Raw genomic sequence first — 55586 nt, forward strand, 5'->3', positions numbered from 1 at the left:
CGCAATCGGATCGGGCGCGCTGGTGGCGCTGGCGAGCAGCATCGCCGCCCCCACGAGCATCGCTGTCTCCCCCATCCGCATCGGCGGTCAGCCTTCGCGATGATAAGGGTGATTGGCAAGGATGGAGGTGGCGCGGAACAATTGTTCGGCTAGCATCGCGCGCGCCATCATGTGCGGCCAGGTGGCGCGGCCGAAGGACAGGAGCAGGTCCGCCCCCTCGCGCTCGGCATCGCCGAAACCGTCGGCGGCGCCGATCATGAAGCGCGCCTCCCGCACGCCATCGTCGCGCCAGCGTTCGAGCTGGCGCGCGAATTCGACCGAGGACAGGACCTTGCCGGTTTCGTCGAGCACGACGCGGCGCGTGGCGGCGGGAACATCGGGGATCTTGCCGCCGCGATCGGGAAGCTCCGTCACGCGCGTCGGCCAGGCGATCCGCTTCAGATAGCGGTCGACCAGCTCGGATTCGGGCGAGCGCCCGATCCGTCCGCGCGCAACGATGTGGAGCAGCAGGTCAGGCGTTCCCGGGGGATGCCTGATCCGTCGGCGTCGGGGACGGCGCGTCGCCGAACGACCACATGCGCTCCAGATTGTAGAAGGAACGGACCTCGGGGCGGAACAGGTGGACGATCACGTCGCCGGCGTCGATCAGCACCCAATCCGCGGTGGGCAGCCCCTCGATCCGCGGGGAGCGGCCGGTGTCGCGCTTGATCTTCTCGGCCAGCTTGGTCGCCATCGAGGCGACCTGACGCGTGGAGCGGCCGCTGGCGACCACCATGTGATCGGCAATCGACGACTTCCCCGCGAGCGGGATCGAGATGGTGTCGACGGCCTGATCATCGTCCAGGCTGTCGAGGACAAGCTTATGCAATGCCGCGACGCTGTCAGCGTCAGGGGATCGATAGGCGTTGGCGGAAGCGGGCAAGTTCACTCCTGGGTGAAAGGTTTGGCTGCTGATATGGGGAGCGCATAGCGCCGATGCCAGGCAGGATCTGCGGCGCGCAGCTGCGTCGCGGAGGTCGGGTCAGGGCGGAAACGTAGCAGCACCAGGGCTGGCACACTCCACTCGGTCCAGTTCTTCGCCTGGCGTGCGGGCCTCTGGAAGCGCCGCAGCCAACCCGTCGCGGGTGCCGCGAGGGCAGCAGCATCATATCCTGGCCGGGCGATAACTGCAATCGGAACCGTCCGGGCGATGCGGCGCCAGTCGCGCCAGCGGTGGAATTGCCCGAGATTGTCCGCGCCCATCAGCCAGATGAAACGATGCCGCGGGTAGCGGCGCACCAATGCGGCGAGCGTGTCGACGGTGTAGCGGGTGCCGAGCCGCGCCTCGATATCGGTCGGGCGGATACGCGCGGCCCGCGCGACGCGGCGGGCGGAGGCGAGCCGCGCAGGCAGCGGCGCCATGCCGGTGGCCGGCTTCAGCGGATTGCCGGGCGAGACCAGCCACCAGACCTCGTCAAGGTCGAGCGCATTGATCGCGGCGAGGCTGATCCGCCGGTGCCCCTTGTGCGCGGGGTTGAACGAGCCGCCGAGGAGGCCGATGCGGCGCGGGGTCCGGCGCGAAGGACGGCCGTCAGCCACGTCGGGAAGTCCCGATCAGAAGCTCTGCTCCTCATAGACCTTCGACACGTCGCCGCCCCATGCGCCGTTGTAGCGATCGAGCAGCTGCTGCGCGGGGACCTTGCCGGTGCGCACGATGTCGCGCAGCGGATCGAGGAAGCCGGTTTCATTGTCGCCTGAGGAGTTGAGCCGTGCGCGGGCAGCGAGGCCGGCATTGGCGATGTCGAGCACCTCGGCGGCGATATCGCGCAGCGTGCCGCGCCCGGCGACAGGGGCGTCGAGGCCGAGCCGGGGCACCGAATCGCGCAGCGCCTGACGTGCCTCCATCGACCAGTGCTTCACGAGGTCCCAGGCAGCGTCGAGCGCGCCCTGATCGTAGAGCAGGCCGACCCATAGCGCGGGGAGCGCGCAGATGCGGTTCCACGGCCCGCCATCGGCGCCGCGCATCTCAAGGAAGGTCTTGAGCCGGACCTCGGGAAAGGCGGTGGAAAGGTGATCGTTCCAGTCGTCGAGCGTCGGCAGCTCGCCGGGAAGGACGGACAGCTCGCCCTTCAGGAAATCGCGGAAGCTGAGCCCGGCCGCGTCGATATATTTGCCGTCGCGGTAGACGAAGTACATCGGCACATCGAGCATATAGTCGGCGTAGCGTTCGTAGCCGAAGCCGTCCTCGAACACGAAGGGCAGCATGCCGGTGCGCGCCGGATCGGTGTCCGACCAGATATGGCTGCGGTAGCTGAGATAGCCGTTGGGCTTTCCTTCGGTGAAGGGCGAGTTGGCGAACAGCGCGGTGGCGAGCGGCTGGAGCGCGAGGCCGACGCGGAATTTCTGCACCATGTCCGCCTCGCTCGCATAGTCGAGGTTCACCTGAATCGTGCAGGTGCGCAGCATCATGTCGAGCCCCATCGTGCCGACGCGCGGCATGTGGCGAAGCATGATGGCGTAGCGGCCCTTGGGCATGATCGGCAGTTCGGCGCGGGTCTTGTCCGGCCACATGCCAAGGCCGAGGAAGCCGATGCCCAGCTTGTCCCCCGCCGCCTTCACCTGATCGAGATGGCGGCCGGTTTCGGCGCAGGTCTGGTGCAGATTGTCGAGCGGGGCGCCGGAAAGCTCGAACTGCCCGGCGGGTTCCAGGCTGACCGATCCGTCGGCGCCGGTCAGCGCGATGATCTTTCCCCCCTCCTCGACCGGCTTCCAGCCATATTGCTGCAATTCGGTGAGCAGCGCGCGAATACCCGAGGGCTCGTCCCAGCTGGGGGCATGATGATCGGCGCGTGAATAGACGAACTTTTCGTGTTCGGTGCCGATCCGCCAGCGATCCTTCGTCTTCTCGCCCTTCGCAAAACTGGCGATCAGCTGGTCACGCGACTCGATCAGCGGCGAGTTGCTATCCGAAACGGTCTTCGTCGTCATGGCGCGGCCTTAAAGGGGCTTTGTGACGGCCGCTAGGTGTTTCGCCAAGACGGCGTTCACCAGTCGCCGGCGACCGCCATCCATACCGCGATCGCAGCGGCCGCGGCGGTGTCGGCACGCAGGATACGCGGCCCGAGCCCCATCCCGACGGCCTGTGGCAGCGCGCGGATCGCGGCGCGCTCGTCATCGTCGAAGCCGCCCTCCGGGCCGATCAGGATCGCCGCCGGACCGGGGCGGATCGCGTCGCGCGCGGCGACGCCGCCCAGCTCGTCGGCGAAATAGAGCGCGCGGTCGGCCGGCCAGTCGCGCAGCAGCGCGGGGAGCTTCACGGCCTCCGCCACCTGCGGCAGCGCAGTGCGGCCGCATTGCTCGGCCGCCTCGATCATATGCGCGCGCAGGCGATCGAGGTTGAGCTTGTCCACCACCGTGCGGCGGGTGATGACGGGGACGTAGCGCGCGACGCCCAGCTCGCACGCCTTTTCCGCCATCCAGTCGACCCGGCCCTTCTTCAGCGGCGCGGCGACCAGCCACAGGTCGGGCACCGCCTCACGCACGGCAAGCTGCTCAGTGATGTCGAGCGTGAGGTCGCGCTTGCCAGCCGCGGCGACGATCGCGAGCCATTCGCCGGTCACGTCATCGAACAATCGCACCGGATCGCCGGGCTTCACGCGCATCACGCCGGCGAGATAATGCGCCGCCGGCCCGTCGACCTGTACCGGGCCGATGCCGAGCGGGCGATCAAGGAAGAGGCGCGGGGTGGAGCGCGGTGGCCAGGCAGGAGTAGCGATCATCGGCCCGCGCCCTTACGGCGCCCCCGCCCGATCATCCAGCGTGCGAGAAGAAACAGGACCAGCCCGGCGAGCGCGACCAGCAATACGACCCCAGTGATCACCCCGGCGACGCGCAGGATGGCGTAGAACAACGCTTCGACGAAGCGGCCGACAGCAACGGACAGATGAATCATGCGGCGCGCTTCACCCGATCAGTCGATCATTTCTGTGCGCCGGCGACGCGCCGCCACGTCTGCGACTTGCAGGCGAAATTGGCGAACAGGCACCCCTTGCCGACGATCGTGTCGCGATCGACCTGATCAATGGTCCCGTCGAATTCCTGACCGATGTCCGGCACATAAACGCGGCCGTACCACAATCCGTCGTCGCCGCGGCGAAAACCGCTGAATAATTCCGTGCCGACCAACTGCAGCGTGCCGCCGGCGGCGGCATCCGCCTTCGCCTTCGTGCTCGCCTGCACCACTGTTCCGCACAGCTGGCCACCGCACGGTGCGACGCGGATGCGCACGCTGTCGCTGTCGTTACGCCAGATGCCGTCGAGGCCGGACTTTCCCTGTGCCATCGCCGGCCCCGCCGCAGTCGTCGTCGCCAGCACCATGGCACCAGCCGCCAGCGTCATCATGCGTGCAAGAGTGTGATCGGGCATCCTGATCGTCCTGTGTTACATCCACCGGGGCACAACGCATGCCGCCAAGCGTCGGCCCCGCGGCGGCGGTGCGCGACGCCGAGCACAGCGGGATCGCTTGCAGGCCCGGACGGCTCTGCGCTGCTCCTGCCACAGGGCTGTGGCGAAACCGCGGCAGCGGGGGTAGTCAGTCGGCCGTGACCAGCGCTCCCCACCCCCGCCCCGCCGAGATCACCCCCGACAGCGAGCACCGCGGCCTGATCGCGATGCTGCCCGCCAGCGTGCGGCCCTATGCCCTGCTCGCCCGGTTCGACCGGCCGATCGGCTGGTGGCTGCTGTTCTGGCCGGGCGCATGGGGCGTCGCGCTGGCCGGCGAGGCAGTGAACCGCTGGACCCTGATCCTGTGGCTGCTGATCGGCAGCATCGCGATGCGCGGCGCGGGATGCGTGTACAACGACATCGTCGATCGCGACCTCGACGCGAGCGTCGCCCGGACCCGTTCGCGCCCGGTGGCGTCGGGCGCGGTATCGGTAAAGGCCGCCTTTGCCTGGCTGGGCGTGCTGAGCCTGATCGGGCTGGTCGTGCTGCTGCAGTTGCGGCTGGACACCGCCCTCGTCTCGATCGCCAGCCTCGCGCTGGTCGCCGGCTACCCCTTCATGAAGCGGATCACCTGGTGGCCGCAGGCGTGGCTGGGGCTGGTGTTCTCCTGGGCCGCGCTGGTGGGATGGATGGAGGCGTGGGGATCGCTGACCGCGCCGGGGCTGCTGCTGTACGCCGGCGGCATCTTCTGGGTGATCGGCTATGACACGATCTACGCGCTTCAGGACCGCGAGGATGATGCGCTGATCGGCGTGCGATCGTCCGCGCTGCGGATGGGGCAGCATGTCCGCGCGGGCACCGCACTCTGCTACGCGCTGGCGCTGCTCTTGTGGGCGGGCGCGCTGTGGCTGCGCCGGCCCGACCCGCTGGTGCTGGCCGCGCTGCTGCCGATGGCGGCGCACCTTGGCTGGCAGGTGGCGACCCTTCGCCCCGATGATGGCGCTGGCGCGCTGGCGCGATTCCGCGCCAACCGCTTCGCCGGCCTGTTGATGTTCCTGGCCTGTCTGGTCGTGGGAACGCCGCTCTGACGCGGGTTCACCCTAGCAACGGGCGGTGCGGCCGCCTAAGTCGCGTGCCATGCTGACTTCCGCCCAGGCGCAGGATCGCGCCGCCGATATCGTCGCCCGTGCCGTTGCCGCGGGCGTGGACGCCGCCGATGCGGTGTTTGCCGCCGACGCCTCCAACGACATTTCCGTCCGGCTCGGCAAGCTGGAGGATGTCGGCCGGTCCGAGAGCGAAGACCTGGGGCTGCGCGTGTTCATCGGGCAGCGATCGGCGAGCGTGTCTACCTCCGACCTGTCGCCGGCCGCGCTCGACGCGTTGGTCGAGCGGGCGGTGGCGATGGCGCGTGAGGCGCCGGAGGATCAATGGGCGGGGCTCGCCCCCGAGGCGCGGCTGATGCGCGGCACGGCCCCGCTGCTCGACCTCGACGATCAGGAGGAGGTTTCCCCGGCGACACTGCGCGACATGGCGATGCGCGCCGAGGAAGCCGCGCTGGCCGTCGCCGGCGTAACCAACAGCGAGGGCGGCGGCGCGAGCGCATCGCGCAGCGTGTGGGCGCTGGCGACCAGCCACGGCTTTGCCGGCAGCTATTCCACCTCCGCCTATGGCCTGTCCGCCAGCGTGATCGCCGGCGAAGGCGGCGGGATGCAGCGCGACTATGGCTTTCACTCGGCGCGGCACCGCAGCCGGCTGGAAAGCCCCGAGGACGTCGGCAAGCGCGCCGGCGAGCGCGCGGTGGCGCGGCTCAACCCCGGCCGGATCGAGAGCGCGTCGATGCCGGTGGTCTATGATCCGCGCGTCGGCGCCGGGCTGCTCGGCCATCTGACCAGTGCGATCGCGGGCCAGTCGATCACGCGGCGCACGTCGTTCCTGCTCGATTCGCTCGGCGCCAAGGTGTTCGCGGATGGCGTGACGATCTCCGACGATCCGCATCGCCCGCACGGGCTGCGTTCGCGGCCGTTCGACGGCGAGGGGCTGCCGGTGTCGCCGTGCGACATCATCAACAATGGCGTGCTGGAAACCTGGCTGCTCGACAGCGCGAGCGCGCGGCAGCTTGGGCTGGAGCCGACCGGCCATGCCGCGCGCGGCGTCGGCGGCGCGCCGGGGGTGACGACGAGCAACCTTTATATGCATGCGGGCCATGTGCCGGTCGAAACGCTGATCGGCGACATCCAGCGCGGCGTCTATGTGATCGAGTTGATCGGTCAGGGCGTCAACTCGGTGACCGGCGACTATAGCCGCGGCGCGGCAGGCTTCCTGATCGAGGACGGGCGGATCACGCGGCCAGTCGCGGAGTTCACCATCGCCGGTAATCTGAAGGACATGTTCCTGAACCTGACCCCGGCCACCGACCTTGAGTTCCGCTATGGCACCAACGTGCCGACGGTTCGCATCGACGGGATGACGGTCGCCGGAGGGTGATGCCGCCGCTGCACGACCTGACGGCCGCGATTGCCGGCATCACGCGCGAGGCGGGGGCGCTGGCGATGGCGCAGTTCCGCACCGATTTCGCGCGGTGGGAAAAGGAAGCGGGCAGCCCGGTGTGCGAGGTGGACCTGGCGGTCGACACGATGCTGCGCGAGCGGCTGAGTGCGCTGTTGCCCGACGCGGGATGGCTGTCGGAGGAAACCGCCGACAGCCCGGAGCGCCTGCAGCGCCGCCGGATCTGGGTGGTCGATCCGATCGACGGCACGCGCGACTATATCCGCGGGCGGACCGGCTGGGCGGTGTCGGTGGCGCTGGTCGAGGACGGGCGTGCGGTGGTCGGCGTGCTCGATGCGCCGGCGCGCGGCGAATTGTGGCAGGCGGCGGCGGGGTGCGGCGCGACGCTGAACCAGCGGCCGATCACTGCCAGCCAGCGCACCGACTTTGCCGGGTCGCGCGTGCCGACCGATGCGCTGCCCAAGGCGGACCGCGATCTTGCCATGGTGGAAAAGCCCAATTCGATCGCGCTGCGCATGGCGATGGTGGCGGACGACCGCGCCGATCTGGTCGCGACCCTGCGCTGGGGCAATGAATGGGACATCGCCGCCGCCGCGCTGATCGCGCAGGAGGCGGGCGGCTGCGTCACCGATGCGCTGGGCGGCGCACTGGTGTTCAACAAGCCCGACCCTCAGGCGTTCGGCGTCATCACCAGCAGCCAGGGGATCCACAAGGCGGCGATCGAGCGGCTGTCCGGGCGGGCGAAGGCAGTGCTGACGCGCTGAGCGGCGCTGGCCGCAAGAATAAGGAGCCGCCAGCGGTGCCGACAGCCCCCCTCTCCTGTTTCGAACCGGTGCCTATTTCTGGCAGGCGACGATCGCGGCGATGACGCTGAGCGTTTCCTGCGGATCGCGCACGCGAACGGTATCGAGCCCCAGTTCCTTCGCCGGATAATCATTGCCGCCGGGGAAGATCGCGTCGCCGATGAACATCATTGCGTCGAGCGGGATGCCGCTTTCGTCGCGCAGGCGCTTCAGCCCGTACGCCTTGTCGACCCCCTCCTGCGTGATGTCGATCGAGGTGGCGCCGCCCATGTTGATCGAGAGGCCCGGCAAACGCTTCTTGAGGTCGGCCTGGATCACCTTGCGCTTGGCGAAATCGGGATCCCAGCTCTCCTTGGCGTTGATCGGCGCCTGCTGGCCGAGCGCGGAGAAGGTGATCTGGCTGCCGCGATCCTCGATCCGCTCGCCCCACGTCTGCTCGGGGACGAAGCCGGTCGCCTCCAGCGCCTCGTCGAAGGCGGTCAGGATCTTCTTCTTTTGATCGTCGGTGAAGAGTTCGGCATAGACCGAGCCCCACTGACCGTCGCGGAAGGTGTAGAGCTTCGTGCCGGTGGTCGGCATCAGCCAGAGGCGCGCGCGATCGGCATTCTCCGGAAGCTGGCTGGCGACCTGCTTGTCGAACTGCGGCCAGTCGCCGCCCGAGATCACGGCCACATGCGCGACCGTGAGCAATTTGGCCAGCGCCGCCGCCATGTCGGGCTGGATCGCCTGCTTGCTCTCGGCCAGCGTGCCATCAAGATCAAAGGCAACGAGTTGCTTCACATCATTCTCCCCAGGATGAAACGGTCGATGGCGTGTGCGACGCCATCCTCATTATTGGCAATGGTGACGTCGCCTGCCCTGGCCTTCACCTCGTCGGTGGCATTGCCCATAGCGATGGCGCGATTGGCGCGGGCGAACATCGGCAGGTCGTTGGCCTGATCCCCGATCACGATGGTGCGCGTCAGCGGGAAGCCAAGCGCGTCGGCGAGCATGGTGACACCGTCGCCCTTGTTGGCGCGCGTCGCGGTGATATCGAGATAATAGCTCTGCGACTTGGCGATCGTTGCCTGGTCGCCGAACTCTGCCTGGAGCGAATCGCGGAACGTGTCGAGCGCCGCATGGTCGTCGCTGACAAAGGTGATCTTGTCGGCATGATCGAGCAGATCGTCGAAGCCGGCGCAGATCACCGGTTCCTGATTGGAGGACACCCGCTCACTGGCGACGTGCGGATTGTCAACGCTGGTCGCGTACCATTGGTCGCCGGCGAACACCCAGATGTCGACGGCGCGCTCATGGGCCTGCGCCACCGCGGCGCGAGCCACCGCGACGTCGATCCGGTGATGGCACAGGATCTCCCCGCCGCGGCGGAAGATCGTGCCGCCGTTGAAGGCGCCCATCGGTACGTCGAGCGCGAGGGCCTCGGCGATCGGCGCAATGCCCGACATGGGCCGGGCGCTGATGATGGTGAAGCCGAAGCCGGCATCCTGCAGCCGGCGCACCGCAGCGATCGTGCCGGACGTGAGCTGCTTGGCGGTGTCGACGAGCGTGCCGTCGACATCGCTGACGAGGAGCATCATCGGGCGCGGCTCACTGCGGGATTTCGACGTGGCCGCCAAAGCCGAAGCGCATCGCGGAAAGAAGCTTGTCGCCGTACATGTCGTCGATGCGGCTGCGATAACGGGCGAACAGCGCCGTGGTCAGCACAGCTACCGGTGTCGCCTGTTCCATCGCGGCATCGATCGTCCAGCGCCCCTCACCCGAATCGGCGACATTGCCCGAGAAGTTCGACAGCGTCTGGTCCTGCGCCAGCGCCGAGGCGGTGAGATCGAGCAGCCAGGAGGAGATGACCGAGCCACGGCGCCATACCTCGGAAATCTCGGCCAGGTTGAACTCGAAGCGTTCGTCCTCGGGCAGATGCTTCACATTGCGGCCCCACAGGACGTCGAAGCCCTCCGCATAAGCCTGCATGAGGCCATATTCGATGCCGTTGTGCACCATCTTCACGAAATGGCCCGCGCCGGCGCGGCCGGCGTGGATGTAGCCCTTTTCCGCGCGCGGGTCGCAATCCTCGGAGCGGTTGGGGGTGCGCGACACGCTGCCGACGCCAGGTGCGAGCGTGTCGAAGATCGGATCGAGCAGGTCGACGGTTTCCTTGTCGCCGCCAATCATCATGCAATAGCCGCGCTCCAGCCCCCAGACGCCGCCCGAGGTACCGACGTCGACGTAATGGACGCCCTTTTCGGCGAGCGCCTTGGCGCGGCGCACGTCATCCTTCCAGAAGGTGTTGCCGCCATCGATGATGATGTCGCCCTCCGCGCAGGTGTCGCCGCACAGCGCCTGGATCGTCTCCTCGGTCGGCGCACCGGCGGGCAGCATCACCCAGAAGATCGCCGGCTTGTCGAGCTTGTCGCGGACATCATCAAGCGAGGTGGCGGTGATCGCACCTTCGCCGCCGAGCGCGGACACAGCCTCGGCATTGCGATCCCACACGACCACTTCATGCCCGCCGCGCATCAGCCGACGCGCGATGTTACCGCCCATCCGGCCGAGGCCGATGATGCCGATCTTCATACCTATTGGCTCCACGTGATTGCCGTTACGGCCCCGCCCGCCCCCCGACATGCGCAACGACGTGGCATGTCAGAAGGCCGGCAGAGCGCGAACGGAGGAACGGGGGGTTCCGTTCCGCGAGCGATCACGCGTCGGCGGGGTGCTTTGCCTCGATCGAGCCGAGCAGATCGTCGAACGACTTGCTGAACGAGGCCACGCCCTCCTCCACCAGCCGCTCGGTGACGCCCGGCAGGTCGAGCCCGAGGCGGTCGGCATCGGCCAGCACCTTGCGCGCGCCGTCCAGATCCTCGGTCAGCGTCACGCGCGCCGTGCCGCGCTCGCGATAGGCGTCGAGCGTCTTGGGCGGCATGGTGTTGACCGTGTCGGGGCCGATCAGCGTGTCGACGTACAGCGTGTCGGGATAGTCGGGGTTCTTGGTACCCGTCGACGCCCACAGCAGCCGCTGCGGCTGGGCGCCCTTGGCGGCCAGCGCCTGCCAGCGGTCGGAGGCGATGAAATCCTGATACCAGGCATAAGCGAGCTTCGCATTGGCGATCGCCACCTTGCCCTTCAGCGCCTTGGCCTCGTCGGCGGTGGCGCCGCCCTTCTCGATCAGCGCGTCGATCTTCTTGTCGATCTCCGCATCGATGCGGCTGATGAAGAAGCTGGCGACGCTGGCGATGCGATCGATCGGCTCACCGCGCGAGACGCGCAGTTCGAGACCCTCGACATAAGCGAGCGCCACCGCCTGGTAGGATTCCTGCGAGAACAGCAACGTCACGTTGACGTTGATGCCATTGGCAATCGTCGCGGCAATCGCCGGCACGCCGGCCGGGGTGCCGGGGATCTTGATCATCAGGTTCGGCCGGTCGACGGCGGCCCAAAGCTTCTGCGCCTCGGCAATGGTGCCGTCGGTGTCATTGGCGAGATAGGGCGAGACCTCCAGGCTGACATAGCCGTCCTTGCCGTTCAGCCGGTCATAGACGGGGCGCAGCGTCTCGGCCGCCGCCTTGATGTCCTGGATCGCGAGATGTTCGTAGCGGTCCATCGCCGACGCGCCGGGATTGGCCTTGTCGAACGCGGCGAGCGTCTGGTCATAGGCCGTGCCCTCACCCATCGCCTTCTGGAAGATGGTGGGGTTGGAAGTGACGCCGGTGACGCCGTCCTCGTCGACCAGCTTCTGCAGGCCGCCAGCCTCCAGGAACTTGCGGTCGACGAAATCGAGCCACACCGCCTGGCCGGCACCTGCGAGATCGTTGAGCTTGCCCATCAGTCCTGTCTCCGTCCGTTCGTGTCGAGCGAAGTCGGGACACGTTGGCGTGAATGTCGCCTGCCCGTCCGGCCCCGACCCTCGACTTCGCTCGGACCGGACGGGCTCGTTACCCTAGAGTTAGGCAGCCATGACCTCTTTCGCCACCTTCACGACATTGTCGGTGGTGAAACCATATTGGTCGGCGAGCTTGGCGATCGGGGCCGAGGCGCCGAAGGTCGACATGGTGATCGTGCGGCCCTTCAGCCCGACGTAGCGGTCCCAGCCGATCTCGCCGCCCATTTCGATCGCGACACGCGCAGTGACCGCGGCGGGCAGCACGCTTTCCTTATAGGCGTCGGACTGCTGCTCGTAGCGGAACCAGCTGGGCATCGAGACGACGCGGCTCTTCTTGCCCTCGGCAATCAGCTTCTCATGCGCCTCGAGCGCGAGGTTCACTTCGCTGCCGGTGGCGATGAGGATCACGTCGGGCGTGCCGTCGCAATCGGCGAGCACGTAGCCGCCCTGACGCACGCCGTCGGCGCTGGCATATTTGCTGCGATCGATCGTCGGCAGCGCCTGGCGCGAGAGGACCAGCGCGGCCGGCTGCTTGTGGTTTTCGATGATCACGCGCCACGCGACAGCGACCTCGTTGGCGTCGGCCGGGCGGAAGGCATCGAGGCCGGGCGTCGCGCGCAGCATGACGAGCTGCTCAATCGGCTGGTGCGTCGGGCCATCCTCGCCCACGCCGATCGAATCGTGCGTGAACACCCACACCGCGCCGAGCTCCATCAGCGCCGACAGGCGGACCGGCGGGCGCATGTAATCAAGGAACACGAAGAAGGTGCTGCCGTAGGACCGCAGCCCCGACAGCGCCATGCCGTTGACGATCGCGCCCATGCCATGTTCGCGCACGCCGAAGTGGAAGTTGCGGCCGGCGTAATTGCTCGCCTCGAACGATGCCTCGCCCTTGATGTCGGTCTTGGTCGAGGGCGCGAGATCGGCCGAGCCGCCGATCAGCCACGGCATCTTCTTGGCGATGGCGTTCAGCACCTTGCCGCTCGAATCGCGGCTGGCGAGGCCCTTGGCATCGGCCTCGAAGGTCGGGATGTCGACATCCCAGCCCTCCGGCAGCGTGCCGCCGAGGATGGCGTCGACTTCCTTGGCGAGATCCGGATGCGCCTCGCGATACTTGGCGAGGCTTGCCTCCCACGCCTCGCGCAGCGGGGCGCTGCGCTCGACCATCGCGCCCTCAAAGCCTTCCTGCACGCCCTCGGGCACGTAGAAGCTCTTGTCCTCGGGCCAGCCATAGGCCTGCTTGGTGAGGCGGACATTCTCTTCGCCCAGCGCCTCGCCATGCGCCTTTTCGCTGCCGGCGCGCGGCGAGCCCCAGCCGATGATCGAATGGACGATGATCAGCGTCGGCTTGTCGGTGGTGGCGCGGAACTGCTCGAACGCCTTGGTCAGCGCGGCGACGTCATTGGCGTCGTCGACGTGGATGACGTTCCAGCCGTACGCCTGGAAGCGCATGCCGACGTCCTCGTCGAACGCGAGGTCGGTGTCGCCTTCGATCGAGATGTTGTTGCTGTCGTAGATCCAGCACAGGTTGGAGAGCTTCAGATGGCCGGCGAGGCTGGCCGCCTCGGCCGCGACGCCCTCCATGAGATCGCCGTCGCCGCACAGCGAATAGACGTCATGGTCGAACAGGGTGAAGCCGGGCTGGTTGTACCGCGCCGCCATCCAGCGCTCGGCGATCGCCATGCCGACCGAATTGCCGCAGCCTTGGCCGAGCGGGCCGGTGGTCGTCTCGACACCCACGGTGTGACTGTATTCGGGGTGACCCGGCGTCTTGGAGCCGAGCTGGCGGAAGGCCTTGATATCGTCGAGGCTGACGGCGGGGGCGCCATCGGGCTGCTTCACGCCGGCCAGGTGCAGCAGCGAATAGAGCAGCATCGAGGCATGGCCGACCGAGAGCACGAAGCGATCGCGGTTGGCCCAGTGCGGATGCGCGGGATCATAGCGCAGGAACTTGGTCCACAGCGTGTGGCCGACCGGCGCCAGCGCCATCGGCGTGCCGGGGTGGCCGGAGTTCGCCGCCTGCACCGCGTCCATCGACAAGGTGCGGATGGTGTCGATCGCCAGGCGGTCGGACGAGCCGTCCTCATGAACGTTCGCGGGATTGGCGGTGTCGGTCATCGGGGGCCCTCGCTGAATGGGTATCGAACGCCCGGGCAAGTGCCCGGTTGCCGAGTCGCGGCCCCTCTAGTCGCTCCGTCCGCCGCGTTCCAGTCGCGCAACGACGCCATCGGTGGCGATATAGGCGGCATCCACCTCATCGAGGAACAGGCCGTGGCCCAGCACGCCGGGGATTTTGTCGATCATGCGCGCGAGGACGCGGGGGTCGGGCATGGGCGCAAAGCGGCAGTCGGCGACGAGGTTGCCATTGTCGCTGCGATAGTCCGGCCGCACCGTGACGATGGCGCCCAGCGTTGAAAGCTGCGCGGTGACGAAGCTGCGTGCGAAGGGGAGGATTTCGACGGGGAGCTTTGCCGCGCCAATCGCCGGCACGCGCTTCGACCCGTCGGCGATCACCACGAATCGGCGGGCCGCCGCGGCGACCGCCTTTTCGCGCAGCATCGCGCCGCCGGCGCCCTTGATCGCCCACATGCGGTCGTCGATCTCGTCCGTGCCGTCGATGGCAAGATCGATCGTGGCGTAATCGGCAAAGTCGCTGACGGTGATGCCGACCGCAATGGCGGCGCGGACGGTCGCCTCGCTGGTCGCGACGGTCAGGACGCGCAGCCCCCGCGCGACGCGCGCGCCGAGCGCGCCAATGGCAAAGGCCGCAGTGGAGCCGGTGCCAAGGCCCACGACCATGCCGTCGCGCACCTCGGCCACCGCCGCCTCCGCGGCCAGCCGCTTGTCATCCTCGACACTCATACCGCATCATAGCGCGGCATGAGGCCGAGGGACCCTGCGATTTAGCCGTACTTCTGCTCCTCCCACCAAGGGAAGAAGTCCGGCATGTTGGACGACACCTTGTCCGGGTACACGGGGGTGCGCTTTTCGAGGAAGGAAGTGACGCCTTCCTTCGCGTCGCCCGAGCGGCCGCGCGAGAGGATCGCGCGGCTGTCGACCTTGTGCGCGTCCATCGGATGCTGGAAGCCGAGCCCGCGCCACAGCATCTGGCGGGTAAGCGCGACCGAGACGGGCGCAGTATTATCGGCGATCTCGCGCGCAAGCGCGTTGGCAACGGCGAGCAGCTCGTCACCCGGCACCACCTGCTTCACCAGGCCGCCATCGAGCGCCTCCTGCGCGCCGAACACCCGGCCGGTGTAGCACCATTCGAGCGCCTGGCTGATGCCGACCACGCGCGGGAGGAAGAAGCTGGACGCGGCCTCCGGCACGATGCCGCGGCGGGCGAAGACGAAGCCGAAGCGCGCCGAGTCGCTGGCGATGCGGATGTCCATCGGCAGCTGCATGGTCGAGCCGACGCCGACCGCCGCGCCGTTCACCGCGGCGATCACCGGCTTCAGACATTCGAAGATGCGCAGCGTCAAGCGCCCGCCGCCGTCGCGCGCCTCTTCCATCTCATAGGTGAGGCCGCCCTGCCCGCTGCCCTTGTCGGGGCGATCGGTGCGCTTGTCATAATCGAACGTCTTGGCGCCGGCCGACAGATCGGCGCCGGCACAGAAGGCGCGGCCCGCGCCCGTCACGATGACGCAGCGCACGTCATCGTCAGCGTCGATCTGATCGAAGGCGTCGATCATCTCGGCCATCATCGTGCCGGTGAACGCATTGAGCTTTTCCGGGCGGTTGAGCGTGATCGTCGCCACCCCGTCCTTCACGTCATAGATGATCTGCTCGTAAGCCAAGCTGCCTCTCCTTTGTCGCGCCGCCCCTCCGGCAGCTGTCTTTACCACCATAACATTATTTATGGTGGCGCGCGCAAGGCGGCTGCGGGGGCGGGGTGCCGTAAGGGCAATTTCGAAGATGGGGTTCGTCCGGTTGCCCTGCTGCCGCGGCGAATTTCCAGCTTCCGGTCGACAAGACTTGCGGGCGCGCAGGCCAAAAGACTAGAGGAGTGCTGCACCCGCGAACGGGATGAGGAAGCCAAGGGGAGTCTTCGTGAACGCAGACGAGATGAAGGCCGCGATCGGCAAGGAAAGCGTGTCCGAATGGGTCGAAGTGACCCAGGAGATGATCAACAAGTTCGCCGACGCGACCGGCGATCACCAGTTCATCCACATCGACCCGGAACGCGCCAAGCAGACGCCGTTCGGCACGACCATCGCGCACGGATTTCTGACACTGTCGCTCTTGCCGCTGCTGTCGGCGAAGAACCCCGGCATGCCGCGGCTCGACGGTGTGAAGATGGGCGTCAACTATGGCGGCAACAAAGTCCGCTTCCTCGCCCCCGTCCCGTCGGGATCGCGCGTGCGCGGCCGTTCCAAGCTGACCGAGTTCGATGAAAAGCGTCCCGGCCAGTATCAGTTCACCACCGAGACCACGATCGAGATCGAGGGCAGCGAAAAGCCCGCGATGATCGCCGAGTGGATCACGCAAGTCTTCACCTGATATCGTTTCAACCGCCGCCCTCCCCGGGGAGCGCCGCCCGCATCAGCGGGCGGACCGGCACTTTCTACTACCAAGGATCCTGAACATGCGCTCCGCCGTCATCGTTTCCACCGCCCGCACGCCGATCGGCCGTGCCTATCGCGGCGCTTTCAACAACACGCTGTCGCCGACCCTCGCCAGCCATGCGCTCAAGGCCGCTGTCGAGCGCGCCAAGATCGACGGCGCCGAAGTGCAGGACGTGGTGATGGGCGCCGCGCTGCAGCAGGGTGCGCAGGCAACCAACATCGCGCGCACCTCGCTGCTGCGTGCCGGCCTGCCGGTGTCGGTGTCGGGCATGTCGCTCGACCGCCAGTGCGCGTCGGGCCTGATGGCGATCGCCACCGCCGCCAAGCAGATCATGGTCGACAACATGGACGTCACCATCGGCGCCGGCGTCGACAGCATCAGCATCGTCCAGACGCCGCAGATGCGCGTGCAGCCCGACCCCGAGCTGGTCGCGATGCACAAGGACATCTACATGCCGATGCTGCAGACCGCCGAGGTGGTGGCCAAGCGTTATGGCATCAGCCGCGACGCGCAGGACGAATATGGCTTCCAGTCGCAGCAGCGCACCGCCGCCGCGCAGGCCGCCGGCAAGTTCGATGACGAGATCATCCCCGTCACTGCGAACATGGCGGTCGTCGACAAGGAGACCAAGGAAGTCTCCTACAAGGAAGTGACGCTGGCGAAGGACGAGGGCAATCGTCCCGACACCACGCTGGAGGGCCTGAAGTCGCTGAAGCCGGTGCTTGGCCCCGATCTCAACATCACCGCCGGCAATGCCTCGCAGCTGTCGGACGGCGCATCGGCCAGCGTGCTGATGGAAGAGAAGCTGGCCGAGAAGAAGGGCCTGACTCCGCTGGGCCGCTATGTCGGCATGGCCGTTGCCGGCACCGAGCCGGACGAGATGGGCATCGGCCCGGTCTTTGCGATCCCGAAGCTGCTCGAGCGCTTCAACCTGAAGATGGACGACATCGGCCTGTGGGAGCTGAACGAGGCGTTTGCGGTGCAGGTGCTGTACTGCCGTGACAAGCTGGGCATTCCCGACGAGCTGCTGAACGTCAACGGCGGCGCGATCTCGATCGGCCACCCGTATGGCATGTCGGGCGCGCGCATGACCGGCCACGCGCTGATCGAAGGCAAGCGTCGCGGCGCGAAGTACGTCGTCGTCACGATGTGCGTCGGCGGCGGCATGGGCGCAGCGGGCCTGTTCGAAGTCCTGTAATGCCCGGCGTCGGAGCGGCGCCCGCGGGGTGTCGCCCGGGGCGCCACGATCACTGATCAACAGAAGCCCCGGCCGCGCGAGCGACCGGGGCTTTTGCGTGACCCACCCTGCGTTGCCTCAGGTCGCGCGCAACCAACCTTTGCGCGCCACGTTCTTCGGCTTGATCCAAAGCAGGAGAGAGTCGCATGGCCGATAAGGACAGTCCGCAGGAAGTCGCCGAAACGTTCCTCAAGAAGCTTGAGGACAGCCCCTATGTGATGATCGGCCTGATGGACGGCCAGCATTCCGAGCCGATGAGCGTCAAGCTGGACGATGCGCAGCCCAACACGCTGTTCATCTTTTCCGCGCACGACAATCGCATCGCCAAGGGTGGCGAGGCCATGGCGCAGTTCGTCGGCAAGGGGCATGATTTCTTTGCCTGCCTCGCCGGTCGCGTATCGCAGGAAACCGACCAGGCGACGTTCGACAGATTGTGGGACAATCAGGTCGAGGCCTGGTTCCCGAACGGCAAGGCCGACGCCCGGCTCAACCGGTTCGACATCACCTCTGCCGAGCTGTGGGAAACCGACGTGTCGATCAGCGGCCGGCTGAAGATGCTGTTCGGCGGCACGATCAATTCCGCCGAATCCTCGAGCCACGCGAAGGTCGGCTCGGTCGGCTAACCGAAGGCGGGGCGGCTGCGGTCGCCCCTTCCCTTCTTCGCCGCGCCGTCAGTCGTGCGCGGCGATCCACTCCTCAACCACCGGCGCGATCCGGTCTCGCCATTTCGATCCGTTGAAGATGCCGTAATGGCCGACGCCCTCGGCCATGTAATAGCGCTTCTTCTCCGCGGGCAGCGACGTGGCGATCGTCAGCGCCGCCCGTGTCTGACCCAGCCCCGAGATATCGTCGCGCTCACCCTCGATCGCCAGAATGCCGATGTCGGTGATCGCTGCGGGATCGACGGTACGGCCGCGGTGCGTCATCACGCCGCGCGGCAGGGCATGGGCCTGGAACACCTGGTCGATCGTCTGCAGATAATATTCCGCCGTCATGTCGCAGACCGACCGATATTCGTCGTAGAATTCCTTGGTCGCGTCGGCGCTTTCTCCGTCACCGCGGACGAGATGTTTGAACATCTCCCAATGGCTCATCATGTGATTGCCAAGGTTCATCGTCATGAAGCCGGTGAGCTGAAGGAAACCCGGATAGACCCGCCGGCCGGCGCCGGGATAGCTATTCGGCACGGTGGCGATGACATTCTGTTCGAACCAGGCGTGCGGCCGTTCGGTAGCGAGCGTGTTCACCGCGGTCGGCGCCTCGCGCGTGTCGATCGGGCCGCCCATCATGGTCAGCGTGCGCGGGCGGCACGGGTGATCGTCCGCGCTCATCATGCACGCGGCGGCGTAGCTGGGCACCGATGGCTGGCACACGGCCAGCATGTGCGCGCCGGGACCGATCTTCTCCAGGAAGGCGACCAGATAGTCGACATAATCGTCGAGATCGAAGCTGCCATGTTCGACCGGGACCATCTTCGCATCGCGCCAGTCGGTGATGTAGACGTCGGCAAAGGGCAGCATCCGTTCGACCGTGCCGCGTAGCAAGGTCGCGAAATGGCCCGACATGGGGGCGACGATCAGCAGCCGCGGGCCACCCTCCACGCCTTCGCGCACGAACCGCTTCAGTTGCCCGAACGGCAGGCGCAGCACGACTTCCTCGCGCACCGGCACGTCGCGACCGTCGATGATCGTGTGATCGAGACCGAATGCCGGCTTGCCGCGCGCAGCCGCAGCATGGGCGAACACCTCAAGCGCCGACGCCATGACCTGCCCGCCACCGAAATAGGCGAATGGGTTTGCCGGGTTCTGCAGCATTCCGGCGCCAAGATTGGCCATTGCACTGGCCCCGGCGAGCAGCGACCGCTGGAACTCATAGGCATCGTAGAGCATCGGGTATCCTCAAACGCAACGATCGCGCCGCCACCATATAGCGATTGTGCAAGCGCACAACGAACCATTGATCCGATTGGACGCGATGGTGGCCGTTGAGCCACACCGGCCCGGCTGCTAGGTGGCGCGGATGGCCAGCAAAGCGTCGGTGGAGCCGCAACCAACCCGCCGGATCGGCAACCTTGCCCTCGTGTGGCAGCACGCGAAGCGTTACCCGCTGCAGATCGCCGCCGCCTGGACGGCGCTGGCGGTGACCTCGGCGGCGACGATCGCGATTCCCTACAGCTTCAAGCGGATCATCGACCGCGGCTTCGCGGCGGATGGCGGCGCCGCGGTGGCAGGCGCGTTCCATTATATGCTGATGATCGTCGCGGTGCTGGCGATCGGTACAGCGATCCGCTTCTACTTCGTCTCCTGGCTGGGCGAGCGGGTGGTGGCGGATATCCGCGAGACGGTGCAGCGGCATCTGCTGAGCCTGAGCCCGCGCTTCTTCGAGGAGAACCGCCCCTCCGAAATCGCCTCGCGCATGACGGCGGATACCGCGCAGATCGAAATGGTGGTCGGCACGACCGTGTCGGTGGCGCTGCGCAATGCCTTCACCGGGGTCGGCGGGCTGATCTATTTGTTCGCGATCTCGCCCAAGCTGGCGGGGTTGCTTTGCCTTGGCATACCGCTGGTGATCCTGCCGATCATGCTGCTGGGGCGGCGGGTGCGGACCTATTCGCGCACCTCGCAGGACCGGGTCGCCGATGTCGGTGCGATGGTGACCGAGACGCTGGGCGCCATGAAGATCGTGCAGGCGTTCGGGCAGGAGCAGCGCGAGGCCGCGCGCTTCACCGGCGCGGTCGAGGCGACCATGGTGGCGGCGCAGAAGCGTATCATGCTGCGCGCGATCATGACCGCGATCGTCATCGCGCTGGTGTTTGGATCGATCACGCTGGTCCTGTGGGAAGGCGCGACCGATGTTGCCGCGGGGCGCATCTCGGGCGGGTCGATCGCTGCCTTCGTGCTGACCGGCGGGATCGTCGCCGGCGCATTCGGGGCGTTGACCGAGGTCTATGGCGAATTGCTGCGTGGTGCCGGGGCCGCCGGGCGGCTCGCGGAATTGCTGTCGGAGCAATCGGAGATTGCGGCGCCGGCCCGGCCCGAGCCGCTACCGCAACCGCCGCAGGGCGCCGTTGCGTTCGAACATGTCGAGTTCCGCTATCCCACGCGGCCCGACACCGCGGCGCTGCATGATTTTTCGCTGGCGATTGCACCGGGCGAGACGGTGGCGCTGGTCGGCCCCTCGGGCGCCGGCAAGACGACCTTGTTCCAGCTGCTACAGCGATTCTACGATCCCGCCGCCGGCCGCCTGACGATCGATGGCGTCGACCTGCGCGATGCCGATCCCGCCGCGATCCGCGCCCGTATTGCCATGGTGCCGCAGGAGACGGTGATCTTCGGCGCCTCGGCACGCGACAACCTGCGCTATGGCCGGTGGGACGCGAGCGACGAGGAATTGTGGGCCGCGGCGGACGCAGCCAATGCGTCGGCGTTCTTGCGCGACCTGCCGGAGGGGCTCGACACCTTCCTGGGTGAAGGCGGGGCGCGGTTGTCGGGCGGGCAGCGGCAGCGCGTCGCGATCGCCCGCGCGCTGCTGCGCGATGCCCCGATCCTGCTGCTCGACGAGGCGACCAGCGCGCTGGACGCCGAAAGCGAGCGGCTGGTGCAGGAGGCGCTGGAGCGGCTGATGGCGGATCGCACCACTTTGGTCATTGCCCATCGACTCGCCACCGTGCGCGCGGCCAATCGCATCGTGGTGATGGACGGCGGGCGTATCGTCGAGCAGGGCAATCATGCCACGCTGATGGCGCGCAGCGGGTTGTATGCACGCCTCGCGAGCCTTCAGTTCAGTGAAGCGGCATAGGAGAGACAGAGATGACGACCGACTTCGACGTGATCGTCTATGGCGCGACCGGCTATACCGGGCGGCTGGTGGCGGAATATATCGCGCTGACCTACCCCGCGGGCGTGCGCTGGGCGATGGCGGGGCGCTCGCTCTCCAAGCTGGAGGAAGTGCGCGGGGAGATGGGCATTTCGGCCGACGTGCCGCTCGTCACCGCCAATGCCGACGATCCTGCATCGCTGCGCGCCATGTGCGAGCGGACCAAGGTCGTGATCAGCACGGTCGGGCCGTATCAGCTGTATGGCAGCGACCTGGTGGCGGCGTGCGCGGCAACCGGCACGGCCTATGTCGACCTGTGCGGCGAACCGGCGTGGATGCGCCAGATGATCGACGCGCATGATGCAGAGGCGAAGCGCACGGGCGCGCGGATCGTGTTTTCCTGCGGGTTCGATTCAATCCCCTTCGACCTTGGCGTGCTGACGTTGCAGGAAGCGGCGGTCGCGCGGTTCGGGCGTCCGGCGCCCCGGGTGAAATGCCGGGTGCGCACGATGAAGGGCACCTTCTCGGGCGGGACTGCGGCGAGCCTGAAGGCGACGCTGGCGGCAGCGGCGAAGGATCCCTCGCTCGTCCCGCTGCTCGCCAGCCCGTTTGCGCTGACCCCGGGCCACAAGGGGCCGCACCAGCCGACCGGGCTGATCCCGGAATATGACAGCACGATTGAGTCCTGGGTCGCGCCGTTCGTGATGGCGCCGATCAACACCAAGAACGTCCACCGCACCAATTTCCTGCTCGGCCAGCGTTATGGCGACGATTTCGTCTATGACGAGATGGTGGTCACCGGGCTGGGCGAGATGGGCAAGGCCGCAGCGGAAGCGCTGACCAAGCTCAATCCCTTTGCCGACAACAAGGGGCCCAAGCCCGGCGAAGGTCCGACCAAGGAAGAGCGCGAGAGCGGCCATTATGATGTGCTGTTCATCGGCCTGATGCCCGATGGCACGCGGATCGACGCCGTCGTCACCGGCGATCGTGACCCCGGTTATGGATCGACCAGCAAGATGCTGGCGGAGAGCGCGATGTGCCTGATCGAGGATGTCGCGGGCGAAGGTGGCATCTGGACGCCCGGTGCGCTGATGGGCGAGCCGCTGCGCAAGCGCCTAATCGCCAAGGCGGGCATGACCTTTACCGCCAACTGAGCAGCGGGTCTGGAACGACCGGCGGCCGGGACCGATAGTCGCCCACGGCCGCCAGTCAGGTGAGGTCAGCGGCCGAGCGCGAGCGCGCCGGCGGCAGCGAATCCGGCGACTGCGACGGCACCGAGCAGGCGCGCCAGTTCCTCCTTGCGGAAGTGGACCAGCGCCTGTTCGTTGAGCCAGTACAGATGCTCGCCCTCCTGAACCACGGCGCGGAACTTCACCATGCGTTCGAGCAGCCGGGCCTCGCGGCGGCTGAGCGGGGCCAGCAGGGTCGCGTTCGCCGGCTTGATCGCATTGACGGCGCGCAGCCGCTCGACCAGTCGGTCCTGCGTGCGCGTGGTGTAACGCTCACCCAGACGCATCACGATGTTCGCCATCTATCGTCTCCCACCCTTGTGCCGAATGTTGCCAGGCCGACCGCGACGCTTCAGCACGCGCGGCGCCTTCGACCCAGCACCGTCGCGGCGTGATGGGCGGGCGCCCTTCCCTTCCTCAAGCTCGAAGCGGAGCGCACCGGACACCGGATTGGCATCCGCCAGCCGGAGCTTCAGCCGCATGCCCAGGGTATATTCGTCGCCGCTCGTCTCGCCGACCAGGCGCTGCCCGGCCTCGTCATAACGGAAATATTCCTGCCCGAGGTCGCTGATTGGCATCAGGCCGTCACCGCCCACCCCCTCGACCGTGGCGAAGAAGCCGAAATTCTGGATGCCGGTGATGCGCGCATCGACCACTTCCCCCACCCGTTCGGCGAGGAAGGCGGCGACATAGCGGTCGATCGTCTCGCGCTCCGCCTCCATCGCGCGGCGTTCGAGCTTGCTGATCGTTTCGCCCAGCCGCTCGAAATCCTCGTCGCCGTTGAGGCCGCCGGGGCCAAGGCCATAAGCGCTGGTCAGCGAGCGATGCACGAGCAGGTCGGCGTAGCGCCGGATCGGCGACGTGAAATGGCCATAGGAGCCGAGCGACAGGCCGAAATGGCCGTGATTGGCCGGCGCATAATAAGCCTGGGTCTGGGAGCGCAGGATCTGCTCCATGACTTGCGGGCGGAAATCGGCGTCGCCGACCCGATCGATGATATGATTGAAGGTCGCGGGCTTGATGACCTGACCCAGCGCAAAGGGGACGTCGAAGGTCGCGAGATATTCCTTCAGCGCCACCAGCTTCTCCCGCGCCGGCGGTTCGTGGACGCGGTACATGACGGGGGCCTTCTTCGCCTCCAGCGCCTTGGCCGCCGCGACATTGGCGGCGATCATGAAATCCTCGACCAGGCGGTGCGCATCCAGTCGGTCGCGCGGCGCGACGGAGAGGAGGCGGCCCTTTTCGTCCAGCGCCACCTGCCGTTCGGGAAGGTCGAGCGCCAGCGGCTCGCGCTTGTCGCGTGCGGCGGCGAGCAGTGACCAGCACTCCCACAGGTCCTTCAGCGCGGCCAGGATCGTGGCGCTGTCCCCGGCAGGCGCGCGCCCGTCCACGGCGGTTTCGAGCGGCAACGGCGAATCCGCGTCGATCGCGGCCTGCGCATCCTCGTAAGCGATGTTCTGCGCGATCCGCACCACCGCGCGCGAGAAGCGCCAGGTCTTGAGCGCGCCAACCTTGCTCACCTGAAGGTGGCAAACGAGCGCGGCGCGATCCTGCCCCTGTTTCAGCGAGCAGACGTCGGCCGACAGCACCTCGGGCAGCATCGGGACGACGCGATCGGGGAAATAGACCGAATTGCCGCGCCGCCGTGCCTCACGGTCGATCGCCCCGCCGGGCCGCACATAGAAACTGACGTCGGCGATTGCGACCAGCGCGCGATAGCCACCGGGGTTGCCGGGATCATCATCGGGCGTGGCCCAGATCGCATCGTCATGGTCGCGCGCGTCGGCGGGATCGATCGCGACGATCGGCAGATGAGTCAGATCCTCCCGCCCCTCGCCCAGCGGCTGGGCGGCGACCCGCTGCGCCTCGTCCAGCGTGTCCTGATCGAAAACGTTGGGAATGTCGTGCTTGTGGATCGCGATGAGCGAGAAGCTGCGCGGTGCGAAGGGATCGCCCAGCCTCTCGACGACCTTGGCAGTGATGCGCGGCGGGCGGCCGGCCCGTTCCGCCAGCACGAGATCGCCGGGCTGCGCGCCGCCGGCGTCCGAGACGGGAAATTCGCGCCGCTCCTTCTTCTCCACGCCTTGGAGCCACAGACGATCGCCCTCGCCGCGCAGAACGCCGATGATCTGCTCGGCGGCGGGCGCGAGCACCTTCATCGGATGGGCGATCCAGCCGCCGCCGAGTTCCTCGGTGCGCGCCAGCACGCGCATGCCGACGCCAAGGTCGCCGCGTCGCCGCTCGCGCACGCGGATGCGGGGCGCCGCGACCTCCGCCTCCCAGCGTTCCGGCGTAGCCCAGATCGCGCCGTGATCGTCGGCATCGACGATGCGCAGCACGGTGACCTTGGGCAGCCCGCCCATCTTGTGGAAGGCACGGCCGGGGGCGCTGTCGATCAGCCCCTCATCGGTCATGTCCTTGAGCAGTGCCTTCAGGCCGATCTTCTCCTGCGCGGTGAGGCCGAAGGCGCGGGCGATTTCCCGCTTGCCGGCGGGCGTATCGCTCGTGGAGATGAAATCGAGGATCTGCTGGCGGCTCGGGAGCCCTGCCTTTGGTTTGCGCATCGAGCCTAGATAGGAACTTGCGCCCCCCGGGTCACGCGTCGATCGCTTCTTCGTCCATCCGCGCAGCATTCTCCTGAATGAAGGCGAAGCGGTGCGCGGGATTGGTGCCCATCAGCCGGTCGACCAGATCCTTGACGCCCGCGCGCTCCTCATATTCCTGCGGCAGCGTGATGCGGATGAGGCTGCGGGTTTTTGGGTCCATCGTCGTTTCGCGCAGCTGACCCGGGTTCATCTCACCCAGGCCCTTGAAGCGCGACACCTCCACCTTCTTGCCGCGGAACGCCGTGCGCTCGATCTCGGCACGATGCGCGTCGTCACGCGCGTAGAGCGACTTCGCGCCGGAAGTGATGCGATAGAGCGGCGGCTGCGCCAGATAGAGGTGCCCGCGCCGGACGAGATCGGGCATTTCCTGGAAGAAGAAGGTCATCAGCAGGGTGGCGATATGCGCGCCGTCGACATCGGCGTCGGTCATGATGACGATGCGTTCGTAGCGCAGATTGTCGGGGCGGCATTCCTTGCGCGTGCCGCAGCCGAGCGCCTGGATGAGATCGGCGATTTCCTGATTGGCGAGGATCTTCGCACTGGTGGCGGAGGCGACGTTCAGGATCTTGCCGCGGATCGGGAGAATCGCCTGTGTCTTGCGGTCACGCGCCTGTTTGGCGCTGCCGCCGGCGCTGTCGCCTTCGACGATGAACAATTCGGTGCCGCCGGGGGCGTTGGCGGAACAGTCGGTCAGCTTGCCCGGCAGCCGCAGTTTGCGCGACGAGGTCGCCGTCTTGCGCTTGACGTCGCGTTCCTCCTTGCGGCGGAGGCGATCGTCCATCCGTTCCAGCACATAGCCCAGCAGCGCGCGACCGCGGTCCATATTGTGCGTGAGGAAATGATCGAAATGGTCGCGAACGGCCTTTTCGACCAGCCCGGCAGCCTCGGGCGACGTGAGCCGATCCTTGGTCTGCGACTGGAATTGCGGATCGCGGATAAAGACACTGAGCATCAGCTCGCTGCCGACCATCACGTCGTCGGCGGTCAGATCCTTGACCTTCTTTTCCTTCACCAACTCGCCAAACGCCCGCAGGCCGCGCACCAGCGCCTGGCGCAGGCCCTGTTCGTGCGTGCCGCCATCGGGGGTCGGGATGGTGTTGCAATACCAGGAATAGCTGCCGTCGGACCACAAGGGCCAGGCGACCGCCCATTCGACGCGGCCGGCCTCTCCCGGAAACTCCTGCGAGCCGGTGAAGAAATCGGCGGTGGCGCATTCACGCCCGCCGACCTGCTCGCGCAGGTGGTCGGCAAGGCCGCCGGGGAACTGGAACACCGCCTCTGCCGGCGTGTCGTCGGTGATCAGCTCGGGCGCGCATTTCCAGCGGATCTCGACCCCGGCGAACAGATAAGCCTTGGACCGCGCGAGCCGGTAGAGCCGTGCAGGCTTGAAGCGCAGATCGGGGCCGAAAATCTCCTCGTCCGGGGTGAAGGCGACCGACGTGCCGCGCCGATTGGGCGCCGCGCCGACATTTTCCAGCGGGCCGAGCGTCTGCCCCTTGGCGAAGCGCTGGCGGTAGAGCTGGCGATCGCGCGCCACCTCCACCACCGTGTCCGACGACAGCGCGTTGACGACCGAGACGCCGACGCCGTGGAGGCCGCCGCTGGTCGCATAGGCCTTGCCCGCGAACTTGCCGCCCGAATGGAGCGTGGAGAGGATCACCTCCAGCGCGCTCTTGTCCGGGAACTTGGGGTGCGGATCGACCGGGATGCCGCGACCATTGTCGACGATGGTCAGGCGATTGCCCGGCGCCAGCGTGACCTCGATGCGGGTGGCGTGGCCGGCCACCGCCTCGTCCATCGCATTGTCCAGCACCTCGGCGGCAAGGTGGTGAAGCGCGCGCTCGTCGGTGCCGCCGACGTACATGCCAGGCCGGCGCCGGACCGGCTCCAACCCTTCCAGCACCTCGATTGACGAGGCGTCGTAAGCGGGGGTGGGAGCGGCGGCACGGAACAGATCTGGATCAGCCATGCCCCTGCTATAGCAGAGCAGGTGCGCCTCGTGACCTGTTGCCGCGCTGCAACACATTTTTCCCGTTTCGGCACAAACACGCGCTGGCATGCATCCTTTCTACCGCCTGCCCCGTTCGGGCCTCCGCATGTGTTTGTTGTGTAAGTAACGAAAGGGTTGCGTATGAAGTCCTTGTTCCTCGCGGGCATTGCCGCCGCTTTGGTCGCTCCGTCGATCGCCTCCGCGCAGACGGCCGACGAAGATGGCTTCTCCGGCGTCTATATCGGCGCAGCCGGCGGCTATGATGTCCAGCCGAACGATCGTGGCTCCTCGATCCTGTTCGACACCAATCTCGATGGCCGCTTCGGCGATGCGGTGAACACCGCCGCTGGCGCCAACGCCTTCGCACCGCCGGTTGGCGGCTTCTGCAACGGCCGCGCGCTGGCCGGCACGTCGCCGACGAACCCGACCTCGCCCGCGGCCTGTGCCAAGGACAAGGACGGCTGGGCCTATTATGGCCGCATCGGCTATGACTATCAGCGCGGCGGGCTGGTCCTCGGTGCCGTCGGTGAGTTCGGCAAGAGCGAGATCACCGACAGCGTGTCGGCCTTCTCCAGCACGCCGGCCTCCTACGTCATGACCCGCTCGATCGACTGGGAAGCATCGATCCGTGGCCGCGTCGGCTACACGCCGAACAACCGCACGCTGTTCTACGGCACCTTCGGTCCGGGCTATGCCCGCATCGACCGTGAGTTCTCCACCACCAATGCGGTGAACGGCTTCTCCGAATCGGGCAAGCGCAACCACTGGGGCATCACCGGCGGTGGCGGCATCGAGCAGAAGGTCGCCAACAACGTCTCGCTCGGCCTTGAGTACATGTACCACCAGTACAAGGACGACGATTACCGCGTCCGCGCCGGCAACGCTGGCGACACCGCGGCGAGCAATCCGTTCCTGCTGGTGAATGGCAGCGGCACCGACTTCCGTCGCAGCGACGACAAGTTCCGCTGGCACTCGATCCGCGCGACGGCGGCCTACCGCTTCTAAGCGGCACTGCGGTGACCGGGCGGGGAGTTCGCCCGGTCATCCAGGGTCTGCCATCCCCCTGACGGGCGAGCGGCAGATCGGAGACAAAGAAAAGGGCCGCGGCGAGCATCCTCGCCGCGGCCCTTTTCTATTTGCCTGAGCGCGTGCTCAGCGCATCCGCGGGCCACCGAAGGGCAGCGGCGCGGCGCGGCGATCGCGGCGCGGGAGCTGCGCCTGATAAGCGTGGCCGCAATGTTCGACGCAATAGGGAAAGCCGGGGTTCACCTTCTCACCGCAGAAGTGGAAGTCCGGCTCACCCGGATGGCCGAGCGGCCATTTACAGACCTTGTCGCTGAGATCGAGCAGGCTGGTCTTGCCGGCAATCTCCGGCGACGGCTTGGCCGGAACCAGGCGGCGCGGCGGTGCCGGGGTGCTGGGTGCCTGCTGCTCACCGGGGGCCTGACGCACGAAGCCGCCGGGACCGACCGAGCGGACCATGCGCATCGATTCGGGCGACCGCTCCGGCTCGAGCGGGGTGGTGATGGTGATCGGCTTGGGCGCGGACACCTGTGTCACCGCCGGCGTTGGCGAGGCTGCGCGCGGCGCGGGGGCCGGCGGGGGAGCGGGTGGCGGCGGCGCCGGGGGTGGCGGCGGCGCAGCGACCACGGGCTCGGGCGCCGGCTTCGCGGCGGCGGCAGCAGCGGCAGCCTTCGCCTCCGCGTCCTTCGACACGACCGGCGACGGACGGGATTGCAAGCCCAGACGGTGCGCCTTGCCGATCACGGCATTGCGGCTGACCCCGCCCAGCGCCTCTGCGATCTGGCTGGCCGTCTGGCCGCCTTCCCACATCTTGCGCAGCGTATCGATCCGTTCCTCGGTCCAGGACATCGGTCTTGTCGTTCCTTCACTTCTTGCGCCGGTTGCAGCGGGCGGCGGCAGCGACTACGCGAACACGCGATGAGCAGCCACCCCCCACTTGGCCGGACGTCCGCCGACCATCACCGTTCCTTGATCAGGAGCGCACCCGGTGTTCCGTCAATCCGCAACGTGAACTGGGGTGGCCTGAAGACCTTATATGTGAAGGAGGTGCGGCGGTTCTTCAAGGTCCAGCTGCAAACGGTCTGGGCGCCGGCGATCACCACGCTTTTGTATCTGGTCATTTTCACCGTCGCGCTGGGCGGGCGGAGCGAAGTGCACGTTGGCGGCTCGACCGTCGCCTTCGCCGATTTCGTCGCGCCCGGGCTGATCGTGATGGGGATGCTCAACAACGCCTTTGCCAACGCCAGCTTCTCGCTGCTCGTGGGCAAGATTCAGGGCACGATCGTCGATTACCTGATGCCGCCGCTGTCTACCGCCGAGCTGCTGACCGCGCTGACCGGGGGCGCGGTGACGCGCGCTTTCCTTGTCGGCCTGACCGTCTGGCTGGCGATGTCGCTGTGGCCCGGCGTCCATGTCATGCCGGCGCATCCGCTGGCGGTGCTGTGGTTCGGCCTGCTGGGATCGGTGTTCCTCGCGCTGATCGGCGTGCTGACGTCGATCTGGGCGGAGAAGTTCGATCATGCCGCGGCGGTGACCAACTTCGTGGTCGCGCCGCTGACGCTGCTGTCGGGAACCTTCTATTCGGTCGATCGCCTGTCGCCGGTGTTCCAGGCGATCAGCCACGCCAATCCGTTCTTCTACATCATCTCGGGCTTCCGCTACGGGTTCCTGGGGATCGCCGACTCCCCCGTCGCGCTGGGCAGCGCGGTGATTCTGGCGCTCGACATCGTGCTTGGCCTCATCTGCTACACCTTGCTGCGGCGTGGGTGGCGGCTGAAGAACTAGGCGTCGGTCAGAAGCCCTCGGGCATGTCGATCGGGCCGATCACGCGGGTGTATTCGCGCACCGCATAACGATCCGTCATCCCGGCGATGTAATCGGCAATGTGGCGGCTGAGCCCGGGTTCGTCGGCGGGCAGCGTGCTGCGCCACTCGTCCGGCAACAGCGCGGGATCGGCGCGGAACGCGGCAAACAGCCCCGCCACGATCCGGTGCGCGGCGTCGGCCGCCTCCAGTTGTCGCGGATGATGATAGAGGTTGGCGTACATGAACCGCTTCAGGTCGCGTTCCGCAATGCGCATCTGATCGGAGAAGGCGACCAGCGCCCTCCCCGCGGCCCGGACATCATCGACGATTTCGACACCGGACGACGCGATGCGCGCCTTTGTCTCGGCGATGAGATCATTGACCATCACGCCGATCTGACTGCGGACGAGCTCGCGCGCCTGCCGCCGCTCACTGACGTCGGGGAAGAGCGAGCGGACGCGATCCCAGCCGGACGCGACGAGCGGCACGGCGAGCAGCTGGTCGACGCACAGCAGCCCGGCGCGCAGGCCATCGTCGATGTCGTGATTGTCGTAGGCGATATCATCGGCGAGCGCGGCGACCTGCGCCTCGAGACTGGCATAGGTATCCAGTTCGAGCTGCGCCTCCTCATCCGCCTGCCGCAGCGCCCATCCCGGATGACGTGCGGGGCCGTTGTGCTTGGCAAGGCCCTCCAACGTATCCCAGGTGAGGTTGAGGCCGTCGAAGCGCGGGTAAGCGCGCTCGATCCGCATCAGCGTGCGCAGCGTATGGCCATTGTGGTCGAAGCCGCCGACGTCGGTCATCGCGGCCTTCAGCGCGTCCTCGCCGGCATGGCCGAACGGGGGGTGGCCGATATCATGGGCGAGGCAAAGCGCCTCGGTCAGATCCTCGTTCAGGCCAAGCGCGCGCGCGATGGTGCGGCCGATCTGCGCCACCTCGAGGCTATGAGTCAGCCGGACGCGGAAATGATCGCCGTCGGGGGCGAGGAACACCTGAGTCTTGTGGCGCAGGCGGCGGAAGGCGATCGAATGGACAATACGGTCGCGATCGCGCTGGTAATCGTCGCGGGGACCGCGCTCGCCGGCCGCTCCGGACTTGCTTTGTTCTTTATGAAGGCGACCTCTGCTGTGCGCCGGGTACGATGCCCATGGCGCAATCACCGTCACTTGGCAGGAAGCCTCGTCATTTTCTGGCCCTTCTCGCTGGTGAAGGCGAAGGCGGACACCCCTTGTTTGGCGAGGGTATTGATGAACTCGCGCGCCTCCGCATCGGTCTTGAACGGACCGGTCACGACGCGATTGGTGAAGCGCAGCGGCGTGGTATAGGCGGCCTTGCCCTTGAGCGCGTCGGCCTTCTTCTGCGCCGCGGCCCAGGCCTTGGGCAGGTCATCCTTGTTGGCGCCGCCCGCGACCTGAACCCAGATGCGCGACGGTTCTGCCTTGGCGGCCTTTGCTTCCTCGGCTGCCTTCTTCGCCTCTTCCGCCTTCTTTGCGTCGGCCAGCTTCTTCGCGGCGGCCGCCTTGCGCTCTGCCGCGAGCTTCTTGGGATCGGGCGCGGGCGGTTCCTTTGCCGCCGGGGTCGGCTTGGGCTCCGGCTTCGGCGTTGCCGCTGGCCTGGGCGACGGCGCAGGCGTCGTGGTGGTCGGCGCTGGAGCCTGCGGCGGCGTGGCGGCTTCGCTCACGGGCGCGGGGGCGGGCCGCGGCGGCTCCGGCGGACGCACCGGGGCGACGCCGAGCTCCGCGCCGGGAATGGTGATGCCAGCCATGATCCGGGCGAGGATCGTATCCTCGCTGACCGCGGGACGTGCCGGGATCGGCGCGGCGTCGGCCGTGTCGACGCTGCGCGCCAGCGGGGTCGCGGCCGTCGTCGCCACGGAGGTGGGTGCAGGAGTGCTCGGCAGCGATGGCGGCGGCGTCGTTGCTGGCAGGGTGGTCGCGACCTGAGCGCGGGGCGGCACATAGGCGGGGCGCGCTGGCGCGGGGGTATATGCCGGGGTGGCGCTCGCGACCGCGGTGGGTGCCGGCGTTGGTACCGGCGTTGGCGTTGCCAAGGTGGTTGGCGCCGGAGCCGGCTGGCTGACGGTGGGAGCGGTGGTCGCGGCGCGGCCGAGGTCCTGAACCACCGGCTTGGGCGCGGCGAATTCTACGCCGGCGTAGCGGGGCGGCTGGAGCGTATCGGCCGTTGCCCGTGCCGGGTTGGCCTGCTGGCGGCTCGCAATGGCCACGGCCGGCGCCGGGGTTTGGCGGGGCCGTGAACGGGCCGCGCGCGCGTCCGCGGCACGCTGACGCTGCTGCGCCAGGGCAAGTTCGCGGGCGCGCTTCGCCTCTTCGCGCGCGAGGCGGCGCTTGGTGCGGGCGTCGACTGGCGCCGTGGCAGCCGGTGCGGGAGTTGCGGCGGCGACCTGGACCGGCGGGCGCGCTTCGGGTGCGAGCGGCGGGAGCGCCGGTGCCATGCGCGCGTCGGCCAGCCGCTGGGGCGTCGCGCGCAATTCGCCGAAATGGACCGCAAAGGCGCGATCGACCGGCGACAAGGCCTCAAGCCGGGAGAAAAATGGCGACAGCGCGGCGCCCATGCCGCGCGGCATCATGGTGCTGGCGATCTTCTGCGCACCCGGCACGTCGCCCGTCATCGCGAGGACGAAGGCGCGCACCCGCCAGGCGCTGCGGTCGTTGCGGCGCAGCTGTGCGTCGATGGCGTCGAGCGCCTCCTTGCGGCGGCCGCTGATGCCGAGCGAGAGCGCGTAGCGGCGCTGCACTTCCTCGTCGGGCGATGCCTTCAGCGCGACGCGATAGTCGCGCTGGGCGCGTTCCTGTTCGCCGATCAGATCATAAGCAAGGCCGCGGTCGCCGGCGAAGGTCGCCGGGCTGAGGCCATAGCCGACCGCCTGGTCGAAATAGCGCAGCGCCTCGCCGGGACGCTGCTGCGTCACCAGGATCCGCGCCATGCCGGCCTTCACGCGGCCGTTCATCGGATCGACGTTCTCTGCACGCTTGAACAGCGAGGCGGCGGCGTTGACGTCGCCAAGCTTCAGCGAAAGCTCCCCGGCGGTGATCAGCGAGCTGAGATCGCGCGGATTGGCACCGAGGCGGCGCATCGCATCAGCAAGCGCATCAGCGTCCGGCGTCGGCCGCGGGGCCATCTGACCGGGGAGGCTTTGCACCATCTGCCCCGGCGCGGCCTGGGCGAGCGCCTGGGGCGAGCCAGCGAGGGCCGCGGCAAGAATCAGGGGGCGAGAAAAAGACATGAGCTGATTGCGTTAGAGACGAAGCGGGATGAACGGGCAATGAGTCCCATTACCTGCCGCGCCAGGACGCACGGGGCGGCCGACGAATGCCGGCCGCCCGGAGCTTTGGTTCGTTACTGGTTGTTCTGGCGGTGCAGGAAGCGCGGGATGTCGACCTGATCCTTCGATTCCGCATCCTCCGCGCGCGGCGTGCCACGCGAGGCGTTCTGCATCCGCTCGAACAAGGTGCCGCCAAGCTTCACGCGCGGCTGGGGCGGAACCTCGTCAGCGGCTTCGTTGCCGCCGGAAAGCCAGCGACGGCGCGGCGCAGCGGCCGGCTCGTCATCGCCGAACACGCGCGGCTGGGCAGGCGCCGCCGTCGGGGCGGCCGGAGCCGGCACGACGGTGTCACTGCCGAGCAGCAGTTCGTCCGAAGCCTCCTGCTCGACGGCGCGAGCAGCCGGGGACGGCTCGACCGCGGGCGTTGCGCCGGGCGTCGGTACACCACCTGCCATCGCGCCGGCAGCAGCACCGGTGGGCTGCGGCGCGGGCGCCTGGACAGGAGCGGCGGCCGGGGCGGCGGGCGCAGCCGCGGCAGGCGCAGCGGTTGCCGTCGGCGCGGGCGTTTCGATGCGACGCGGTGCTGAGAAGCTGAACGCGCGAGCGGGCTCCGCCTCCGGCGTTTCGGCCTGCTGCACAGCCTCGATCCCGGTAGCGACGACCGACACGCGGATGCGGCCTTCGAGCTCCGGATTGAACGCCGAACCCCAGATGATGTTGGCTTCGGGATCGACCAGTTCGCGGATGTGGTTCGCCGCCTCGTCCACCTCGAGCAGGCGCATGTCCTCGCCGCCGGTGATCGAGATGATGACGCCCTTCGCGCCCTGCATCGACACGCCGTCGAGCAGCGGGTTGGCAATCGCCTTCTGCGCGGCGACCAGCGCGCGGTCGTCGCCTTCCGCCTCGCCCGTGCCCATCATCGCCTTGCCCATCTCCTGCATCACCGAGCGGACGTCGGCGAAGTCGAGGTTGATGAGGCCCGGCATGACCATGAGGTCGGTGATGCCGCGAACGCCCTGCTGCAGCACCTCGTCGGCAAGCTCGAACGCCTGCTTGAAGGTGGTGTTGGCGTTGGCGATCAGGAACAGATTCTGGTTCGGGATGACGATCAGCGTGTCGACGAACTTCTGCAGTTCCTCGATGCCCTGATCGGCCGACTTTCCGCGCCGCTTGCCTTCAAAGGCGAACGGCTTGGTCACGACACCCACGGTCAGGATGCCCATGTCGCGCGCAGCCTTGGCGATGACCGGTGCGGCGCCAGTGCCCGTGCCGCCGCCCATGCCGGCAGCGATGAAGCACATGTGCGCGCCCTCGAGCAGCTTGGCGACCTGCTCGATCGTTTCCTCGGCCGCGGCACGGCCGATCTCCGGCCGGCTGCCCGCGCCAAGACCCTGGGTGATCTTGGCACCCAGCTGGATCTTTTGCGGTGCGATCGACTGCTTCAGCGCCTGCGCGTCGGTGTTCGCGACGAGAAACTCGACGCCCTGCACGTCCGCCCGCATCATGTTGGCAATCGCGTTGCCACCAGCACCGCCGACGCCGATCACGGCGATCTTCGGGGTGAGCTCGTCCACGTCGGGTGCAATGAATTCGATGCCCATCGCCAATTTACTCCGTCAGTTCGGGCACCAAACACTGGCCCGTCATCGCCATTAATCTTAGTGCAACACAACGTCGCCGCGTGCCAGCCGAAAAGCAGCGCGGGGCGATCAATAATTCGCCTTCGCCGCCTGGAACAAACGCTTCAGCGCGCCGAGCCCCTTTTGCCGCACGACCATCTGCTGCTGCGGCACGAGGCCACGCAGGTCGACAGGGTCGGATGCGGCAAAGAATGCCAGCCCGGCGAGCGTGGCGAAACCCGGGCCGCCATGCGCATCGGGCAGACCGACCAGCCCGCGCGGCCGGCCGACGCGCACCGTGCGCCCGAGCACCTGCTGCGCGTAATCGGCAATGCCCTTCAGCTCTGCACCGCCGCCCGTCAGCACCACCTGGCGACCGACGGGGCCTTCGAACTTCAGTTCCTTCAGCGCGGCCTGCACCTCGTTGATGAGATGTTCGAGCCGGGTACGGATGACCGAGATCAGCGCCGCCTTCGTGATCTGCAGCGGATCGGTATCGTCATCGGCACGGCCGGGACGAATCGCGATCATCTCGTGATTGTCGCGCGGCGATGCATTGGCCGAACCATGGAAGCATTTCATCCGCTCCGCCTGGCTGCGCGACGTGCCAAAGGCAGAGGCGATATCGTCGGTGATGTCGCACGCGCCGACCGGGATCGACTTCAGGCCGACCAGCATCCCGCCCGCGAACAGCGACACATTGGTCATGCCCGCGCCGATCTCCACCAGCGCGACGCCGAGATCGCGCTCCTCCTCGCTGAGGCAGGCGAGCCCGGTCGCGACCGGCGAGGCGATGATCGACTTCACCTCGAGATGCGCCGAGCGGACGGTGAGATCGAGATTGCGCACCGGCGAGCCATCTGCCGCGATGACGTGGATGTGGACGCCCAGCCGATCGGCATGGAGGCCGAGCGGCTTCTTCACGCCGGTCAGGCCATCGAGCGTGTAGAGCGCGGGCTGCGCATGGAGCACCATGCGGCCCTGCGGATCGATCGCCGAGCGCCCTTCCTGCAGGAGCGCGTCGATATCCTGCTGCTCGATGCGGTGGCCGTTCAGCTCGACCTCGATGAACGCCTCGTCGCTGACGAGCCCGCCGGCGGAGAAACCCGCCCAGACATTCTCGATGTTGAAGCCGGCGATCCGCTCCGCCTGCGCCACCGCCTCGCGCACGGCGACCTCGGTCAGCGCCATGTCGGCGATATAGCCGCGCTTCACGCCCTTCGATTCGCGCTGGCCGGTGCCCAGCACGACCAGTTCGCCGCCGTCGCCACGCTGGGCGATCATCGCGGATACCTTCGACGTGCCGATATCGAGCGCGGTGATGATGCCTTCCGGTGCCGCTTTCGCCATGCCCTGTACCCCTGTTCCCTGCCCCGAGAATGTGGCCCTATTACCCGTGTCTTAGACTTCGTCGATGCGTTCCAGTCGCGCGCTCTGGATGGCGGGTCCGGCGGCAGCGCCGGTGCCTGATTCCGGCACCGCCTGCTCCATGTCCGTCCCCGGCTTTCGCGCGACCAGCTTCGCCGGATCGCGCATGTCGAAGCGCAGCCAGCCCTTGCCCAGCAGCGACCGCGCGCCGTCCAGCTCGGCGAACTTGACCAGCGCGGCTGCGGCGCCTTCCTGCGGCAGCGCCAGCGTTTCGCCGGTGTCGAAGGTCAGGTCCCAGCGGCGATTGCCGACCCAGCTTGCCGCCTTGATCCGCGGCTTGAGCGCAGGCGCGGCGGCGAGCAGGCGCTGGTAATTCGCCTCCTGCCGATCGGCGCCCGGACCGATCACCAGCGGCAGATCGGGCATGCGGTTGCGATCGACCGGCTCCAGCGGCACGCCCTTCGCGTCGATCAGCGTCAGCTGGCCACCGTTCTGCCAGACCGCCGCGGGCTCGCGCTCGACGATATGGATCAGCAGGCGATCGGGTAGCCGCCGCGCGACATAAGCGTCGGCGATCCAGCCATAGGCGAGCAGCCGCTCGCGGATCAGGTACAGGTCGACGCGCAGCATCGCCTTGGGCTGATCCTCAAGCGCGACGGCATAGACCGTTTCGCGGTTCATCCGCTTGATGCCGGTGATGTCGACACCCTCGACGTTGAGGCCAAGGCGCCCGGTGCTGTCGGCGACCGCGGTGCCGATCGCGGCCGGCACGCCGAACCATGACGCGGTGGCGAGTGCGGCCGCCCCGCCGAGCCCGAGGATCGACCAGGTCACCGCACGGCGCAACGCCACCTCGCTTAGCGGCAGGGCAGCGATCAGGCGGTCGCCGAGCGACTTCTTCGGCGGACCGCGACGGACGGTCGGCCGGCGCTGCGGTGCGCCGCGGGTGATCGACCGGCTCATGGCGTCCCCTCTTCCATCGTCGCGCCACTCTTCATCGCGCCGTCCTTCATCGCCTCGTCGACGATCGCCTGGACGAGTTCGGGGTAGCTGATGCCAAGATGGCGCGCCTGTTCGGGCACCAGGCTGAGCGGGGTCATGCCCGGCTGGGTGTTCACCTCCAGCAGGAACAGCCCCTCGACGCCGCGCTCGTCATCCCAGCGGAAATCGGCGCGGCTGCAGCCCTTGCAGCCCAGCAGCTCATGCGCGCGCAGGGCGAGCGCCTTGCACGCCTCGGTGATCTCGTCGGGCACCGGCGCGGGGAAGATGTGCTCGGTCATCCCCTCGGTATATTTGGCGTCGTAATCGTACCAGCCGGACTTGGGACGAAGCTCGGTCACGCCGAGTGCCTTGTCGCCGAGCACGGCGGTAGTGAGCTCGCGGCCGCGCACATAAGGTTCGGCAAGAAGCTGGTCGAACTCCTGCCACGGGCCCCTCGCCTCGCGGCTGATCGGGTGACCGTAATTGCCGCCATCAGTGACGATCGCGACGCCGACCGAGGAGCCTTCGTTGACCGGCTTCAGCACATACGGGCGCGGCAGCGGATCGGCGGTGTACAGATCCTCGCTGGCGACGATACGGCCGCCGGGCATGGGCACGCCCTGCGGCACCAGCGCCTGCTTGGTCAGCACCTTGTCGATCGCGATGACCGAGGTGGCGAGGCCGCTATGGGTGTAGCGCAGCCCCATGATGTCCATCAGGCCCTGGATCGAGCCATCCTCGCCTGGCGTGCCGTGGAGCGCGTTGAATACGAGGTCGGGCGCCGCCTCAGCCAGCCGGGCGGCGACGTTGCGGTCCATGTCGATGCGGGTGACGCGGTGGCCGAGCGATTCGAGCGCGTCGGCGATGCCGTTGCCCGATGACAACGACACCTCGCGCTCGGCCGACCAGCCGCCCATCAGCACGGCGATATGCAATTGGCTCACGATGCCACCCCCACGCGCTGGATTTCCCATTCGAGGGTCACGCCGCTCTTCTCCTTCACGCGCCGCCGCACGTCTTCGCCCAGCGCCTCGATATCGGCGCTGGTCGCCTGCCCGAGGTTGAGCAGGAAGTTGGTGTGCTTCTCGCTGACCTGAGCGTCGCCGCGGCGAAGGCCACGGCAGCCGGCCTCATCGACGAGCGCCCAGGCCTTGTGATCCGGCGGGTTCTTGAAGGTCGAACCACCGGTCTTCGAACGCAGCGGCTGCGAGGCCTCGCGGCTGGCGGCGATGCGGTCCATCTCCTCCTGGATCGCCGCCGGATCGCCCGGCTGGCCACGAAAGGTGGCGCTGACCACGATCGCGCCGACGGGCAGCTCCGAATGGCGATAGCTGTAGTGGAGGTCGGCGGCAGGCAGCGTCACCACCTCTCCCGATCGCAGCACGACGTCGCATTCGACCAGGATGTCGGCAGTCTCGCGGCCATAGGCCCCGCCGTTCATGCGCACGAATCCGCCGACAGTGCCGGGGATCGAACGCAGGAACTCGACGCCCGCGATGCCGGCGTCGCGCGCGGTGGAGGAGACGAGGATCCCGCTGGCGCCGCCGCCGCAGCGCAGCGTCGTCGGGTCGATCACCGCGACCTTTGCAAAGGGCTTGCCGAGACGCACGACCACTCCGGGTACGCCGCCGTCGCGAACGATCAGGTTCGAGCCGAGGCCGAGCGGCAACACCGGCACGGCGGGGTCGAGGTTCGCGAGGAACTTCGCCAGATCATCTACGGTCGCCGGTTCGAGCAGCCATTCGGCCGCGCCGCCCGACTTGAACCAGACGAGCGGTGCGAGCGGCGCGTTTTGCGTCAGGCGGCTCTGCACTGGCGCGCGGGCGGTCGCGGCGTCTTCGGTGCCGGGTGCTGGGGTGGTTTCGACCATCGCGCTCACCGCCGTGCCTCGATCGCGGGTGCGAGGCCTGCGGCCCATTTGGTGATGTCGCCAGCGCCCAGGCAGACGATCTGGTCACCAGGGCGCACCTCCTCGGAGAGGGCGGTGGCGAGTGCATCGGCATCGGCCACCATCGCCGCAGCGCGATGGCCGCGATGGCGCAGTCCGCTGACCAGCGCCTCGGCATCGACGCCGGGCACCGGCGCCTCACCCGCGGCATAGACCGGGGTCACATAGACGGCGTCGGCATCGTTGAACGCCCCCTGGAACTCGTCCATCAGATTGCCGAGGCGCGAGTAGCGGTGCGGCTGTACGACGGCGATGACGCGTCCCTGCGCGGATTCACGCGCGGCGGCGAGGACGGCGCGGATTTCCACCGGGTGGTGGCCGTAATCGTCGATCACCGCGGCGGTGCCGCCGTCCGCGAACGAGACCTCCCCAACCTTGGTGAAGCGGCGCTTCACGCCGTTGAACTTCTCGAACCCCTTCTGGATCGTCGCATCGTCGATGCCGAGTTCCAGCGCGACGCCGATCGCGGCGAGCGCGTTCTGGACGTTGTGGCGGCCGGGCATGGGCAGATCGATGCCCTCGATCGAGCGGGTGGTGCCGTCACGATGGCGGATGATCGCCTCGAACCGGTTGCCGCCGGGATAGGGCGACACATTGACGCCGCGCACATCGGCGCTGGCGGCGAAACCGTAGGTCACGATGCGGCGATCGCGGACGCGCGGGATCAGCGCCTGCACCTCCGGGTGATCGAGGCACAGCAAGGCCGCGCCGTAGAAGGGCACGTTCTCGACGAACTCGACATAGGCGTCCTTCGCCCGGTCGAAGCTGCCATAATGGTCGAGATGCTCGGGATCGATGTTGGTCACCACCGCGATCGTGCCGTCGAGCCGAAGGAAGCTGCCGTCGCTTTCGTCCGCCTCGACCACCATCCAGTCGCTGTCGCCGAGGCGCGCGTTCGAGCCGTAGCTGTTGATGATCCCGCCGTTGATGACGGTGGGATCGACCCCACCCGCGTCGAGCAGCGCGGCGACCATCGAGGTGGTCGTCGTCTTGCCGTGCGTGCCGGCGACCGCGACGGTCGATTTGAGGCGCATCAGTTCGGCGAGCATTTCCGCGCGGCGGACGACCGGGATACGCTGGCTGAGCGCGGCCTCCACCTCCGGATTGCCGCGCTTCACCGCGGTCGAGGTGACCACGACGGCGACGCCATCGACGTTGGCCGCATCATGGCCGATCGTGACCTTGATGCCGCGTTCGCGCAGGCCCTCGATCACATAGCCCTCGGCCACGTCCGAACCCTGCACGGTATAGCCCAGGTTGTGCATCACCTCCGCGATGCCGGACATGCCGATCCCGCCGATACCGACGAAGTGGATCGTTCCGATGTCCGTAGCGACGCCCTTCACGCAAATGCCTCCTTCGGCTGAGCCACACCCACCGGCACCGGTGCACGGGGTGCGTCCAGACTTTCCACCAGATCCGCCAGATCGCGCGCGGCGTGCGGCTTTCCGCAGGCCTTGGCGCGCGCGGCGGCGTTTTCGAGCGCGGTCGGATCGAGACCCAGCTTCTGCATCTGCTTGGCAAGCTCGGCCGGGGTGAAGGCGCTCTGCGGGATCGTGCGGGCGCCGCCGGCGGCGGTGATCTCGCGCGCGTTCGCCGTCTGGTGATCGTCCGTCGCGCCGGGCAGCGGCACCAGGATCGCGGGCCGGCCAGCGGCGGTCAGCTCCGAGATGGTCGAGGCGCCAGCGCGCGCGATCACAAGATGCGCCCAGCCGAGCTGTTCGGGCAAGTCGGGCAGATAGGTGGCGAGATCGGCGGCAATCTCCAGCTCGGCATATTTCGCGCGGGCGGCGTCGATATCCTCGATGCGCGCCTGATGCGTCACCTGAAGCCGGCGGCGAAAGGCGAGCGGGAGCATGGCCAGCCCCTCGGGCACGACCTTCGACAGGACGCTGGCGCCCTGTGAGCCGCCCGTGACGAGCAGGCGGAAGATCCCGTCTTCCTCGAGCAGCGGATAGGGCTGTGTGCGCAGCGCCAGCACGCTGTCGCGCACCGGATTGCCGATATGGTGTGCCTTGGCCTCAAACTTCGGCTTCAGCCGTTCGGTTTCGGCATAGGACGTCGCAATGGCGTCGACGCGGGGGGCGACGAGCCGGTTGACGCGGCCAAGCACAGCATTCTGCTCATGCACCGCTGTCGGGATCTTCTCCGCAAAGGCGGCCGCCAGCGCAGGGAAGGCGGGATAGCCTCCGAAGCCGATCACCGCCGCCGGCTTGAAGGTGCGATAGAGCTGGCGTGCCATCGCGCGGCCGCGCCACATCTGGCGCGCGGCCTTCGCCCAGCCAAGCGGGCCACCGGCGATGCGGCCGGCGGGAAGCACATGGGTCTGCACATCCTCGAACAGGCCGGGGAAGCGAACACCGCGGTCATCGCTGACCAGCGCGACACGGTGGCCGCGGCGCATCAGCTCCTCGGCCAGCGCGGCGGCGGGAACCATGTGGCCGCCAGTGCCGCCGGCGGCGAGAACGAACTGCTTGGGCCGGGTCATGCCGCGCTCCCCCAGCGCGCCACATAGGGGCTGCGCAGCAGGAACGGGTTGCGACGGGTAAAGGTGAGCAGCAATCCCATGCCGATCGACAGCGCGATCATCGACGAACCACCATAACTGATGAAGGGCAAGGTCATCCCCTTGGACGGCGCAAGGCCGGTATTCACCGCCATCGAGATCAACGCCTGAAGGCCGAATTGCGTGGCGAGGCCGGACGCGGCGAGCAGTTTGAAGCTGTCCTGTTCGTCCAGCATCTTCACGAAGACGCGCGCGACGATGGCGAGGAACAGGATCGCGATCACCATGCAGGCGATGAGGCCAAATTCCTCCCCGATGACCGAGAAGATGTAGTCGGTATGCGCCTCCGGCAGGCCGAACTTCGACGTGCCGGCGCCCGGACCAGTGCCGGTCCAGCCGCCCGAGGTGAGCGTGCGGTGCGCGGCGTCGGTCTGGAAATGCGCGCCCTCCGCCTCGTTGGGATCGCGGAACAGGAAGCTGTCGATACGGGTGCGTGCCGTGCCGTAGAACATGTACGCTGCGCCAACGCCGAGCGGCGCCATGGCGATGAAGGCGGCGAGCGTCTTCGTCGGGGTGCCGGCGATGATCAGCAGCGTCATCCAGACGAGGCCGAACACCATCGTCTGGCCGAAGTCAGGCTGAAGCATCAGCAGCGCACCGACCAGCGCGGTCATGCCGAAGGTGATCGCGGTGAGCGGCAGCCCCTCCTCCTTGGTGCGCAGCGACAGGAGCCAGGCGATGGTGACGATGAAGCAGGGCTTCAGGAACTCCGACGGCTGGAACTGGGAGAAACCGACGCCGAGCCAGCGCTTCGCGCCGTTCACCTCGACGCCCACGCCGGGGATGAGAACCAGCAGCAGCATTACGCCGAACGCCGCTGCGCCGACGACCGCGCCGCGCCGCGCGACATGCACCGGCAGCATCGAGATGCCGATCAGGACGGGCAGCGAAACCAGCACCCACATGACCTGACGCCAGAAATAATAAAGCGGCGGGATCTTCAGCGCTTCACCCGAATAGCGCATCGCCGTGGCAGGCGAAGCGGCGGCGACCGACAGCAGGCCGACCGCAATCAGCGCAAAGGTGAGCAGCAGCAGCACGCGGTCGGTATCCCAGAACCACGTGCCGAGCGGCGAGCGATCGCCGCGTCCGCCGCGCTCCTTCAAGCGGCCGCGTAGCCCCTGCTTGGTCGCCAGATCGGTCAAGACAGCCCCTCCACCGTGTCGCGAAACACCTGGCCGCGATGTTCGTAATCGCGGAACTGGTCAAAGGAAGCAGCGGCCGGCGACAGCAGTACCGTGTCACCGGGCTGCGCCTGGCGCGCGGCGCTGGCGACCGCCTGTTCGAGCGTTTCGGCCTGTTCGACCGGCACCTTGCCATCAAGCGCGCGGGCGAAGACCGGGCCGGATGCGCCGATCGTATAGGCGCGCACGACATGGCCGAGGTGCGGCACGCAGGCGTCGAGATCATCGCCCTTACCCTTGCCGCCGACGATCCAGTGGACGCGGTTGAACGCAGCCAGCGCGGGCGCGGCGCTTTCGGGATTGGTCGCCTTGCTGTCGTTGACGAAGGAGACGCCGTTTACCTCGCCAAGCCGCTCCATCCGGTGGGGCAGGCCGCGGAAGCTTTCCAAGGCGCGGTCGATCGTGGCCTCGTCCACGCCAAGCGCCTGCGCGGCTGCAATCGCGGCGAGCGCGTTCTGCGCGTTGTGCGGGCCCTGAAGCGAAGGCCAGCGGGACTGATCCATGCACACGCCGGGCGCGATCTTGGTCAGATGCTCACCGCGGGCCGAGAGCGAACGGGCGATCTGCGCCGAGGGCGTGTCGCCGATGCCGATCACTGCCTCGTGTTCCGGCGACTGCATCGCGAACAGCCGGGCCTTCGACGCGGCATAGGCGTTGAAATCGGCGTAGCGATCGAGATGGTCGGGGGTGATGTTGAGCAGCACCGCGACGTCGCAGTTGAGGCTGGTCGTCAGATCGATCTGGTAGCTCGACAGTTCGAGCACATAGACGCCGGCGCCGCGATCGTTCGGCGCGAGCGGAGTCTGGCCGAGGATGGGCAGGCCGATGTTGCCCCCCATCGTCACCGGCAGGCCAGCGACGTCGAGGATGTGCGCGACCAGCGCGGTCGTGGTCGACTTGCCGTTGGTGCCGGTGATGCCGACGACCTTGTGCGCGGGCAATTCGGCGCGCGCCTCGGCGAACAATTCGATGTCGCCGATGATCGGCACGCCGGCCGCGCGCGCCTGCGCCGCGATCGGATGCGTGTTGAGCGGGACGCCGGGGGAGACGACGAGCCCGGCCGCGCCGGTCAGGTCGAGCGCTGCGATGTCGTGGACGATGACACCGTCGATCGCCTCCGCCTTCGCGCGCGCAGCCGCGTCCTGGTCCCACGCAACGACATAGGCCCCCGCCGCAGCGAGGGCGCGAACGGTGGCGAGGCCGGAGCGGGCGAGCCCCAGCACGGCGTAGCGTTTGCCAGCCCAGGCGGTCGAGACGATCACCGCAGCTTCAACGTCGAGAGGCCGGCGAGCGCCAGCACGAGGCTGATGATCCAGAAGCGGATCACGACGGTCGGCTCGCTCCAGCCGAGCTGTTCGAAATGGTGGTGGATCGGCGCCATGCGGAACACGCGCTTGCCGGTCCGCTTGTACCAGAACACCTGGATGATGACGCTCATCGCCTCAACCACGAAGAGGCCGCCGATGATGCCGAGCACGATCTCATGGTGCGCGACCACCGCGATGGTGCCGAGCGCGCCGCCCAGCGCGAGGCTGCCGGTGTCGCCCATGAAGACTGCTGCAGGCGGGGCATTGTACCAGAGGAAGGCGAGTCCAGCGCCGATCATCGCGCCGCAGAAGATCGCCAGATCGCCGGCACGCGCGACATGCGGGATGCCGAGATAGTCGGCGAACTTCACGTTGCCGACGAGGTAGGCGATCAGCATGAAGGCGACCGAGGCGATGATGACCGGCATGGTGGCCAGCCCGTCGAGCCCGTCGGTCAGGTTCACCGCATTGCCGAAGGCGACGATGGTGAAGGCGGCGAAGACGGGGAAGAACCAGCCCAGGTCTAGATAAAGCCCGTTGGTGAACGGCAGGAACAGCTGGGTCCCGTTTTCGTAGCTGATGATCCATGCGGCGGCGCCGGCGATGGCGAATTCCAGCAGCAGGCGGACCCGCCCGGGCACGCCCGCGGTGCTCGCCTTTCGCACTTTGTCGTAATCATCGAGGAAGCCGATCGCACCGAAGCCCAGCGTCACGAACAGACAGGCCCAGACGAAGGGGTTGCGCAGGTCCATCCAGATCAGGATCGACAGCGCAAGGCTGGTGAGGATCATCAGCCCGCCCATGGTGGGCGTGCCGCGCTTTGCCAGGTGAGTCTGCGGGCCGTCGGCGCGGATCGGCTGCCCCTTGCCCTGGCGGACGCGGAGCCAGCCGATGAAGCGCGGGCCGATGATCAGGCCGATGAACAGCGCCGTCGCAATCGCGCCGCCGGTGCGGAACGACAGATAGCGGATGAGGTTGAGAACACCCGGGAATCCGAGCTGCTCGGCGATCCAGTACAACACTATGCCATGCCCCCGGCGAGTGCCGCGACAACCCGCGACAGCCCGACTCCGTTCGATCCCTTGACGAGTACCGCGTCGCCCGGCGCGAGCATTCCGGGAAGAACCTCCAGCGCCGCCGCGGCGGTGGGCACATGGACGAATTTCACCCGGCCCTCAAGCGCTTGTGCGAGCGGCGCCATCGCTTCGCCGACCAGCAGCGCCATTTCGACGCGCGCCGCCTCGATCGGGTCCGCGAGCGCCTGATGGTAGCCCGGCGAGCCGGCGCCCAGCTCGCGCATTTCGCCCAATATCGCGACGTGGCGCCCGGCCTCACCGGCGAGCACCGACAGCGTCGCCGCCATGGATGCGGGATTGGCGTTGTAGCTTTCGTCGATCACGATCGCCTCACCCCCGTCGACCGGCGCGAGCAGCCGCGCGCCCCGCCCCGGCAAGCCGCCGAGTTCGGCGAGCGCGAGCCCGGCGAGCCCGAGATCCCCGCCCGCCGCATCCACCGCGGCGAGCACGGCCAGCGCGTTGGAGACCCAATGTGCGCCGGGTTGGCCAATGGTGAAGCTGAGTTCGCGATCCCCCACCTTTGCGGTGACGAAGGTGCCGCCGGTGCGCAGCGTCATCGTTTCGATCGGATGCACATCGGCCTGCCGATCGGTGCCGAAGGAGATGATCCGGCCGGCATAGGGCCGCGCGGCGGCGATCAGCCGGTCGCGGTGCGGGCTGTCGTAGGGGACGATCGCGACGCCGCCGAGCTCCAGCCCCTGAAAAATCTCTCCCTTGGCGTCCGCGATAGCGCTTTCGTCGGGGAAGAATTCGGTATGAGCAGGGGCGATGGTGGTCACCAGCGCGACATGCGGGCGGACCAGCGTGGTGAGGTGCGCCAGCTCGCCCGGATGGTTCATCCCCATTTCGAGCACGGCGAAGCGGCTGGCGGCCGGCATCCGAGCAAGGCTGAGCGGCACGCCGGTATGGTTGTTGTAGCTCTTGACCGAACGGTGCGCCTGACCCGGATCGCCGCGGTCGAGCGCCGCGAACAGCGCCTCCTTCGTCGAGGTCTTGCCCACCGAGCCGGTGACGCCGATCACCCGCGCCCCGGTACGGGCACGAGCGGCGCGCGCCAGATCCTCCAGCGCGGCGAACGTGTCCGCCACCCGCACGTGCGGATGATCAGTGTCGGCGGAGACGATCGCGCCGGCCGCGCCTTGCGCGAACGCCTGATTGAGAAAGCGATGCCCGTCGGTGGCTTCGCCAGCCAGGGCGACGAAGAGATCGCCGGGCCCTACCTCACGCGAATCGAACGCGATACCGCCGGCCGCGAATGTGCCGGAGGCGTCGCCCCCGGTGGCGGCGGCGATTTCGTCGGAAGTCCAAAGAGAGTCCATGCGGCCCTATACCACCCCGAATGCGCCGGTCGCGCGAAGATCGCGCAGGCCGCGCGTCAGACGGGCGGCCCGGGGCGTCAACGCAGCCCGCTGACGGCGTCGCCGGTGACCAGTTCGTAGCGAACCCCCAGCTTGCGTCGCTCACGTGGCGGCTTCGCGCCGTCGGCAACATCAGGTTTGGATGGAACCACGAACTTACGCTTCACCGGCTACCTCCCTGGCTACAGTCACGTCGTCGAATGGCAGGACGAGATCACCGACGATCTGCCCCTGCTCATGTCCCTTTCCGGCGATGAGGACGATGTCCTCCGCCGTCGCCATGGCGATCGCCTGGCGGATGGCGCTGCGGCGATCGCCCTGTTCAATCGCGCCCGGCGCGCCCTTCAGAACATCGGCACGGATCACCGCTGGATCCTCGCTGCGCGGATTGTCGTCGGTCACGATCACCACGTCGGCGTGTGCGGCGGCGATTTCGCCCATCGGCTCACGCTTGCCCTGGTCGCGATCGCCGCCGGCGCCGAACACGAGGATCAGCCGCCCGGTGACATGCGGGCGCAGCGCGGCAATGGCAGCCTCCAGCGCGTCGGGCGTATGGGCGTAATCGACATAGACCGGCGCGTCGGCGGGCGAGATCACGGCGCGCTCCAACCGCCCGCGAACAGGCTGCAACCGGCCGAGGCCCGCAATGGTGGCAGCGGTGTCGCCGCCGGTGGCAATCACCAGGCCCGCGGCAACAAGGGCGTTGGCGGCCTGGTACGCGCCGATCAGCGGCAGGGTGACCCGATGTTCCTGCCCGCCTGCGGCGATGACCAGCCCCTGCCCCAGCAAGGTCGGGTCACGGCCAACGAGGCGCAGGTCGTCGCCATGCTCGCCCACGGTGATGAGGCGATTGCGGCGTTGGCGTGCGAGGTCGATGACACGCTCGGCATGGGGATCATCGACCCAGACGACGGCGGTGCCGTCGGGGGCCAGCACCTCGGAGAACAGGCGCAGCTTGGCGGTGAAATAGGCCGCCATGTCGCCATGGTAGTCGAGATGGTCGCGCGACAGGTTGGTGAAGGCGGCGGCGGAAACGCGCAGCCCCTCCGTGCGATATTGCTCCAGGCCGTGGCTCGACGCCTCGAAGGCGAGATGCGTTACCCCCTCTCGGGCCAGGCCGGCGACGTTGGAGAGGAAGGTGACGACGTCAGGCGTGGTCAGGCCAGTCGACACCTGATCGCCAGCGGTAGTAACGCCGAGCGTGCCGATCGACGCAGCATGATGTCCGGCCATGCGCCACAGCTGCCGCGTCAGTTCGACCGTCGAGGTCTTGCCGTTCGTGCCGGTGACGGCGACGTTGATCTCGGGAAAGGGCGCGAAGAAGCGCGCGGCCAAGGCAGCGAAGCGGGCGCGGGGATTGTCGTCGGCGATATGGACCGCCCCCTCCACCACCGCCTCATGCCGAGCGACGACGGCGATCGCGCCGGAGGCGATTGCGGCAGGGATGAAATCCTCGCCATTGACCCGCGCGCCCTGGAACGCGCCGAAGATCGTGCCCGGCGCGACCTTTCGGTGATCGATCGCGAAACCGGTAACGATCGCGGTCTCGGTGCCGCCGGTGAGTTCGCCCAGCCTCATTCCGCCTGCGCCTTCTTGTCACCCGGGGCGTGCCAGAGGATCGCCTGCAGCTCCCGCGTGTCGATGTCACGCTGCGCGTCAGGGATGACGCCCAGCATCGCGCCGGTGCGGCTGATCACGCGGCTGACCACCGGCGCCGCGGTATAAGCGGCGGTGGTCTGGAACAGATTGGCCTCCACGCGCTTCGGACTGTCCATCATGGTCAGCACGACATAGCGCGGTGCATCCATCGGGAAAGCCGCGGCAAAGGTGGAGACATTGCGGTTGCGGGCGTAGCTGCCGCCTTCCGCCGCCTCGGCGGTGCCGGTCTTGCCGCCGACGCGGTAACCCGGCGCCTCCGCCTTTCGGCCGGTGCCGTGGGTGACGATGAGGCGCAGCAGCTGGCGCATCCGCGCGCTGGTCGTCTCGCTGATCACGCGGCGCCCCTTGGGTGCCTTGCCCGGCTCCACCTTCAGCAAGGTCGTCGGGCGCCAGACGCCGCCGTTGACCAGGGTCGCATAAGCGTTCGCCAGATGGAGCGGGGTGACGGCGATGCCGTGGCCATAGGCGGTCGTCATCACCGTCGTGCGCGCCCAGTAATGCGGCCACAGGGGGCGGCCCTTTTCGATCAGTTCGATATCGGGCTTGGTATCGAAACCGAGCTTGCGGAACATCGTCTGCATCCGCTCGGCACCGATTTCGTCGGCGATGCGCGCGGTGGCGATGTTCGACGAGTGAATCAGCGTCTCAGGGATATTGAGCCAGCGGTTCTGGGCGTGATCGTCCTTGATGCGGAAACGGCCGACCTGAAGCGGCGCAGTCGCATCGAAGCGGCGCGAGATGTCGGTGACGACGCCGGTGTCGATCGCGGTCGCCATGGCGATCGGCTTAAAGGCGGAGCCGAGCTCATAGACGCTCTGCGTCACGGTGTTCCGCAGCTGCTCGATCCCGGCCATGCCGACGCGATTGGGGTTGAACAGCGGCAGCGACACCATGGCGATCACTTCGCCGGTATCGATATCGAGCACGACGCCGGCTGCGGCGCGCGCCTGCATGCTCGCCATCGACTGACCAAGCTCGCTCTCCATCGCGGCCTGGACGCGGCTGTCGATCGAGAGCGCAACCGGCGTGCCGGAGAGCGCCGGGTTGAGCAGCCGTTCGTCCAGCGCGCGCTCCATGCCGAGGCGGCCGTGGACCGTCGGATCGTTCTTGGTCGTGCCGATATAGCCAAGCACGTGCGCAGCCATCGTCGATTGCGGGTACAAACGCTGCGTCTCGCGATCGAACACGATGCCGGGCTCGCCGATCGCGTTCACCGCCTGCACCAGCGCGGGCGAGGCGCGGCGGTTGAGGTAGGTGAAGTTCACGTCGCGCGTGATCAGGCGGTAGAAATGGTGCTGGTCGCCGACGTCGGGCATCAGATCCGCCAGCCGCTTCGCAATCTCGCTACGGTCGCCGAGCAGGCGGCGCGGATGGACACCGATCGTCCAGGCGTCGATGGTGCGCGCGAGCTGCTGGCCGTTGCGGTCGACGATGTCGCCACGCGGCGTGGTGCTGATCGCGGCGGTACGGCGCGGCCCGCCATCAAAGGCGAGCATCGCCAGTCGCCCGATCACGAGCAGGATGCCGGCCGCAAACAGCAGCAACAGCACCATCAGGCGCATGTGCTGCGTAGCCAGCAGGGCCTGCCGCTGTTCGCTGACGCGCGTGGGGCGCGTCGTGCGGGCGACCATGGTGTTCAACGCAGGCGACCCCGCTCCGACCGGGCACCGCTCATCAGATCACCGAGCGTCGAATCGCTCAGCAAGGACTTGTCGAGCATCGCGACCGCATGCGCCTTGCGCAGCGACCCTGCCGACGCATCCGCCGTCCGCACGACAGCTGCCTTGGTGAGGCGCGGTTCGTTGACCGGCTCCGTCACGGGCGGCGGTGCCTTGGTTGCGAGCGGACGGGGGGCGGCGGTGTTGGCCGCGACCTGAACGCTGACGGCCTTGGTCGCCGCCGCGGGGACGGTGACGGGCGCTGCCGGCGCGGTGACGGGGACGAATTCGGCGGCGCCAGCCGGGACGATCAGCTGCGCAGTCTGGATCGCGCCCGAGCTGTCGCCCGGCATGGTCGCACCGGGACGGAAGCTGATCGCAGCCAGCTGCGCCTCGTCCTTCACGAACTGCGACGCGGTCGGCGCGACGAGCGCCAGCGTATTGCCGTTCCACCGCTCAAGCTGGGCGAGGTTCGCGCGAACGTCGAACTCCGTCTCCAGCGAGCGGATCTCCCGCTCCGCCGCGCTGATCTTGGCGTCGATCTGCGCCAGGCGTTTCCGCTCTGCCGCCACCTGGAGGCTCACCAGGTAGAAGCTCAGCGAGACGATCACCACGCCGCTGAACCACCCCAGTCCCTTCAATCGATAGGACGCCGTCATTCACTTTCCTCCACGCGCAGCCCGCCCGCCGCATTCTGCCCCTGGTCACCCCACACCGGCGCAGCTGTCCGCCGCGCCGTCCGCAATGTCGCGGAGCGCGCGCGCGGATTGCGCGCCACCTCCGCCGCACTGGCGCGCACCGCGCGCCCCACGATTTCAAAAGTCGGCTGCCGCGCATCCGCGACGGCGGGCCGATGGCGCGATCCCGCCGGCGTCGCGCCGCTGCGTTCACGCAGGAACCGCTTGATCATCCGATCCTCGAGCGAATGAAAGCTGACCACGGCGAGCCGCCCGCCCGGTGCGAGCACCCGTTCGGCAGCTTCCAGCCCGGCCGCCAGCTCATCCAGCTCGCGATTGATGTGGATCCGCACCGCCTGGAAGGCGCGGGTGGCGGGATCCTTCTTGTCATGCGGGCGATGGCCGAGCGCCTTGCGCACCACGCGGGCGAGATCGCCGGTGGTCGCGAGCGGGCGTGCCGCCACGATGGCGCGCGCGACGCGGCGGGACTTCGGCTCCTCACCATAGCGCCACAGGACGTTGGCGATATCCTCCTCATCGGCCGTGTTCAGGAAATCGGCCGCGCTTTCGCCCTCCTGGCTCATGCGCATGTCGAGCGGGCCATCCTGCTGGAAGGAGAAGCCGCGCTCCGCCTGGTCGAGGTGCATGGAGGAGACGCCGATATCCATCGTCACGCCGTCCACCGGCACCGCGCCGAGCGCCGCGAGCTCACGATCGAGGCGGGAGAATTCCGCCGGCACCAGCGTCAGGCCAGGCTCCGCCGCCTCCAGCGCGCGGCCGGCGGCGATCGCGTCAGGATCGCGATCAAAGGCATAGACCTTCACGCCAGCGTCAAGCAGCGCGCGGGTGTATCCACCAGCACCGAAGGTAGCGTCGACCATGGTCTCGCCGCGCTCGGGGGCAAGCGCGGCGAGAACTTCGTCGAGCAGCACCGGGATATGCGGTGCATCGGCGTCGGGGCGGGAACTCACAGCGTGATCCCCTTGTCGCGGCACAGGATCGTCGCATGGCGCTTGGCCATCTCGTCGACGCCGTCATGGGCGATGAGCGTGCGCGGATCCCAGATCATGAAGCTTTCGTAATCGCCCAGGAAAAAGGCGATGTCGGTGATGTTGGCCAGCTCCCGCTCGACCGCCGGGAGGATGAAGCGGCCGCTGCCGTCGAAGGGCACCGGCTCGACCGAGGCACCCCGCATACGCGGCGCGTAGAATTCCTTCGAGCCCGTGCGGATGCCGGATTCGGCCTGACGCTGGATCAGCTGATTCTTGGCATGTTCGACATAGCCCCGATCATGCGCGATCAGGCACGGGAAGTCCGGGTGCACACCGACCAGGACGGTGCCACCATCCTTGCCGTCGGGACGCGGCGCGTTCTGGGCCAGAGCGGCGCGCAGGGTGTTGGGAATCGCGACCCGGCCCTTGTCATCGACAAGACCGACCCCCTTCCCAAGATAATCCACCCGTTCCGACACGCCCACCTCGCACAAGGCGCGCAGGAGTTCTCGCCCCGAAAAACGGCCCAGCCGTCATCGGTTGTTACTTTTCAATCAAGCAACAGCGGTCCTGCCCCTCTGTCGCTTATGAAGTACCAGCGACCGTTGGGGATGGGAAGGGAAAATCGGGGAAGATTGGGGAAAGAACCTATTCTGGCGGGAAGACGAGGCTCCGGTAGGGCAAACGGCTCGCATGTTCGCGACCCGTTCCGGGCGCGACCATGCGCAGCCGACCAGAATCGGCACAATCAAAGAAGGTTTCCCCGGATTTCCCGGGAAAGGACGGGATCACTGGGGCTGTTCCGCCGGGACTCGGCTGGTTTCGGTCGCGCTCGGTGCAACGCCGAGCTGCGCGAGGGGCTCATTGTCCTCCGCCGCGGTCGTCGCAGCCGCGGCATTGGACGGATCGGCGACGTTGGCCACTTCCTCCACGCGCGGCGGGGCGACGACCGGCTGTTCGCGCGAGGCAGCATTGAAGAGCGCACTCGCCAGCCCGATCAACAGGACCACGGCGGCGAGGCCAACCATGCCGACACGGACACGTTGCATCGCCTGGCTGGGGGGAACAGCGCGCTTCATTTCACCGCGCGACTCTAACGACGTGTCGCGCGCTTGTCGAATTGGGGACGTCAAGAGCGCGACACCGCCAGTCCCTTGGCCTCACGCCAGGCCGGATCGTAGAGCGTCGAGAGGTAGCGGAAGCCGGTGTCGCACAGAATCGTCGCCACGCGATTGCCCGGGCCCAGCTCCCGCGCGAGGCGCACCGCGCCGGCGACGTTGATGCCCGACGAGAGGCCAAGGCACAGGCCCTCCTCGTTCAGCAGGCGATCGACCCACTCGAGCCCCTCGGCGTCGGAGATGCGGAATTGCGTGTCGATCGGCGCGCCTTCGAGATTGCCGGTGATGCGCCCCTGCCCGATGCCCTCGGCGACTGACGAGCCTTCGCTCTTCAGCTCGCCATGGGCATAATATTCGTAGAGCGCCGCGCCGTGCGGATCGCTGAGCGCGATGGTGATGCGCTCATCCTTTTCCTTGAGGCCAAGGCCGACGCCAGCGATCGTGCCGCCAGTCCCCGCGGCGCAGGTGAAGCCCTGAATGTTGCCATCCATCTGCGCCCAGATTTCTTCGGCGGTGCCAACGATATGCGCGCGCCGGTTGGCGATATTGTCGAACTGATTGGCCCAGATCGCGCCGGGCGTTTCCTCCGCGATGCGCCGCGAGGTGTGCACGAAATGGCAGGGGTTGGAATAAGGTGCGGCCGGGACCGTCACCAGCTCCGCCCCCAGCGCCCGCAGCGTGTCCATCTTCTCCTTGGACTGAGTATCCGGCATGACGATGATGGTGCGATAGCCCTTGGCGTTGGCGACCAGCGCGAGGCCGATGCCGGTGTTCCCCGCCGTCCCCTCGACAATCGTCCCGCCGGGCTTCAGCGCGCCGCGCGCCTCCGCATCCTCGACGATGAACAGCGCCGCGCGATCCTTTACGCTGGCGCCGGGGTTGGCGAATTCGCATTTGCCGAAGATGTCGCAGCCAGTTGCCTCGCTGGGGCCCTTGAGGCGAACGAGAGGCGTATGGCCGATGAGTGAAAGCGTGTCCGAAGCGGTTTGCATGGCACCTAGATGGCGCGACGGCGCAGCAGCGGCAACCGCTGGTCGTGCTTTGTCACGGCGAAGCGCTACTACTGACGCGCACCGCACCACCATGAGGCAGTGATGAGCAACGCCCCGCCCTCCCCCGAACAGGCCACGATCGCCCCGCGCAAGGCGTCCTTTCCGGCGGTGGTGCGGCCGGATGCGCGGCTGCTGATCCTGGGCAGCTTGCCGGGCGAGCGCAGCCTTGCCGAGCAGCGTTATTATGCCCATCCGCAGAATCAGTTCTGGCGGCTGATGAGCCCGGTGATCGGCCAGGATCTCGCCGCGCTGCCCTACGAGGCGCGGCTGGCGGCGTTGCGCGCGGCGCGGGTTGCGTTGTGGGACGTGGTGGCGAGTGCACGGCGGCCGGGCAGTACCGACGCCGCGATCCGCGACGCAGCGGCAAACGATCTGTCGGCGCTGGTGTCCCGCCTTCCCGACCTGCGTGCCGTCGGCTTCAACGGTGGTACCGCACTGAAGCTGGGCCGCCCGTTGCTGGCAGCGCACGATGTCGCCATCGTGGCGCTGCCCTCCTCCAGCCCGCTGCATACTGTCGGGCTGGAGGCAAAGCAGCCCGCCTGGTCAAGGCTTGCGGCGTATCTCGACTAAGTCGCGGGGGATGCCGGGATCGTGAGGCCACGCTGCACAGCCGGACGTGCCAGCGCTCGTTCCAGCCAGCCGGACACGTTGCGGAAGCCGTCGAAGCCGGTGATTTCCTGCGCGTCGTAGAAGGTTACGAGCGCGCGGACCCAGCCGATCATGGCGATGTCGGCGATGGTATAGTCATCGCCAAGGAACCATTGGCGGCCGTCGAGCGCGGCATCCATCACGCCGAGCAGCCGCCGGGTCTCGTCGACGTAGCGCTGGAGCGGGCGCTTGTCCTCCCAGTCCTTGCCGGCGAATTTCTTGAAGAAGCCCAATTGGCCGAACATCGGGCCGACGCCGCCCATCTGGAACATCAGCCATTGCACCGCATGCCAGCGGCCCGCCGGATCGACCGGCAGGAACTGACCCGTCTTTTCCGCGAGATAGAGCAGGATCGCGCCGCTTTCGAACAGCGCCAGCGGTGTGCCGGCGGGGCCATCGGGATCGAGGATCGCAGGGATCTTCCCATTGGGGTTCAGCGACAGGAATTCAGGCGTCTTCTGATCATTCCGGGCGAAGTCGACGAGGTGCGCCTCATAAGGCAGCCCGGTCTCCTCGAGCATGATCGACACCTTCACGCCATTGGGCGTCGGCAGGCCATAATATTGCAGCCGATCGGGGTGAGATGCCGGCCAGCGCCGTGTGATCGGGAAGGCGGACAGATCAGTCATCGGCATTGCTCCTGCGCGTGGTCAACGCAGGTAAGTGGGCCCAGGATCAACGCCAAGGGCTCCGTTCATCCCCTTCATCGATCAGCCTGCCGACAGGTGCTTGCACGGAACCTGCCCGGTGCGACGTCGTTGCATCCTCGATCCATTCACAAGGAGGGACCATGTACCGTACCGCATTCCTGCTGCTCGCAGCCGCAACGCCGCTGGCCGCCAATGCGCAGACTGCCCCGGCTCCGCAGGCGGGCGCTGCCGCCCCTGCAGCCGGCGCCGCGACGGCCGCCGCGCCGACGGTCGGCGCCACCGTGGTCGACACGCAGGGCAACACTGTCGGCACCATTGCATCGACCGATGGCACCAATGCCGTGGTCGACACCGGCACCGTCAAGGCTGCCGTTCCGCTGTCGTCGTTCGGCACCGGCCCCAAGGGCCCGACGCTAGCCATGACCAAGGCGGAGCTCGAGGCGGCCGCGGGCCAGGGCGCGGCACAAGCTGCCGCGCAGTTCCAGTCGCAGCTGACCACCGGCGCGACCGTCTATGGTGCGGGTGGCACCTCGGTCGGGACGATCAAGGCTGTCGAGGGTGAA

54 protein-coding genes (2 of these 54 running past the window's edge) are annotated in these 55586 nt (G+C 67.7%); 12 read left to right on the plus strand and 42 right to left on the minus strand.

The genetic code is table 11. From position 1 onward, the window contains the following. The 8 genes in view from ACH0BU_RS00605 to ACH0BU_RS00640 are tightly spaced (at most 56 nt apart) and all read right to left on the minus strand, a layout consistent with a single transcriptional unit that may run on beyond the window. Positions 1–60, minus strand: the 5' portion of a protein-coding gene (locus ACH0BU_RS00605; RefSeq protein WP_500263482.1) for a murein hydrolase activator EnvC family protein. 1083 nt of this gene lie to the left of the window's left edge; only the first 60 of its 1143 coding nucleotides appear in the window; it begins with the start codon at positions 58–60; the stop codon falls past the left edge of the window. A gap of 27 nt (positions 61–87) precedes the next feature. After that, positions 88–510, minus strand: a complete 423-nt coding sequence (locus ACH0BU_RS00610) for a 23S rRNA (pseudouridine(1915)-N(3))-methyltransferase RlmH (protein WP_500263674.1) — start codon at positions 508–510, stop codon at positions 88–90. 1 nt (position 511) lies between these two features. Further along, positions 512–928, minus strand: coding sequence for a ribosome silencing factor (gene rsfS, locus ACH0BU_RS00615; protein ID WP_417158927.1), 417 nt, complete (start codon positions 926–928; stop codon positions 512–514). Beyond that, positions 925–1578, minus strand: coding sequence for a nicotinate-nucleotide adenylyltransferase (locus tag ACH0BU_RS00620; RefSeq protein WP_500263483.1), 654 nt, complete (start codon positions 1576–1578; stop codon positions 925–927). Before ACH0BU_RS00620 ends, rsfS begins: the two co-directional genes overlap by 4 nt. Positions 1579–1593: 15 nt before the next feature. Next, the gene (locus ACH0BU_RS00625; protein ID WP_500263484.1) at positions 1594–2967 is read right to left on the minus strand and encodes a glutamate--cysteine ligase; all 1374 of its coding nucleotides are present in this window, start codon (positions 2965–2967) and stop codon (positions 1594–1596) included. 56 nt (positions 2968–3023) lie between these two features. Then, positions 3024–3758 carry a 16S rRNA (uracil(1498)-N(3))-methyltransferase gene (locus tag ACH0BU_RS00630; RefSeq protein WP_046406934.1) on the minus strand — a complete coding sequence of 245 codons (735 nt, stop codon included), beginning with the start codon at positions 3756–3758 and terminating at the stop codon, positions 3024–3026. Continuing rightward, positions 3755–3931 carry a hypothetical protein gene (locus ACH0BU_RS00635; RefSeq protein WP_164518904.1) on the minus strand — a complete coding sequence of 59 codons (177 nt, stop codon included), beginning with the start codon at positions 3929–3931 and terminating at the stop codon, positions 3755–3757. The genes ACH0BU_RS00630 and ACH0BU_RS00635 overlap by 4 nt, the downstream gene beginning before the upstream one ends. Before the next feature lie 26 nt (positions 3932–3957). Beyond that, entirely contained in the window at positions 3958–4404 is a 447-nt protein-coding gene (locus ACH0BU_RS00640) for a DUF2147 domain-containing protein (protein ID WP_500263485.1), read from the minus strand. 245 nt (positions 4405–4649) lie between these two features. Here ACH0BU_RS00640 and ubiA point away from each other — a divergent pair, with 245 nt between their 5' ends. From ubiA to ACH0BU_RS00655, 3 genes are read left to right on the plus strand one after another with little or no spacing between them, the layout of a single operon-like run. Next, the gene (gene ubiA / locus ACH0BU_RS00645; RefSeq protein WP_500263675.1) at positions 4650–5510 is read left to right on the plus strand and encodes a 4-hydroxybenzoate octaprenyltransferase; all 861 of its coding nucleotides are present in this window, start codon (positions 4650–4652) and stop codon (positions 5508–5510) included. A gap of 49 nt (positions 5511–5559) precedes the next feature. Further along, positions 5560–6906 carry a TldD/PmbA family protein gene (locus tag ACH0BU_RS00650; protein WP_500263486.1) on the plus strand — a complete coding sequence of 449 codons (1347 nt, stop codon included), beginning with the start codon at positions 5560–5562 and terminating at the stop codon, positions 6904–6906. Next, positions 6906–7691: a 3'(2'),5'-bisphosphate nucleotidase CysQ gene (locus ACH0BU_RS00655; protein ID WP_500263487.1), complete on the plus strand. Its 786-nt coding sequence runs from the start codon at positions 6906–6908 to the stop codon at positions 7689–7691. The genes ACH0BU_RS00650 and ACH0BU_RS00655 overlap by 1 nt, the downstream gene beginning before the upstream one ends. Positions 7692–7763: 72 nt before the next feature. Here ACH0BU_RS00655 and ACH0BU_RS00660 read toward each other — a convergent pair whose 3' ends face one another. The 7 genes from ACH0BU_RS00660 to ACH0BU_RS00690 form a co-directional block, all read right to left on the minus strand. Beyond that, positions 7764–8510, minus strand: a complete 747-nt coding sequence (locus ACH0BU_RS00660) for an HAD-IIB family hydrolase (protein WP_500263488.1) — start codon at positions 8508–8510, stop codon at positions 7764–7766. Next, a complete protein-coding gene (locus tag ACH0BU_RS00665; RefSeq protein WP_500263489.1) occupies positions 8507–9307 on the minus strand; it encodes a Cof-type HAD-IIB family hydrolase in 801 nt (266 codons plus the stop codon). Before ACH0BU_RS00665 ends, ACH0BU_RS00660 begins: the two co-directional genes overlap by 4 nt. Before the next feature lie 10 nt (positions 9308–9317). Next, a complete protein-coding gene (gene gnd, locus ACH0BU_RS00670) occupies positions 9318–10352 on the minus strand; it encodes a phosphogluconate dehydrogenase (NAD(+)-dependent, decarboxylating) (RefSeq protein WP_331386552.1) in 1035 nt (344 codons plus the stop codon). A gap of 73 nt (positions 10353–10425) precedes the next feature. Beyond that, the gene (gene tal, locus ACH0BU_RS00675) at positions 10426–11550 is read right to left on the minus strand and encodes a transaldolase (protein ID WP_500263490.1); all 1125 of its coding nucleotides are present in this window, start codon (positions 11548–11550) and stop codon (positions 10426–10428) included. 120 nt (positions 11551–11670) lie between these two features. After that, positions 11671–13725, minus strand: a complete 2055-nt coding sequence (tkt, locus tag ACH0BU_RS00680; protein ID WP_500263491.1) for a transketolase — start codon at positions 13723–13725, stop codon at positions 11671–11673. Between the two features lie 66 nt (positions 13726–13791). Further along, positions 13792–14469 (minus strand): ribose-5-phosphate isomerase RpiA, encoded by a 678-nt coding sequence (gene rpiA / locus ACH0BU_RS00685; protein WP_500263492.1) that lies wholly within the window; start codon positions 14467–14469, stop codon positions 13792–13794. 41 nt (positions 14470–14510) lie between these two features. Next, positions 14511–15404 carry a crotonase/enoyl-CoA hydratase family protein gene (locus ACH0BU_RS00690; protein WP_136450613.1) on the minus strand — a complete coding sequence of 298 codons (894 nt, stop codon included), beginning with the start codon at positions 15402–15404 and terminating at the stop codon, positions 14511–14513. 268 nt (positions 15405–15672) lie between these two features. Here ACH0BU_RS00690 and ACH0BU_RS00695 point away from each other — a divergent pair, with 268 nt between their 5' ends. The 3 genes from ACH0BU_RS00695 to ACH0BU_RS00705 all read left to right on the plus strand — a co-directional run bounded on the left by ACH0BU_RS00695 (position 15673) and on the right by ACH0BU_RS00705 (position 18033). Then, positions 15673–16107 carry a MaoC family dehydratase gene (locus tag ACH0BU_RS00695; RefSeq protein WP_241212609.1) on the plus strand — a complete coding sequence of 145 codons (435 nt, stop codon included), beginning with the start codon at positions 15673–15675 and terminating at the stop codon, positions 16105–16107. A gap of 85 nt (positions 16108–16192) precedes the next feature. After that, the gene (locus ACH0BU_RS00700; protein WP_500263493.1) at positions 16193–17371 is read left to right on the plus strand and encodes an acetyl-CoA C-acyltransferase; all 1179 of its coding nucleotides are present in this window, start codon (positions 16193–16195) and stop codon (positions 17369–17371) included. Positions 17372–17556: 185 nt separating this feature from the next. Beyond that, on the plus strand, positions 17557–18033 hold the full coding sequence (locus ACH0BU_RS00705; protein ID WP_046406963.1) for a pyridoxamine 5'-phosphate oxidase family protein: 477 nt from the start codon (positions 17557–17559) through the stop codon (positions 18031–18033). 48 nt (positions 18034–18081) lie between these two features. Here the strand turns inward: ACH0BU_RS00705 and ACH0BU_RS00710 are convergent, their stop codons facing one another. Beyond that, the gene (locus tag ACH0BU_RS00710; protein ID WP_500263494.1) at positions 18082–19299 is read right to left on the minus strand and encodes a polyhydroxyalkanoate depolymerase; all 1218 of its coding nucleotides are present in this window, start codon (positions 19297–19299) and stop codon (positions 18082–18084) included. A gap of 130 nt (positions 19300–19429) precedes the next feature. On the opposite strand from ACH0BU_RS00710, the gene ACH0BU_RS00715 reads away from it, so the two are divergent. Further along, on the plus strand, positions 19430–21208 hold the full coding sequence (locus tag ACH0BU_RS00715) for an ABC transporter transmembrane domain-containing protein (RefSeq protein ID WP_500263495.1): 1779 nt from the start codon (positions 19430–19432) through the stop codon (positions 21206–21208). An 11-nt stretch (positions 21209–21219) separates the two neighbouring features. Then, positions 21220–22380, plus strand: a complete 1161-nt coding sequence (locus ACH0BU_RS00720; protein ID WP_145118405.1) for a saccharopine dehydrogenase NADP-binding domain-containing protein — start codon at positions 21220–21222, stop codon at positions 22378–22380. A 65-nt stretch (positions 22381–22445) separates the two neighbouring features. Here ACH0BU_RS00720 and ACH0BU_RS00725 read toward each other — a convergent pair whose 3' ends face one another. The 3 genes from ACH0BU_RS00725 to parE are packed head-to-tail and all read right to left on the minus strand — an operon-like array spanning position 22446 to position 27030. Next, positions 22446–22757, minus strand: a complete 312-nt coding sequence (locus tag ACH0BU_RS00725; protein WP_500263496.1) for a hypothetical protein — start codon at positions 22755–22757, stop codon at positions 22446–22448. Further along, on the minus strand, positions 22758–25019 hold the full coding sequence (locus ACH0BU_RS00730) for a ribonuclease R family protein (protein WP_500263497.1): 2262 nt from the start codon (positions 25017–25019) through the stop codon (positions 22758–22760). 31 nt (positions 25020–25050) lie between these two features. After that, on the minus strand, positions 25051–27030 hold the full coding sequence (gene parE / locus ACH0BU_RS00735) for a DNA topoisomerase IV subunit B (RefSeq protein WP_500263498.1): 1980 nt from the start codon (positions 27028–27030) through the stop codon (positions 25051–25053). Positions 27031–27192: 162 nt separating this feature from the next. On the opposite strand from parE, the gene ACH0BU_RS00740 reads away from it, so the two are divergent. Then, positions 27193–28056: an outer membrane protein gene (locus tag ACH0BU_RS00740; protein WP_125945484.1), complete on the plus strand. Its 864-nt coding sequence runs from the start codon at positions 27193–27195 to the stop codon at positions 28054–28056. Positions 28057–28203: 147 nt separating this feature from the next. Here the strand turns inward: ACH0BU_RS00740 and ACH0BU_RS00745 are convergent, their stop codons facing one another. Continuing rightward, positions 28204–28923, minus strand: a complete 720-nt coding sequence (locus ACH0BU_RS00745) for a GcrA family cell cycle regulator (protein WP_500263499.1) — start codon at positions 28921–28923, stop codon at positions 28204–28206. A gap of 69 nt (positions 28924–28992) precedes the next feature. On the opposite strand from ACH0BU_RS00745, the gene ACH0BU_RS00750 reads away from it, so the two are divergent. Continuing rightward, positions 28993–29859 (plus strand): ABC transporter permease, encoded by an 867-nt coding sequence (locus tag ACH0BU_RS00750; protein ID WP_046409299.1) that lies wholly within the window; start codon positions 28993–28995, stop codon positions 29857–29859. Positions 29860–29866: 7 nt separating this feature from the next. On the opposite strand, the gene ACH0BU_RS00755 is transcribed toward ACH0BU_RS00750, so the two are convergent. The 21 genes from ACH0BU_RS00755 to ACH0BU_RS00855 all read right to left on the minus strand — a co-directional run bounded on the left by ACH0BU_RS00755 (position 29867) and on the right by ACH0BU_RS00855 (position 53665). Beyond that, positions 29867–31045: a deoxyguanosinetriphosphate triphosphohydrolase gene (locus ACH0BU_RS00755; RefSeq protein ID WP_500263500.1), complete on the minus strand. Its 1179-nt coding sequence runs from the start codon at positions 31043–31045 to the stop codon at positions 29867–29869. Further along, the gene (locus tag ACH0BU_RS00760; RefSeq protein ID WP_500263501.1) at positions 31042–33123 is read right to left on the minus strand and encodes a tetratricopeptide repeat protein; all 2082 of its coding nucleotides are present in this window, start codon (positions 33121–33123) and stop codon (positions 31042–31044) included. Before ACH0BU_RS00760 ends, ACH0BU_RS00755 begins: the two co-directional genes overlap by 4 nt. Before the next feature lie 113 nt (positions 33124–33236). After that, positions 33237–34763, minus strand: a complete 1527-nt coding sequence (gene ftsZ, locus ACH0BU_RS00765) for a cell division protein FtsZ (RefSeq protein WP_136450621.1) — start codon at positions 34761–34763, stop codon at positions 33237–33239. Between the two features lie 108 nt (positions 34764–34871). After that, complete coding sequence (gene ftsA, locus ACH0BU_RS00770; RefSeq protein WP_046409295.1) at positions 34872–36131, minus strand: cell division protein FtsA; 1260 nt, start codon at positions 36129–36131, stop codon at positions 34872–34874. Between the two features lie 51 nt (positions 36132–36182). Further along, complete coding sequence (locus tag ACH0BU_RS00775) at positions 36183–37112, minus strand: cell division protein FtsQ/DivIB (RefSeq protein WP_500263502.1); 930 nt, start codon at positions 37110–37112, stop codon at positions 36183–36185. Next, positions 37109–38104: a D-alanine--D-alanine ligase gene (locus ACH0BU_RS00780; protein WP_500263503.1), complete on the minus strand. Its 996-nt coding sequence runs from the start codon at positions 38102–38104 to the stop codon at positions 37109–37111. Before ACH0BU_RS00780 ends, ACH0BU_RS00775 begins: the two co-directional genes overlap by 4 nt. Continuing rightward, a complete protein-coding gene (murB, locus tag ACH0BU_RS00785; protein WP_500263676.1) occupies positions 38071–39000 on the minus strand; it encodes a UDP-N-acetylmuramate dehydrogenase in 930 nt (309 codons plus the stop codon). The genes ACH0BU_RS00780 and murB overlap by 34 nt, the downstream gene beginning before the upstream one ends. Before the next feature lie 5 nt (positions 39001–39005). Continuing rightward, complete coding sequence (murC, locus tag ACH0BU_RS00790; RefSeq protein WP_500263504.1) at positions 39006–40424, minus strand: UDP-N-acetylmuramate--L-alanine ligase; 1419 nt, start codon at positions 40422–40424, stop codon at positions 39006–39008. Continuing rightward, positions 40421–41566 carry an undecaprenyldiphospho-muramoylpentapeptide beta-N-acetylglucosaminyltransferase gene (murG, locus tag ACH0BU_RS00795; protein WP_500263505.1) on the minus strand — a complete coding sequence of 382 codons (1146 nt, stop codon included), beginning with the start codon at positions 41564–41566 and terminating at the stop codon, positions 40421–40423. Before murG ends, murC begins: the two co-directional genes overlap by 4 nt. After that, positions 41563–42789, minus strand: a complete 1227-nt coding sequence (locus tag ACH0BU_RS00800) for a peptidoglycan glycosyltransferase FtsW (protein WP_500263506.1) — start codon at positions 42787–42789, stop codon at positions 41563–41565. Before ACH0BU_RS00800 ends, murG begins: the two co-directional genes overlap by 4 nt. Beyond that, positions 42786–44090 carry a UDP-N-acetylmuramoyl-L-alanine--D-glutamate ligase gene (gene murD / locus ACH0BU_RS00805; protein ID WP_500263507.1) on the minus strand — a complete coding sequence of 435 codons (1305 nt, stop codon included), beginning with the start codon at positions 44088–44090 and terminating at the stop codon, positions 42786–42788. The genes ACH0BU_RS00800 and murD overlap by 4 nt, the downstream gene beginning before the upstream one ends. Further along, positions 44087–45157: a phospho-N-acetylmuramoyl-pentapeptide-transferase gene (gene mraY / locus ACH0BU_RS00810; RefSeq protein WP_500263508.1), complete on the minus strand. Its 1071-nt coding sequence runs from the start codon at positions 45155–45157 to the stop codon at positions 44087–44089. Before mraY ends, murD begins: the two co-directional genes overlap by 4 nt. After that, positions 45157–46530, minus strand: a complete 1374-nt coding sequence (locus ACH0BU_RS00815) for a UDP-N-acetylmuramoyl-tripeptide--D-alanyl-D-alanine ligase (RefSeq protein ID WP_500263509.1) — start codon at positions 46528–46530, stop codon at positions 45157–45159. The genes mraY and ACH0BU_RS00815 overlap by 1 nt, the downstream gene beginning before the upstream one ends. Positions 46531–46607: 77 nt before the next feature. Then, the gene (locus ACH0BU_RS00820) at positions 46608–46736 is read right to left on the minus strand and encodes a hypothetical protein (protein WP_500263510.1); all 129 of its coding nucleotides are present in this window, start codon (positions 46734–46736) and stop codon (positions 46608–46610) included. After that, positions 46726–48147 carry a UDP-N-acetylmuramoyl-L-alanyl-D-glutamate--2,6-diaminopimelate ligase gene (locus tag ACH0BU_RS00825; protein WP_500263511.1) on the minus strand — a complete coding sequence of 474 codons (1422 nt, stop codon included), beginning with the start codon at positions 48145–48147 and terminating at the stop codon, positions 46726–46728. Before ACH0BU_RS00825 ends, ACH0BU_RS00820 begins: the two co-directional genes overlap by 11 nt. Beyond that, positions 48144–49868, minus strand: coding sequence for a peptidoglycan D,D-transpeptidase FtsI family protein (locus ACH0BU_RS00830; protein ID WP_432430979.1), 1725 nt, complete (start codon positions 49866–49868; stop codon positions 48144–48146). The genes ACH0BU_RS00825 and ACH0BU_RS00830 overlap by 4 nt, the downstream gene beginning before the upstream one ends. After that, positions 49865–50545 (minus strand): hypothetical protein, encoded by a 681-nt coding sequence (locus ACH0BU_RS00835; protein WP_500263512.1) that lies wholly within the window; start codon positions 50543–50545, stop codon positions 49865–49867. The genes ACH0BU_RS00830 and ACH0BU_RS00835 overlap by 4 nt, the downstream gene beginning before the upstream one ends. Continuing rightward, on the minus strand, positions 50542–51534 hold the full coding sequence (gene rsmH / locus ACH0BU_RS00840) for a 16S rRNA (cytosine(1402)-N(4))-methyltransferase RsmH (protein WP_500263513.1): 993 nt from the start codon (positions 51532–51534) through the stop codon (positions 50542–50544). Before rsmH ends, ACH0BU_RS00835 begins: the two co-directional genes overlap by 4 nt. Then, complete coding sequence (locus ACH0BU_RS00845; RefSeq protein ID WP_046409342.1) at positions 51531–52034, minus strand: division/cell wall cluster transcriptional repressor MraZ; 504 nt, start codon at positions 52032–52034, stop codon at positions 51531–51533. Before ACH0BU_RS00845 ends, rsmH begins: the two co-directional genes overlap by 4 nt. 309 nt (positions 52035–52343) lie before the next feature. After that, on the minus strand, positions 52344–52634 hold the full coding sequence (locus tag ACH0BU_RS00850) for a hypothetical protein (RefSeq protein WP_500263514.1): 291 nt from the start codon (positions 52632–52634) through the stop codon (positions 52344–52346). Positions 52635–52684: 50 nt separating this feature from the next. After that, positions 52685–53665 (minus strand): cysteine synthase A, encoded by a 981-nt coding sequence (locus tag ACH0BU_RS00855; protein ID WP_301090727.1) that lies wholly within the window; start codon positions 53663–53665, stop codon positions 52685–52687. A 102-nt stretch (positions 53666–53767) separates the two neighbouring features. Here ACH0BU_RS00855 and ACH0BU_RS00860 point away from each other — a divergent pair, with 102 nt between their 5' ends. Beyond that, entirely contained in the window at positions 53768–54295 is a 528-nt protein-coding gene (locus ACH0BU_RS00860) for a DNA-deoxyinosine glycosylase (protein WP_500263515.1), read from the plus strand. Here ACH0BU_RS00860 and ACH0BU_RS00865 read toward each other — a convergent pair. Beyond that, complete coding sequence (locus ACH0BU_RS00865) at positions 54292–55002, minus strand: glutathione S-transferase family protein (RefSeq protein WP_500263516.1); 711 nt, start codon at positions 55000–55002, stop codon at positions 54292–54294. The genes ACH0BU_RS00860 and ACH0BU_RS00865 overlap by 4 nt on opposite strands. Before the next feature lie 161 nt (positions 55003–55163). On the opposite strand from ACH0BU_RS00865, the gene ACH0BU_RS00870 reads away from it, so the two are divergent. Beyond that, a protein-coding gene (locus ACH0BU_RS00870; RefSeq protein WP_052742540.1) for a hypothetical protein crosses the window boundary here: on the plus strand, positions 55164–55586 show its 5' portion. The gene runs 126 nt beyond the window's last position; 423 of the gene's 549 nt are visible here — the first part of the coding sequence; the start codon lies at positions 55164–55166; the stop codon falls past the right edge of the window.

This window comes from Sphingomonas olei (genome assembly GCF_045369765.1).
Lineage (GTDB): Bacteria > Pseudomonadota > Alphaproteobacteria > Sphingomonadales > Sphingomonadaceae > Sphingomonas > Sphingomonas panaciterrae.

What these genes read in the sequence shown, in the direction of transcription:
- ACH0BU_RS00625 (WP_500263484.1), bottom strand. Translation starts at nt 2,967, where the DNA reads ATGACGACGAAGACCGTTTCGGATAGCAACTCGCCGCTGATCGAGTCG.
- parE (WP_500263498.1), bottom strand. Translation starts at nt 27,030, where the DNA reads ATGGCTGATCCAGATCTGTTCCGTGCCGCCGCTCCCACCCCCGCTTAC.
- ACH0BU_RS00825 (WP_500263511.1), bottom strand. Translation starts at nt 48,147, where the DNA reads ATGAGGCTGGGCGAACTCACCGGCGGCACCGAGACCGCGATCGTTACC.
- gnd (WP_331386552.1), bottom strand. Translation starts at nt 10,352, where the DNA reads ATGTCGGGGGGCGGGCGGGGCCGTAACGGCAATCACGTGGAGCCAATA.
- ACH0BU_RS00850 (WP_500263514.1), bottom strand. Translation starts at nt 52,634, where the DNA reads ATGAAGCGCGCTGTTCCCCCCAGCCAGGCGATGCAACGTGTCCGTGTC.
- ftsA (WP_046409295.1), bottom strand. Translation starts at nt 36,131, where the DNA reads ATGGCGAAAGCGGCACCGGAAGGCATCATCACCGCGCTCGATATCGGC.
- ACH0BU_RS00725 (WP_500263496.1), bottom strand. Translation starts at nt 22,757, where the DNA reads ATGGCGAACATCGTGATGCGTCTGGGTGAGCGTTACACCACGCGCACG.
- ACH0BU_RS00700 (WP_500263493.1), top strand. Translation starts at nt 16,193, where the DNA reads ATGCGCTCCGCCGTCATCGTTTCCACCGCCCGCACGCCGATCGGCCGT.
- ACH0BU_RS00640 (WP_500263485.1), bottom strand. Translation starts at nt 4,404, where the DNA reads ATGCCCGATCACACTCTTGCACGCATGATGACGCTGGCGGCTGGTGCC.
- ACH0BU_RS00780 (WP_500263503.1), bottom strand. Translation starts at nt 38,104, where the DNA reads ATGGGAAATCCAGCGCGTGGGGGTGGCATCGTGAGCCAATTGCATATC.
- ACH0BU_RS00650 (WP_500263486.1), top strand. Translation starts at nt 5,560, where the DNA reads ATGCTGACTTCCGCCCAGGCGCAGGATCGCGCCGCCGATATCGTCGCC.
- ACH0BU_RS00635 (WP_164518904.1), bottom strand. Translation starts at nt 3,931, where the DNA reads ATGATTCATCTGTCCGTTGCTGTCGGCCGCTTCGTCGAAGCGTTGTTC.
- ACH0BU_RS00855 (WP_301090727.1), bottom strand. Translation starts at nt 53,665, where the DNA reads ATGCAAACCGCTTCGGACACGCTTTCACTCATCGGCCATACGCCTCTC.
- ACH0BU_RS00630 (WP_046406934.1), bottom strand. Translation starts at nt 3,758, where the DNA reads ATGATCGCTACTCCTGCCTGGCCACCGCGCTCCACCCCGCGCCTCTTC.
- ACH0BU_RS00655 (WP_500263487.1), top strand. Translation starts at nt 6,906, where the DNA reads ATGCCGCCGCTGCACGACCTGACGGCCGCGATTGCCGGCATCACGCGC.
- tkt (WP_500263491.1), bottom strand. Translation starts at nt 13,725, where the DNA reads ATGACCGACACCGCCAATCCCGCGAACGTTCATGAGGACGGCTCGTCC.
- murG (WP_500263505.1), bottom strand. Translation starts at nt 41,566, where the DNA reads ATGACCCGGCCCAAGCAGTTCGTTCTCGCCGCCGGCGGCACTGGCGGC.
- ACH0BU_RS00775 (WP_500263502.1), bottom strand. Translation starts at nt 37,112, where the DNA reads ATGAGCCGGTCGATCACCCGCGGCGCACCGCAGCGCCGGCCGACCGTC.
- ACH0BU_RS00705 (WP_046406963.1), top strand. Translation starts at nt 17,557, where the DNA reads ATGGCCGATAAGGACAGTCCGCAGGAAGTCGCCGAAACGTTCCTCAAG.
- ACH0BU_RS00865 (WP_500263516.1), bottom strand. Translation starts at nt 55,002, where the DNA reads ATGACTGATCTGTCCGCCTTCCCGATCACACGGCGCTGGCCGGCATCT.
- ACH0BU_RS00815 (WP_500263509.1), bottom strand. Translation starts at nt 46,530, where the DNA reads ATGGACTCTCTTTGGACTTCCGACGAAATCGCCGCCGCCACCGGGGGC.
- ACH0BU_RS00715 (WP_500263495.1), top strand. Translation starts at nt 19,430, where the DNA reads ATGGCCAGCAAAGCGTCGGTGGAGCCGCAACCAACCCGCCGGATCGGC.
- ACH0BU_RS00730 (WP_500263497.1), bottom strand. Translation starts at nt 25,019, where the DNA reads ATGCGCAAACCAAAGGCAGGGCTCCCGAGCCGCCAGCAGATCCTCGAT.
- ACH0BU_RS00750 (WP_046409299.1), top strand. Translation starts at nt 28,993, where the DNA reads ATGAGCAGCCACCCCCCACTTGGCCGGACGTCCGCCGACCATCACCGT.
- ACH0BU_RS00860 (WP_500263515.1), top strand. Translation starts at nt 53,768, where the DNA reads ATGAGCAACGCCCCGCCCTCCCCCGAACAGGCCACGATCGCCCCGCGC.
- ACH0BU_RS00720 (WP_145118405.1), top strand. Translation starts at nt 21,220, where the DNA reads ATGACGACCGACTTCGACGTGATCGTCTATGGCGCGACCGGCTATACC.
- ACH0BU_RS00695 (WP_241212609.1), top strand. Translation starts at nt 15,673, where the DNA reads ATGAAGGCCGCGATCGGCAAGGAAAGCGTGTCCGAATGGGTCGAAGTG.
- ACH0BU_RS00760 (WP_500263501.1), bottom strand. Translation starts at nt 33,123, where the DNA reads ATGTCTTTTTCTCGCCCCCTGATTCTTGCCGCGGCCCTCGCTGGCTCG.
- ACH0BU_RS00740 (WP_125945484.1), top strand. Translation starts at nt 27,193, where the DNA reads ATGAAGTCCTTGTTCCTCGCGGGCATTGCCGCCGCTTTGGTCGCTCCG.
- ubiA (WP_500263675.1), top strand. Translation starts at nt 4,650, where the DNA reads ATGCTGCCCGCCAGCGTGCGGCCCTATGCCCTGCTCGCCCGGTTCGAC.
- ftsZ (WP_136450621.1), bottom strand. Translation starts at nt 34,763, where the DNA reads ATGGGCATCGAATTCATTGCACCCGACGTGGACGAGCTCACCCCGAAG.
- rpiA (WP_500263492.1), bottom strand. Translation starts at nt 14,469, where the DNA reads ATGAGTGTCGAGGATGACAAGCGGCTGGCCGCGGAGGCGGCGGTGGCC.
- ACH0BU_RS00835 (WP_500263512.1), bottom strand. Translation starts at nt 50,545, where the DNA reads ATGACGGCGTCCTATCGATTGAAGGGACTGGGGTGGTTCAGCGGCGTG.
- tal (WP_500263490.1), bottom strand. Translation starts at nt 11,550, where the DNA reads ATGGGCAAGCTCAACGATCTCGCAGGTGCCGGCCAGGCGGTGTGGCTC.
- ACH0BU_RS00710 (WP_500263494.1), bottom strand. Translation starts at nt 19,299, where the DNA reads ATGCTCTACGATGCCTATGAGTTCCAGCGGTCGCTGCTCGCCGGGGCC.
- ACH0BU_RS00745 (WP_500263499.1), bottom strand. Translation starts at nt 28,923, where the DNA reads ATGTCCTGGACCGAGGAACGGATCGATACGCTGCGCAAGATGTGGGAA.
- ACH0BU_RS00665 (WP_500263489.1), bottom strand. Translation starts at nt 9,307, where the DNA reads ATGATGCTCCTCGTCAGCGATGTCGACGGCACGCTCGTCGACACCGCC.
- murB (WP_500263676.1), bottom strand. Translation starts at nt 39,000, where the DNA reads ATGGTCGAAACCACCCCAGCACCCGGCACCGAAGACGCCGCGACCGCC.